The sequence below is a fragment of the Streptomyces sp. WAC04114 genome (genome assembly GCF_019733245.1).
GTDB classification, from domain to species: domain Bacteria; phylum Actinomycetota; class Actinomycetes; order Streptomycetales; family Streptomycetaceae; genus Streptomyces; species Streptomyces massasporeus_A.
In genome coordinates this window covers 1-56,819 of the sequence record NZ_JAIGQA010000010.1, presented here as the reverse complement: position 1 = coordinate 56,819, position 56,819 = coordinate 1, and the positions used below count along the sequence as shown (strand labels likewise).

At 71.4% G+C, this 56,819-nt stretch carries 49 protein-coding genes, 1 tRNA gene and 1 pseudogene (1 of these 51 running past the window's edge); 28 read left to right on the top strand and 23 right to left on the bottom strand.

What is annotated here, in order from left to right; genetic code table 11:
• On the top strand, positions 1-1,215 hold the 3' portion of the coding sequence (locus K4G64_RS05435; RefSeq protein ID WP_221754867.1) for an NADP-dependent isocitrate dehydrogenase. The gene continues 1,005 nt to the left of window position 1, outside the view; 1,215 of the gene's 2,220 nt are visible here — the last part of the coding sequence; its start codon lies beyond the left edge, outside the window; it ends in the stop codon at positions 1,213-1,215.
• Positions 1,216-1,302: 87 nt separating this feature from the next.
• Here K4G64_RS05435 and K4G64_RS05430 read toward each other — a convergent pair.
• Positions 1,303-1,643 (bottom strand): annotated as a pseudogene (locus K4G64_RS05430) (DUF5713 family protein).
• Between the two features lie 81 nt (positions 1,644-1,724).
• Here K4G64_RS05430 and K4G64_RS05425 point away from each other — a divergent pair.
• Positions 1,725-2,513, top strand: a complete 789-nt coding sequence (locus K4G64_RS05425) for an N-formylglutamate amidohydrolase (protein WP_221754866.1) — start codon at positions 1,725-1,727, stop codon at positions 2,511-2,513.
• Between the two features lie 75 nt (positions 2,514-2,588).
• Here K4G64_RS05425 and K4G64_RS05420 read toward each other — a convergent pair whose 3' ends face one another.
• The 3 genes from K4G64_RS05420 to K4G64_RS05410 form a co-directional block, all read right to left on the bottom strand.
• Positions 2,589-3,128: a hypothetical protein gene (locus K4G64_RS05420; protein ID WP_374206365.1), complete on the bottom strand. Its 540-nt coding sequence runs from the start codon at positions 3,126-3,128 to the stop codon at positions 2,589-2,591.
• Between the two features lie 5 nt (positions 3,129-3,133).
• Complete coding sequence (locus K4G64_RS05415) at positions 3,134-3,709, bottom strand: RNA polymerase sigma factor (RefSeq protein WP_097222155.1); 576 nt, start codon at positions 3,707-3,709, stop codon at positions 3,134-3,136.
• Between the two features lie 62 nt (positions 3,710-3,771).
• Positions 3,772-5,202, bottom strand: a complete 1,431-nt coding sequence (locus K4G64_RS05410; RefSeq protein ID WP_221754865.1) for a S8/S53 family peptidase — start codon at positions 5,200-5,202, stop codon at positions 3,772-3,774.
• Positions 5,203-5,371: 169 nt separating this feature from the next.
• On the opposite strand from K4G64_RS05410, the gene K4G64_RS05405 reads away from it, so the two are divergent.
• Positions 5,372-7,939 carry a CHAT domain-containing protein gene (locus tag K4G64_RS05405; protein ID WP_221754885.1) on the top strand — a complete coding sequence of 856 codons (2,568 nt, stop codon included), beginning with the start codon at positions 5,372-5,374 and terminating at the stop codon, positions 7,937-7,939.
• Between the two features lie 131 nt (positions 7,940-8,070).
• Here the strand turns inward: K4G64_RS05405 and K4G64_RS05400 are convergent, their stop codons facing one another.
• Positions 8,071-9,798: a LuxR family transcriptional regulator gene (locus tag K4G64_RS05400; protein WP_221754864.1), complete on the bottom strand. Its 1,728-nt coding sequence runs from the start codon at positions 9,796-9,798 to the stop codon at positions 8,071-8,073.
• 99 nt (positions 9,799-9,897) lie between these two features.
• Here K4G64_RS05400 and K4G64_RS05395 point away from each other — a divergent pair, with 99 nt between their 5' ends.
• The 3 genes from K4G64_RS05395 to K4G64_RS05385 all read left to right on the top strand — a co-directional run bounded on the left by K4G64_RS05395 (position 9,898) and on the right by K4G64_RS05385 (position 12,668).
• Positions 9,898-10,983 (top strand): M12 family metallopeptidase, encoded by a 1,086-nt coding sequence (locus K4G64_RS05395; protein ID WP_221754863.1) that lies wholly within the window; start codon positions 9,898-9,900, stop codon positions 10,981-10,983.
• 70 nt (positions 10,984-11,053) lie between these two features.
• Positions 11,054-11,230: a hypothetical protein gene (locus K4G64_RS05390; RefSeq protein WP_221754862.1), complete on the top strand. Its 177-nt coding sequence runs from the start codon at positions 11,054-11,056 to the stop codon at positions 11,228-11,230.
• A 187-nt stretch (positions 11,231-11,417) separates the two neighbouring features.
• The gene (locus K4G64_RS05385; RefSeq protein ID WP_221754861.1) at positions 11,418-12,668 is read left to right on the top strand and encodes a cation:proton antiporter; all 1,251 of its coding nucleotides are present in this window, start codon (positions 11,418-11,420) and stop codon (positions 12,666-12,668) included.
• A 592-nt stretch (positions 12,669-13,260) separates the two neighbouring features.
• On the opposite strand, the gene K4G64_RS41300 is transcribed toward K4G64_RS05385, so the two are convergent.
• From K4G64_RS41300 to K4G64_RS05355, 7 genes are all read right to left on the bottom strand, one after another.
• The gene (locus tag K4G64_RS41300) at positions 13,261-13,338 is read right to left on the bottom strand and encodes a 50S ribosomal protein bL37 (protein ID WP_370443954.1); all 78 of its coding nucleotides are present in this window, start codon (positions 13,336-13,338) and stop codon (positions 13,261-13,263) included.
• A gap of 162 nt (positions 13,339-13,500) precedes the next feature.
• Positions 13,501-14,688: an ABC transporter ATP-binding protein gene (locus K4G64_RS05380; protein WP_221754860.1), complete on the bottom strand. Its 1,188-nt coding sequence runs from the start codon at positions 14,686-14,688 to the stop codon at positions 13,501-13,503.
• Between the two features lie 26 nt (positions 14,689-14,714).
• The gene (locus K4G64_RS05375) at positions 14,715-15,548 is read right to left on the bottom strand and encodes a carbohydrate ABC transporter permease (RefSeq protein WP_221754859.1); all 834 of its coding nucleotides are present in this window, start codon (positions 15,546-15,548) and stop codon (positions 14,715-14,717) included.
• Entirely contained in the window at positions 15,548-16,507 is a 960-nt protein-coding gene (locus tag K4G64_RS05370) for a carbohydrate ABC transporter permease (RefSeq protein WP_260460043.1), read from the bottom strand. Before K4G64_RS05370 ends, K4G64_RS05375 begins: the two co-directional genes overlap by 1 nt.
• 70 nt (positions 16,508-16,577) lie before the next feature.
• On the bottom strand, positions 16,578-17,858 hold the full coding sequence (locus K4G64_RS05365) for an ABC transporter substrate-binding protein (RefSeq protein ID WP_308122239.1): 1,281 nt from the start codon (positions 17,856-17,858) through the stop codon (positions 16,578-16,580).
• 711 nt (positions 17,859-18,569) lie between these two features.
• Positions 18,570-18,643: transfer RNA gene (locus tag K4G64_RS05360), tRNA-Pro, on the bottom strand.
• Positions 18,644-18,686: 43 nt separating this feature from the next.
• Entirely contained in the window at positions 18,687-18,908 is a 222-nt protein-coding gene (locus K4G64_RS05355) for a hypothetical protein (protein WP_221754858.1), read from the bottom strand.
• A 239-nt stretch (positions 18,909-19,147) separates the two neighbouring features.
• Between K4G64_RS05355 and K4G64_RS05350 the strand changes: the two genes are divergently transcribed.
• Complete coding sequence (locus K4G64_RS05350) at positions 19,148-19,492, top strand: cupin domain-containing protein (RefSeq protein WP_221754857.1); 345 nt, start codon at positions 19,148-19,150, stop codon at positions 19,490-19,492.
• A gap of 13 nt (positions 19,493-19,505) precedes the next feature.
• Here K4G64_RS05350 and K4G64_RS05345 read toward each other — a convergent pair whose 3' ends face one another.
• Positions 19,506-20,504 (bottom strand): LacI family DNA-binding transcriptional regulator, encoded by a 999-nt coding sequence (locus K4G64_RS05345; RefSeq protein ID WP_221754856.1) that lies wholly within the window; start codon positions 20,502-20,504, stop codon positions 19,506-19,508.
• Between the two features lie 111 nt (positions 20,505-20,615).
• Here K4G64_RS05345 and K4G64_RS05340 point away from each other — a divergent pair, with 111 nt between their 5' ends.
• Positions 20,616-21,779, top strand: a complete 1,164-nt coding sequence (locus K4G64_RS05340; protein ID WP_221754855.1) for a Gfo/Idh/MocA family protein — start codon at positions 20,616-20,618, stop codon at positions 21,777-21,779.
• 59 nt (positions 21,780-21,838) lie between these two features.
• Here K4G64_RS05340 and K4G64_RS05335 read toward each other — a convergent pair whose 3' ends face one another.
• Positions 21,839-22,450 (bottom strand): TMEM175 family protein, encoded by a 612-nt coding sequence (locus tag K4G64_RS05335; RefSeq protein WP_221754854.1) that lies wholly within the window; start codon positions 22,448-22,450, stop codon positions 21,839-21,841.
• 63 nt (positions 22,451-22,513) lie between these two features.
• A complete protein-coding gene (locus tag K4G64_RS05330; RefSeq protein WP_221754853.1) occupies positions 22,514-23,545 on the bottom strand; it encodes a LacI family DNA-binding transcriptional regulator in 1,032 nt (343 codons plus the stop codon).
• A gap of 108 nt (positions 23,546-23,653) precedes the next feature.
• Between K4G64_RS05330 and K4G64_RS05325 the strand changes: the two genes are divergently transcribed.
• The 3 genes from K4G64_RS05325 (at position 23,654) to K4G64_RS05315 (ending at position 26,749) form a co-directional block, all read left to right on the top strand.
• Entirely contained in the window at positions 23,654-24,811 is a 1,158-nt protein-coding gene (locus K4G64_RS05325) for a phytanoyl-CoA dioxygenase family protein (RefSeq protein ID WP_221754852.1), read from the top strand.
• Positions 24,812-24,819: 8 nt separating this feature from the next.
• The gene (locus tag K4G64_RS05320) at positions 24,820-25,596 is read left to right on the top strand and encodes an SDR family oxidoreductase (RefSeq protein ID WP_221754851.1); all 777 of its coding nucleotides are present in this window, start codon (positions 24,820-24,822) and stop codon (positions 25,594-25,596) included.
• A gap of 148 nt (positions 25,597-25,744) precedes the next feature.
• Positions 25,745-26,749 carry a Gfo/Idh/MocA family oxidoreductase gene (locus K4G64_RS05315; protein ID WP_221754850.1) on the top strand — a complete coding sequence of 335 codons (1,005 nt, stop codon included), beginning with the start codon at positions 25,745-25,747 and terminating at the stop codon, positions 26,747-26,749.
• A gap of 106 nt (positions 26,750-26,855) precedes the next feature.
• Here K4G64_RS05315 and K4G64_RS05310 read toward each other — a convergent pair whose 3' ends face one another.
• From K4G64_RS05310 to K4G64_RS05285, 6 genes are all read right to left on the bottom strand, one after another.
• Positions 26,856-27,461 (bottom strand): GPP34 family phosphoprotein, encoded by a 606-nt coding sequence (locus tag K4G64_RS05310; protein ID WP_221754849.1) that lies wholly within the window; start codon positions 27,459-27,461, stop codon positions 26,856-26,858.
• 71 nt (positions 27,462-27,532) lie between these two features.
• Positions 27,533-28,552, bottom strand: a complete 1,020-nt coding sequence (locus tag K4G64_RS05305) for a Gfo/Idh/MocA family protein (protein ID WP_221754848.1) — start codon at positions 28,550-28,552, stop codon at positions 27,533-27,535.
• An 18-nt stretch (positions 28,553-28,570) separates the two neighbouring features.
• A complete protein-coding gene (locus K4G64_RS05300) occupies positions 28,571-29,473 on the bottom strand; it encodes a sugar phosphate isomerase/epimerase (RefSeq protein ID WP_221754847.1) in 903 nt (300 codons plus the stop codon).
• Between the two features lies 1 nt (position 29,474).
• On the bottom strand, positions 29,475-30,386 hold the full coding sequence (locus tag K4G64_RS05295) for an ATP-binding cassette domain-containing protein (protein ID WP_221754846.1): 912 nt from the start codon (positions 30,384-30,386) through the stop codon (positions 29,475-29,477).
• A gap of 5 nt (positions 30,387-30,391) precedes the next feature.
• The gene (locus tag K4G64_RS05290; protein WP_031103652.1) at positions 30,392-31,468 is read right to left on the bottom strand and encodes an ABC transporter permease; all 1,077 of its coding nucleotides are present in this window, start codon (positions 31,466-31,468) and stop codon (positions 30,392-30,394) included.
• Entirely contained in the window at positions 31,468-32,487 is a 1,020-nt protein-coding gene (locus tag K4G64_RS05285; RefSeq protein WP_221754845.1) for a sugar ABC transporter substrate-binding protein, read from the bottom strand. Before K4G64_RS05285 ends, K4G64_RS05290 begins: the two co-directional genes overlap by 1 nt.
• A gap of 321 nt (positions 32,488-32,808) precedes the next feature.
• Between K4G64_RS05285 and iolC the strand changes: the two genes are divergently transcribed.
• The 8 genes from iolC to K4G64_RS05245 all read left to right on the top strand — a co-directional run bounded on the left by iolC (position 32,809) and on the right by K4G64_RS05245 (position 44,173).
• Positions 32,809-33,786 (top strand): 5-dehydro-2-deoxygluconokinase, encoded by a 978-nt coding sequence (iolC, locus tag K4G64_RS05280; protein ID WP_221754844.1) that lies wholly within the window; start codon positions 32,809-32,811, stop codon positions 33,784-33,786.
• A gap of 65 nt (positions 33,787-33,851) precedes the next feature.
• On the top strand, positions 33,852-34,730 hold the full coding sequence (locus K4G64_RS05275) for a deoxyribose-phosphate aldolase (RefSeq protein ID WP_221754843.1): 879 nt from the start codon (positions 33,852-33,854) through the stop codon (positions 34,728-34,730).
• Between the two features lie 13 nt (positions 34,731-34,743).
• Entirely contained in the window at positions 34,744-35,637 is an 894-nt protein-coding gene (gene iolB / locus K4G64_RS05270; protein ID WP_221754842.1) for a 5-deoxy-glucuronate isomerase, read from the top strand.
• Positions 35,634-37,505: a 3D-(3,5/4)-trihydroxycyclohexane-1,2-dione acylhydrolase (decyclizing) gene (gene iolD, locus K4G64_RS05265; protein ID WP_221754841.1), complete on the top strand. Its 1,872-nt coding sequence runs from the start codon at positions 35,634-35,636 to the stop codon at positions 37,503-37,505. The genes iolB and iolD overlap by 4 nt, the downstream gene beginning before the upstream one ends.
• 42 nt (positions 37,506-37,547) lie before the next feature.
• Positions 37,548-39,041: a CoA-acylating methylmalonate-semialdehyde dehydrogenase gene (locus K4G64_RS05260; protein WP_221754840.1), complete on the top strand. Its 1,494-nt coding sequence runs from the start codon at positions 37,548-37,550 to the stop codon at positions 39,039-39,041.
• Between the two features lie 19 nt (positions 39,042-39,060).
• Positions 39,061-39,846: a GntR family transcriptional regulator gene (locus K4G64_RS05255; protein WP_221754839.1), complete on the top strand. Its 786-nt coding sequence runs from the start codon at positions 39,061-39,063 to the stop codon at positions 39,844-39,846.
• 85 nt (positions 39,847-39,931) lie between these two features.
• A complete protein-coding gene (gene galE / locus K4G64_RS05250; RefSeq protein ID WP_221754838.1) occupies positions 39,932-41,032 on the top strand; it encodes a UDP-glucose 4-epimerase GalE in 1,101 nt (366 codons plus the stop codon).
• A gap of 6 nt (positions 41,033-41,038) precedes the next feature.
• Positions 41,039-44,173: a bifunctional diguanylate cyclase/phosphodiesterase gene (locus K4G64_RS05245; protein ID WP_221754837.1), complete on the top strand. Its 3,135-nt coding sequence runs from the start codon at positions 41,039-41,041 to the stop codon at positions 44,171-44,173.
• 55 nt (positions 44,174-44,228) lie between these two features.
• Here the strand turns inward: K4G64_RS05245 and K4G64_RS05240 are convergent, their stop codons facing one another.
• Entirely contained in the window at positions 44,229-46,043 is a 1,815-nt protein-coding gene (locus K4G64_RS05240; RefSeq protein WP_221754836.1) for a glycoside hydrolase family 15 protein, read from the bottom strand.
• A 156-nt stretch (positions 46,044-46,199) separates the two neighbouring features.
• Here K4G64_RS05240 and K4G64_RS05235 point away from each other — a divergent pair, with 156 nt between their 5' ends.
• The 9 genes from K4G64_RS05235 to K4G64_RS05195 all read left to right on the top strand — a co-directional run bounded on the left by K4G64_RS05235 (position 46,200) and on the right by K4G64_RS05195 (position 56,045).
• Positions 46,200-46,970, top strand: a complete 771-nt coding sequence (locus K4G64_RS05235) for a glycosyltransferase family 2 protein (protein ID WP_221754835.1) — start codon at positions 46,200-46,202, stop codon at positions 46,968-46,970.
• Between the two features lie 311 nt (positions 46,971-47,281).
• Positions 47,282-48,910, top strand: a complete 1,629-nt coding sequence (locus K4G64_RS05230) for a glycosyltransferase (RefSeq protein ID WP_221754834.1) — start codon at positions 47,282-47,284, stop codon at positions 48,908-48,910.
• Positions 48,910-49,290: a hypothetical protein gene (locus K4G64_RS05225; protein ID WP_221754833.1), complete on the top strand. Its 381-nt coding sequence runs from the start codon at positions 48,910-48,912 to the stop codon at positions 49,288-49,290. Before K4G64_RS05230 ends, K4G64_RS05225 begins: the two co-directional genes overlap by 1 nt.
• An 84-nt stretch (positions 49,291-49,374) precedes the next feature.
• Positions 49,375-50,766 (top strand): lipopolysaccharide biosynthesis protein, encoded by a 1,392-nt coding sequence (locus K4G64_RS05220; protein ID WP_221754832.1) that lies wholly within the window; start codon positions 49,375-49,377, stop codon positions 50,764-50,766.
• Positions 50,767-50,770: 4 nt separating this feature from the next.
• Positions 50,771-51,895, top strand: coding sequence for a glycosyltransferase family 2 protein (locus K4G64_RS05215; RefSeq protein ID WP_221754831.1), 1,125 nt, complete (start codon positions 50,771-50,773; stop codon positions 51,893-51,895).
• A 3-nt stretch (positions 51,896-51,898) separates the two neighbouring features.
• Positions 51,899-53,011, top strand: a complete 1,113-nt coding sequence (locus tag K4G64_RS05210; protein WP_221754830.1) for a GNAT family N-acetyltransferase — start codon at positions 51,899-51,901, stop codon at positions 53,009-53,011.
• A 41-nt stretch (positions 53,012-53,052) separates the two neighbouring features.
• Complete coding sequence (locus tag K4G64_RS05205; protein WP_374206363.1) at positions 53,053-53,829, top strand: polysaccharide deacetylase family protein; 777 nt, start codon at positions 53,053-53,055, stop codon at positions 53,827-53,829.
• Positions 53,830-53,859: 30 nt separating this feature from the next.
• Positions 53,860-55,218 (top strand): xylan 1,4-beta-xylosidase, encoded by a 1,359-nt coding sequence (locus K4G64_RS05200; RefSeq protein ID WP_221754828.1) that lies wholly within the window; start codon positions 53,860-53,862, stop codon positions 55,216-55,218.
• 83 nt (positions 55,219-55,301) lie between these two features.
• Complete coding sequence (locus K4G64_RS05195; protein ID WP_221754827.1) at positions 55,302-56,045, top strand: TetR/AcrR family transcriptional regulator; 744 nt, start codon at positions 55,302-55,304, stop codon at positions 56,043-56,045.
• On the opposite strand, the gene K4G64_RS05190 is transcribed toward K4G64_RS05195, so the two are convergent.
• The coding region (locus tag K4G64_RS05190) for a DUF427 domain-containing protein (protein ID WP_221754826.1) at positions 56,011-56,819 on the bottom strand (809 nt) is incomplete at its 5' end. The two genes, K4G64_RS05195 and K4G64_RS05190, sit on opposite strands and share 35 nt — an antisense overlap.

Below are 56,819 nucleotides of genomic sequence, written 5' to 3'. Positions count from 1 at the left end.
ATCACCAACCTGCACGTGCCCTCGGACGTCATCATCGACGCCTCCATGCCGGCCATGATCCGCACCTCCGGCCACATGTGGGGCCCGGACGGGCAGGAGCACGACGCCCTCGCGGTCATCCCGGACTCCTCCTACGCGGGCGTCTACCAGGCCGTGATCGAGGACTGCCGGGCCAACGGCGCCTTCGACCCGTCGACCATGGGCACGGTGCCGAACGTCGGCCTCATGGCGCAGAAGGCCGAGGAGTACGGCAGCCACGACAAGACCTTCGAGATCGCCACCACGGGCACGGTGCGCCTGGTCGACGCCAACGGCACCGCCGTCATCGAGCAGACGGTCTCGGCCGGTGACATCTTCCGCGCCTGCCAGACCAAGGACGCGCCGATCAAGGACTGGGTGAAGCTGGCCGTCACCCGCGCCCGCGCCACCGGCGACCCGGCGGTGTTCTGGCTGGACGAGACCCGCGCGCACGACGCCAACCTGATCGCCAAGGTCAACACCTACCTCGCCGAGCACGACACCGAGGGCCTGGACATCCGGATCCTCAACCCGGTCGAGGCGACGAAGCTGTCCGTGGAGCGCATCCGCCGCGGCGAGAACACGATCTCGGTCACGGGCAACGTGCTGCGCGACTACCTGACCGACCTGTTCCCGATCCTGGAGCTGGGCACCAGCGCCAAGATGCTGTCGGTCGTCCCGCTGATGGCGGGCGGCGGCCTGTTCGAGACGGGTGCGGGCGGCTCGGCGCCGAAGCACGTGCAGCAGCTGGTCAAGGAGAACTACCTGCGCTGGGACTCCCTGGGTGAGTTCTTCGCCCTGGTGCCGTCCTTCGAGCAGCTCGCGAAGGTGGCGGGCAACACCCGCGCCCAGATCCTGGCCGACACGCTCGACCGCGCCACGGCGACCTTCCTCGAGGAGGACAAGTCCCCGACCCGGCGCGTCGGCGGCATCGACAACCGCGGCAGCCACTTCTACCTGTCCCTGTACTGGGCGCAGGAGCTGGCCGGGCAGACCGACGACGCGGACCTGGCGAAGGCCTTCGCCCCGCTCGCCGAGACGCTCGCCGCGAACGAGCAGAAGATCGTCGACGAGCTGAGCGCCGTGCAGGGCAAGCCGGTCGACATCGGCGGCTACTACCAGCCCGACCCGGCGAAGGCCGAGCGGGTCATGCGCCCGTCCACCACGTGGAACGAGGCCCTCGCGTCCCTGAGCTGACGCCCCGGGCCGCTTCGGCCCGCTGACTCCGCCCCGGCCGGCACAGCGCCCGGCCGGGGCGGAGCCGTGCGCGCCCCTCCCCGGGCCTCACCACTCCCGCGTGGCGATCAGCTCCTCCACGTCCGCGTCCGGGAAGCCGTACGCGGACGCGACGAAGGCGAAGTCCCCGGCATCTCCTCCCGGGCCACCGTCTCGATCTCACTGCCGTCCGCCTCGAACGCGGCCTGAAGGTCGTTGAACTCCTCCGTGGCCGCCTGAGTCAGCGCGTACAGCGCGGGGAGGCCGGCGGGGCGCTCCCGCTCGATGCGCTCGCACAGGGCGAGGAGGATCGCGCGGCCGCGGTCCACCACGTGGTCCGGGTAGTAGCCGTCGTCGTACAGCCCCCGGAGGAACGGGTGGGTGCTCACCTGCTGGTTGCTGATCGGCATGGCGTCCTCGGCCTCGATGGTCGGTCGATGTGGCACCTTGATCCTGCCGGACACCACTGACAACGCCCATGGAGCCGCCTCGTGACCGACGTCCCGCCGCCTTTCGAGCTGCTGCCCGGGGCCGGACATTCCCCGGTGATCCTCCATGTGCCGCACGCCGCGCGGGAGATACCGCGGAGCGTGCGCGCGGGCATCGCGCTCGGTGACGACGAACTGGCACGGGAGCTGGACCACATCACGGACGCGCACACCGACCGGATCGCCGAGGTCGCGGCCGAGCTGGCCGGCGTCACGCCGTGGCGGTTCGTCAACCGGCTGTCGCGGCTGGTCGTCGACCCGGAGCGGTTCCCGGACGCGCGTGAGGAGATGCTCGCCGTCGGGATGGGGGCGGTGTACACGCGGACCACGCACGGCGAGGCGCTGCGGTCCGAGGGCGTCGAGGCCGGCCCGCTCGTCGAGCGGTACTTCCTGCCCTACGCGCGGGCGATGACCGAGGCCGTGGCGGACCGGCTGGCAGCCACCGGGCGAGCCGTGATCGTCGACGTGCACTCCTACCCGAGCCGGAGGCTGCCCTACGAGCTGCACGGGGAGGGGCCCCGCCCGGCGGTCTGTCTCGGCACCGACTCCTTCCACACGCCTCCCGCGCTGCTGGACGCGGCCCGGGTGGCGTTCGGGGAGACGGAGCTCGACACCCCGTTCAGCGGGACCTACGTCCCCCTGGAGTTCTACGGGAAGCGGCCCGAGGTGAGCGCGCTCATGGTGGAGATCCGCCGGGACACCTACATGACCGAGCCGGGCGGCCCCGCGGGGCCCGGGCTGGAGCGGCTCGGCGGGGCACTGGCCCGGCTGGTCGACGCCGTGTCCCGCTGAGCCGTACAGCGGGTGATCCGGGGCCCGGCCCGATGGCCGGCCCCGGCCCGGTGTCTCAGCCCACCGGCCCGGTGACTAGGCCCGCAGCCATTCCGTGACCACCACGTCCTCGCCCGTCCGCAGCCGCAGGGCGAACGGGCCGGACAGGGGCACGTCGCCGGTGAAGCGGCCCAGGTCGTCGGCCGTGAGCGGGGAGCCGGGGCGCGGTCCGCCGAGGACCTCGATGCGGGCCGGCTGGGGCGGCAGCACCTGCCCCATCAGTCCCCGTGCGGTCACCTCGACGTCGACGGTCACCTCGCCGGCCCGGAAGGTCAGCATCCGGGGCACGTCGGTGACGCCCCGGACCGGCAGGGCGTCGACCAGCGAGTCGAAGGTCAACTCCGCCACGCGCGCGTCCAGGTCGTGCAGCGCGTAGGCGTCGACCGCGAGCTGCTGGAGCTCCCCAGGCACCGGGTCGAGCACGGCGGCGGCCTGCCGCAGCTCCTCCTCCAGCAACCCGGCGTCGAACTCGTCGTCCCCCCAGTCCCCTTCGCCCGACAGGTCGTCGTCGCCCAGGCCGTTCCTGCCCCGCGAGGACGGATCTTCGTTGAGGTCGTCGTCGTTCATGTCGTTCATGTCGCTCACATCGCCCCCCGCGCCTCGAGCCGGGCCCGCAGGCGCCGCAGACAGCGCTGGCGCAGCGGCCCGATGCTGCCCACCGCGATCCCCAGCGCGGCGGACACGTCCTGGTAGCTGGGCGGCGGCGTCGCCATCAGCACGCGCAGCAACTGCCTGCACCGCTCGCCCAGTTCCTCGAACTCCTGCCACAGCCGCCGTACGCGTTCGCTCTGCGCGGCGGCCTCCTCGGAGTCGAGCAGCGACTGTTCGGGCGTGCCGTCCTCGCTGACCCGGTCCAGCAGCCGTGGATCGTCCGTCAGGGTCAGCCGCTGGGAGTTCCTGATGACCTTGAGACACTCGTGGCGGGCGGTGCTGGCCAGCCACGCGCCGGCCTTGCCGGGCTCGCGGATCCGTCCGAGGTGCTGGGCGAAGCGGAACCAAGCGGTCTGGTACACCTCGTGGGCGTCGGCGTCCGAGAGCCGGTGGGCCCGGACGACGGACCACACCAGTGGGCTCAGCCCCTCCACGAGCGCCTTCCAGGCCCCCGCGTCACCGTCGGCGGCCGCCTGGACGAGCGCGCCGGCATCAGTACGGTCCACGGCAGCCCCACCCCTCGAATACGGCACGTCATCGTACGCCGTGCAGGGGGCGGCTCCGGTCCTCACAGCCCGGGGCCGAGGCGCACGACCGGGACGGGGCGCCAGGTGGGCGGACGCAGTGCCGGTACGTGCGCGCCGCGCACCTCCGCGAACTCGGCGTTGGCGGACAGCAGTTGCCGCCGGGCCGCGCGCGGGTCGGTCTCCTTGTGCGCCGTCATGTGGGCGGCGACCAGGCCGGCGGTCACGGGGGTGGCGAAGGAGGTGCCGCTCCACTGCGCGTACCCCTCGAACATCACCTGGTCCGGCTTGGCCGCGTTGCCCTCGTCGCTCAGCACGCCGCTGTGGCGGGGGTGCTGGCAGGTACAGCCGTAGGAGAAGCCGTAGCGGCAGGCGTCGTACGTGGAGTGCTGGTACACGTACGGGACGGGCGAGTCGAAGCCGGTGAGGGCGCTGGTGAGGCGCTCTCCGGGGGCGTAGACCTTCACCCAGGGGCCGTGGTTGGTGAAGCAGGCGCCGAACTCGCCGTCGCTGCGCAGGGCACCGACCGACAGCACGGAGTCCTCCCAGCCGGGCAGATCGGCGTAGGCGGCCGGCCAGAAGGGCGCCGCGCTGGCGTTGTTGCCGGCGGCGGCGACCAGCAGGGTGCGCTGCTCGCGCAGTTCCCGCATGAAGTTCTCGACGCCGAGCAGACCGTCGGTGCGGCCGTTGGAGGTGCCGGCGGAGAGGCTGAGGACGTCGGGCCAGCCTCCGGCGTCGACGGCCTCGAAGAGCTTCTCGCCGAACTCCGACTCCAGGATCGCGCCGGCGTCGTTGAGGGTGCCGCGGACGGTGATGTCGGTGTTGGGCGCGACGGCGGCGACGAGCCCGGCGATGAACGTGCCGTGGCCGACGTACTGCTGGAGGACGCCCTGGTCGTCGCACTCCCGCACCTGGGCGTCGCCGCCGGTGTGGGCCAGCAGGCCGCAGGAGCGGTAGTCGCGCATGAGGCCGGTGTCGACGACGAGGACGCCGACGGCGGTGTCCGGGTCGTGGGGCGTGTCGGCGGCGGCCGGGTTGGGCGGCTCGCTGAGCGGGGCGGGGACCGGTTCGTCGCCGGGGCAGGCGTTGACCGCGATGTGCACCACGTGGTTGCGGGCGACCATCCGGCGCCCGGTCCGGGACTCCTGTTCCCGCACGGAGCGCAGGGCGTGGGCGACGGCGCGGTCGGCGTCCCGGGCCCCCTCACCGGGGTCGCCGACCCGGATGCGGGTGATGCCGCTGCGGTTGGTCTGCGGGCCCGCCCGGCGGATCTGCTCCTGGTCGAGGTCGGGTGCGGCCGTGAAGTGCGCCCGTACCGTGTCCTCCACGATCCGGGCCTCCTCGCCGTCGCGGACGAGGACCACACCCTTCTCGTACATGAACTCCGCCGAGTCGTCCGGGCCCATCGCCAGGGGGACGTCCGGCATCGAGCGCTGGATCTGGTCGAACTGCTCGTGGAATCGCTGAGGTGCCATGCGGGTCCTCCCGTTGGTGCGACGGCGTCGGCCGGTACCGCTGAGCGGTCGTCAACAAGAGCCGCCCCGCCCTCCCTTGATACAGCTCGAAACCTGTGTGGTGCGCCCCGGGACCACTACCATCCGAAAAGTGACAGCGGGAAGCGACTCGGTGACGGAACTGCTGCCGATGGTGTTCGCCGACCCGGGCGAGGCGCTCGCGAGGGCCCGGGCGCTGCTCGACGCCGACCCCGCCCCGCTGGACGCCTCGGTCGCCCACCAGGTGATCGGCATCTGGCAGCGGGATTTCGGCGATCTGCGGCTCGCGCTGCACCATCTGCGGCGGGCCCGGGAGTGCGCGGCGCGCGCCGACTCGGCCGACCGGGAGGCCGACGTGCTGGCCACGCTGGGCGTGGCGCTGGTGCACGCGGGCCGCACCCGGGAGGGCCTGGCGGCCTTCGAGCGGGGTGTCGCGCGGGGCGCGGGGCACACCAGGGCCCGGGTGCTGTACCGGCGGGCGTACGTGTGGTGGGTGCTCGGCCGTCATCGGGAGGCGCTGGAGGACGTGCGCCGGGCGGTGCCCGTGCTGCGGCAGGCGGACGACGTGATCTGGACGGCGCGGGCGCTGACCCTGCGGGCCACCGTGCATCTGGCGCTGGGGTCGGTGGAGCGGGCGGAGGCGGACTTCACGGCGGCGGAGGCGCTGTGGGACACCACCGGCCAGGAGCACGACAAGGCCGATGCGGTGGAGAGCCGTGGCCTGGCCGCGTTCCGGTCGGGGGACGTACCGGCGGCGCTGCGGCTGCTGGACGAGGCGGAGGAGCGGTACGCCCGGCTCGGCACGCCGACGTTCATGCTGAACATCCGGCGCTGCGAGGTGCTGATGGCGGCGGGTCTGGCACCGGAGGCGCTGGCCGAGGCGGACGCGGCGATCGGGAAGCTGGACGGCATCGGCGGGCAGTCCACCCGCAAGGCGGAACTGCTGCTGGCCGCCGCGCGGGCCGCCCGGCCGGCGGGCGATCCGCACACGGCGATCGCCCGCGCGGCCCTCGCGGTACGGCTGTTCGCCGGGCAGCGGCGCACCTGGTGGGAGACGCACGCCCGGCTGGTGCTGATCGAGGCCCGGCACGCGGCCGGGCGCGGCTCGGGGCGGCTGGTCGCCGACGCCGCCGCGGTGGCCGGGAGGCTGGCGTCCTTCGGCTCCCCGGCCGCGCCGGAGGCCTCGCTGCTCGCGGGCCGGATCGCGCTGGACCTGGGCTGGACGGCTGACGCGGAGCGGCACTTGGCCGTGGCGGCGCGCAGCCGGCGCAGTGGTCCGCCCCTGGCGCGGATGACGGGCTGGGCGGCGCAGGCGCTGCGGGCACAGGCCGCCGGGTCGGCCCGGGGCGTGCTGGAGGCCTGCCGACGGGGCCTGGACGTCCTGGACGATCACCGGATGACGCTCGGCGCCTCGGAGCTGCGGGCCCGTGCCACCGAACAGGGCGCGGAGCTGGCCGCTTTGGCGCAGCGGGCCAGTCTGGTCTCCGGCGGGCCGCGGCGGCTGCTGGTGTGGAGCGAGCGCTGGCGTGCGACCGTGCTGTCCACACCGCCGACCCGGCCGCCCGCCGACCCGGAGCTGCTCAGCGGCATGACGGCGTTCCGGGAGATCGCCTCGCGTGCGGAGGCCGCCCGGATGGAGGGCCGGCCGGTTCCTGCGCTGGAGCGCGAACAGCGGCGTCTGGAGCGGGAGATCCGCTCCCGCACACTGCACATGAGGGGCGATGCGCCCGGGGACGGCGACCGGTTCGACGTCGGCCGGCTGCTGGAGCGGCTGGGCGACGAGGTCCTGTTGGTGGAGCTGGCCGTCCTCGACGGGCGGGTGCAGGTCCTGCTGTGCGGGCGGGGGCGGGTGCGCCGTTTCGAGGCCGGGCTGCTCGCCGAGGCCGAGACCGAGGCCGAGCACGTGCAGGCGGGGCTGCGGCGGCTGGCCCACCCGGGGGCCGAGGCCCGGCTTGCGGTGGTGGAGGCGGCGGGCCGGCGGCTGGAGGAACTGCTCCTCGGACCGGCCGCGGCGCAGCTGGGCCGGGGTCCGGTGGTGATCGTGCCGCCGGGGCGGCTGCACCGGGTGCCGTGGGCGCTGCTGCCGTCACTGCGGGAACGGGTGCTCAGCGTGTCGCCGTCGGCGGGCAGCTGGCTGCGGGCCCGGGAGACCGCGCCGCCGGCCGAGGGCTGCCATGTGCTGGTGCGCGGCCCGGGCCTGGCGACCGGCGGTGCCGAGGTGCCCGAGCTGGCCGGCCGATACGGCTGTGCGACGGTCCTGGAGGAGGACGAGGCGCGGGTGCCGCGGGTGCTGGAGGAGCTGGACGGGGCGGCGCTGGCACACATCGCCGCGCACGGCACGTTCCGCGCGGACAGTCCGCTGTTCTCGTCCCTGCGGATGGCCGACGGGCCGATCGTCGTGCACGACTTCGAGCGACTGGACCGCAGCCCGTACCGGATCATCCTGTCCTGCTGCGACACCGCCCGCCTCGCCTCCGTCGGCGCCGACGAACTGCTGGGCCTGGTCACGGCGTTGCTACCGCTCGGCACCGCCGGGGTGGTGGCGTGCAGCGCGCCCGTGAACGACGCCGCGGTGGTGCCGCTGATGCTCGCGCTGCACAAGGGCCTGGACGCCGGCCTGTCCCTGGCGGAGGCCCTGCGCGACGCCCGGGCCGCCCTGCCGGGCGACGCGCTCCACCAGGCGACGGGCTGGGCGTTCTCGGCGTTCGGGGCGGCCTGACGCGGGTTGGGTTCGGGGAGGGGCCGGGGCCCGGGCCTCTGCCCGACCCGCCGGGGCCCGACCCGGTTCCCTGCACTCGGGGCGGCCTGACCCGTCCCCTGTTCGGGTCAGGCCGCCGGTCCTGGGCCTGCTCAGGCCGGCTGGGCCTCGGGTGTGTGGTCCAGCCACGGCAGGGCGCCGCGGTCGCTCGCGCCGAGGCGGGCGTAGGCGCTGTACAGGTGATTGCCGACGGTGCGGACGGACAGCGTGAGGCGCTCGGCGATCTGCCGGTTGGTGAGGCCTGTCGCCGCCAGGGTGACGATCTGCCGCTGCCGGGCGGTGAGTTCGCCGAGGACCAGCCCGGACAGCGCGGGCGTGCGGGCGCCCTGGCAGCGCCGGGCCAGGGCGACGGCCCGGGCACGGGAGTGCCGGGCGGCGCGCGGATCGCGGTGGACACCCACGGCCTGGGCGTACGCCTCGGCGGCGAACAGCAGGAAGCCCCGCCGCTCCAGCTCCCCGGCCACCTCGTCCAGGTCCGGTCCGTCGGCACGGGTGAGTGCGTCGGCGTGCCGGGCGAAGACGCCGCCGAGCCGGTCGATGACCTTCTCGGGGGCGCCGAGGCGCACGGCGTCGTAGGGGTCGGAGAGGGCCTCCGCGTCCGGGTCCGGACCGCCCGGGCTGTCCACCGCCGCCGAGGCACGGTCGAGTTCGGCCCGGCAGGACGCGTGCCCGGGCTCGCCCCGCAGGCCTTCCCGCGCCCAGGCCGCCGCCTCCCGCACCTCCCCGCGCAACCACGCGAACCGGGCGCGCACGGCTGCGTACCCGCCCGGCAGCACACCGCCCCCGGCGACCAGCCACTCCCCCACCGGCGTGGCCACCGCCCGTACATCGGCCTGCTCGATCCGGCGGGCCAGGGCGGTCGACTCGGCGTCGAGGGCTGCGGCGTAGGCGTCGGCCGTCCGGGCCAGGCGGCGGGCCCGCAGCCGGCCCGCCACGGCTCGGAGCACCGGCCCGTACAAGGGGTGGGAAAGGCGGACGGCACCGTGGTCGTCGACCTCGATCAGGCCGTCGGACTCCAGCACTTCGAGCGCGCCGAGGTCCAGGTCGTCCAGGTGCGGGGGCAGGGGCTCGGCGAAGGCGAGGCGGTCCAGGGTCTCGCGTTCGAGGGGGCAGGTCCGGCCGAGGACCGGGGCGGTGCGTTCACGGACGGCCGTGGTCAGCGGGACGGGGCCCCGCCAGGCCCGCTCGTCGGTGTCCGGGACGGCGGTCAGCAGCCCGCGCACCGCTCCCAGCAGGTCGCGCAGCAGCCGCAGGTCGCCCCGGCTCAGGCGGAGCAGCCGGTTCGCGGTGAGCGCGTCGAGCGGCCCGGCGCCGGCCGTGAGCAGCCGGCCGGTCTCCTCCTCGGACAGCGGCTCCAGCGCGAGGCGCGGCAGCAGTTCGCCGGTCCACAGCCGGGAGATCGCGCCGGGCACCGGGGTGCCGTCCGTGGCGACGACCAGCAGCCGGGTCCGTCCGTGCACGGCGAGTTGGTGGACGAGGGCGGCCGAGGCGTCGTCGAGGAGATGTGCGTCGTCCACCAGCAGCGTGCGGACATCGGACAGCAGCCGGACCGCGCGGTGCAACGAGACCGACTCCGGCAGCAGATGGGCGAACGCCGCGAAGGGGATGGTCCGGCTCTCGGGCGTACCGGCCGCCCGCGCGCAGTCGGTGCCGCGGACCGCCTCGGCGACGAGGCGGGTCTTGCCGCAGCCCGCCGGGCCCGTCACCACGATGCCGCGCCGTACGCCGGTCAACGACCGCCGGACCAGCTCCAGTTCGTCCTCCCGCCCGGCGAACGGCCAGGGCAGCTCCAGCGTCGTGGCGTGCCTCTCGTAAGTCATCACACAGACATGAGCGCGGCTACTCACCTTTGATACAGGGCGACTTGAGTAGCCCCCGACTCAGGCGCCCGGCACGGTCCGCAGGGCAGGCTGTGGCCCATGACCGCACGCTACTGCTCGCTGGCTCAGGCGCCGGCGCCCGCCCTCGCACCGGGGCCGGCGGCCGAGCGGCTGAGCGCGCTCGCGGGCGGGCGGCGAAGGTGGGTCAACGGCACCGTTCTGCACTACTGGTTCTTCGACGGTGACACCGACGCGTCCGTCATCCCCGTGCCGGGGAGGGGGATGACGCGGCGGGTGTCGTGGGCCGGTGCCGAGGAGCAGCGTGACGTGGTGCGGTCGTGCATCCGGGAGTGGCAGGACCTCGGCATCGGGATCGCCTTCACCGAGGTCGACGACCGCTCGGAGGCCGAACTGCGCATCGGGTTCCAGGCCGGCGACGGCTCCTGGTCGTCGGTGGGCCGGGACGCGCTGCTAGCCGGTCGGCAGGAACGCACCATGAATTTCGGCTGGGACCTGACCGCGCCCGGGGAGCGCGCGACGGCCCTGCACCAGATCGGGCACGCGCTCGGCATGCTGCACGAGCACCAGAGTCCGTTCGCGGGCATCCACTGGGACGACGAGGCCGTCTACGCCGAACTGGCGGGCCCGCCGCACCACTGGAGCCGGGAGCGGACTCACTACAACATCCTGCGCAAGCTCGGCCCGGACGAGGCCAACGGTTCCTTCTGGGACCCGCACTCGATCATGGAGTTCCCGTTCGCGCCGGGGCTGATCCTGGAGCCGGAGCAGTATCGCGGGGGACTCAACCCGCCCGGCACGCTGTCGGCCACCGACAAGGAGTCGGTGCTGCGCTGGTATCCGCCGGCGCATCCGCAGGGCTCGCCCGCGCTGGTGCCGTTCCGCTCGGCGCCGCTCGGGCTCGGCCCGGGCGAACAGGCGGACTTCGTGATCGACCCGCCGGAGACCCGCACGTACACGCTGGGCACCTTCGGCGACTGCGATGCCGTGGTGGTGCTCTTCGAGGAGCGGGACGGACGGCCCCGCTACGTCGCGGGCCGGGACGACGGGGGAACCGAGCAGAACGCCACGATCGGCGCCCGGCTCGTCAAGGGCCGGCGCTATGTCGTCCGCGTACGCCTCTACTCCGCCTGGGGCAGTGGCGAGACGGCGGTGATGTGCTGGTGACGGCAGCCATCCGCCGCGCGGACACCTGAGCCACAGTCCGGCACCGGGGGAGCGGTCGAGGACGTCGCCCATGGGGGTGGGTGACGTCCTCGACCACGCCATGTGCCGGGGCCGCTGGCTCCCGCGGGCCGCGTGGCCCACCGGCGCGTGCGCCGCCATCCGCGCGTTCACGCCGATGTCCGGCCGGGGGCAGGGGGCGGACGCGGGGCGCACCGGCCGAGGCGCTGTGGATCCGCCCTACGGGTGAAGAGCGTTCGGCGGCGGTCGCCACCGGGCAGCGTGCAAGGAACGGCCGGCAATGGTGTCACGCCGTCCGGGTTCCGACTTCTACGCTTGATGTGCTCTCGCGGTCGCACATCCGTATCGACCGGCGCACGAGGTGCCTGTGGCCCGACCGCGCTCGGGGCGCGCCGGCGGGGGATGGGGGGAAGCGAGTGGAGACGTCCCGACGCGACCGTGCCCGGCGGAAGCTGCCGCCGGTTCCGGCCGTTCTGCTCGGCGCGCTCGGCGCGCTGGTCCTGGGAACTCTGATCGGCCTGGCGGCGGACCCGTCGCCCCTGGTCGGCACCACCGGATACGTCGTCGCCACGGGGCTGCTGCTCGCCGTGGGGCTGTACGGCAGCACGTACGGCATCGATCTCGCGGATCTGCGCCGTGACCTGCGGGGCGTGGTGGCCGCGGTGACGCTGGGTGTCGTCCTCAAGGCGGGGATGATCTCGGGCGTCATGGTCTGGGCCTTCGACCGCCCGGAGTACCTGGTCCTCGGCATCGTGGTCGCGCAGATCGACCCGCTGTCGGTGGCCGCCCTCAGCAAGGACGGGCACATGTCGCAGCGCGCCCGCTCCCTGCTCACGGCCTGGGCCTCCTTCGACGATCCGATGACGGTCCTGCTGACGCTGTACGCCGCCGGCTACGCCTACACGGCCGCCGGGCACACCGGCACGCCCTCGGTGATGGGCGGCGGCGCCCGGGGGTACGCCCTCGGACTGGCACTCAACGCGCTGCTGCTGGCCGGTGCCCTGCTGGTGTGGTGGGCGGGCGGCAGGCTGTGGCCTGCCCGGCGGGCCGGGGAGCGGCCCGAGCGCCCCCGGCGTCCGGCGACACCGCTCGCCGCCCTCGTGGTCGTGGTCATGCTGCTGCTCGCCGCGGCGAACATGCTCATGCTGGCCGTGGCGGTGGCCGGACTGTTCCTGCGCACGCGGGCGTTCACCCGGCCTCTCGCACGGGCGGTCACCAGCGCCTTCCTGCTCGCCACCGTCCTGCTGGGCCTGTTCGTCGCCCAGGGGGTCTCACTCGGGCCGGGACTGCTGCTCGGCGCCTCGGCGTTCGTGGCGCAGGCAGTGGTGGCCGTGCTGCTGATGCCGCTCTTCGTCCGCGGTCTGTCCCGAAGGGACCGGGTCCTGCTGGGCATCGGCCAGCAGAACGGGCTCACGGCCGTGCTGCTCGCCCTCACCCTCGAACGAGACTTCCCGAAGACGGTCGGCATCGTCGCCCCGGCGGTGGTGACGGTCAATCTGCTGCATTACGGGGCGCAGACCCTGTTCGGCTGCTGGTCGCGCCACCGCGCCGGGAAGAACCGCCGGCCCGCTGCCCCGGAGCAGTCTCTCCCCCGGCGTCAGGCGGCCGGCGAGGGCAGACGGGGCGAAGTGCCGCCCGCGGCCGACGGGCTGCGGTCCTCCGCGTGACCGAAGGGCATACGGCGTCTCCTCACCACGGCGACACGCGGATCTCCACCGGCCCTCGCCGACAGCTCGTCCGCGCTGGAACCCGTCCTGCTCGGTGCCCTGCTGCTTCTCTGCGCCATGGGGGCCCGCCAGCGGTGAGGGAACCGTCCGGGTGCCCGGACCGAAGGGCGGCGTGAGTCGCTCGACGCATGGGGCGACAAGCACGGGGGCGACGCCGAGCAGGTCTGCGACGCCGTCATGGCCCGCGGGCGACCCGCCGGGGGCGCCGGCGGACATGGGCGGCTCCGGCGGGCTGGCGGATTCCTCGACGGGGTGTACCTGCTCGCGGCCGTCACCCTGATCGGGCAGATGACGGAACGGATCTCGGCGGAGTGGCGCACTCGTGTTCGGCAACTGCCGCCGTGACGCACCTGTTCGCGCCGGGCGGTGAGGGGCGCTCCTGCGCGCCGTGGAGTCCCGATCCCCGTCCCCTGCTCGGTCTCTTCCACCGGCCGTGCGCACACCTGTGCGTGGCTGACCTCTGCCTGCGAACGCAAACGGGTGGGTGGCACCTGCCACCCACCCGTTTGCGTCGGCGCGCCCACAAGGCTTCTCAGGACTGCGGACGGCTGCCGTGGTTCGCGCCGTTCTTGCGGCGGGCCTTCTTCTTGCGACGTCGCTTCGAGGACATCGAACCTCCACTTTCCGGCTTTCCATCACTGCCCACCGGATTGTCGCGCCCGGTGACTACAGAGCCACTTTCCAGCCGACGCGACGGCAAACACACACGATGCGAATGCACACGGGTGGCCTACGTCACGGTGGCGGCCCGGCTCGGCCGCGTGGTGCCTCGTCAGTCCGCCCGCACCGGATGCGTCAGGTTCGCTCCGGTCGCCGGGTCGAACACATGAGCCTTGGCCATGTCGACCCGCAGCTCCAGCGGTTCTCCCTCGCGGGCCCGCGTGGCGGCGTCCAGGCGGGCCACGAGCTGACTGGTGTCGGCGCCGGTGTCGCGCAGGCCCGAATCCTTGGCGAGCTCCTCCAGTTCGGCGGTCGTCACGGGCCCGCCCTCCGCGGCGAAGTAGACGTACGCATCGGAGCCCAGGGACTCCAGTACCTCCACGGTGACGGTGAAGACCGGGCCCGTCCGGGCCCGGTCATGCGACAGGGCCACGTCCTCGAATGCCTCCGGTCGCAGCCCGACGATGACCTCGCGGGGCGCGTTCTGGCGTTCCAGCGCCTGCCTCGTACGGTCGTCGAGGGGCAGGTCGCCCAGCGGCGAGCGCAGGGCACCGCCCTCCAGAGCGGCGTTCAGGAAGTTCATCGCCGGGGAGCCGATGAAGCCCGCGACGAAGAGGTTGCGCGGCAGGTCGTACAGCTCGGCAGGTGTGCCGATCTGCTGGACCAGGCCCTGTCTCATGACCACGACGCGGTCGCCCAGCGTCATCGCCTCGGTCTGGTCGTGGGTGACGTACACGGTGGTCGTGCCGAGGTTCCGCTGCAGCCGGGAGATCTGGGTGCGCATCTGGACCCGGAGTTTGGCGTCCAGGTTGGACAGTGGCTCGTCCATCAGGAACGCCTTGGGATCACGGACGATCGCCCGCCCCATGGCCACCCGCTGACGCTGACCGCCCGAGAGGTTGGCGGGCTTGCGGTCCAAGTGCTCGGTGAGGTCGAGGATGCGGGCGGCGTGCGTCACCTTGGCGTCGATGGTGTCCTTGTCCACCTTGGCCAGGCGCAGCGGGAAGCCCATGTTCTCCCGGACGCTCATGTGCGGATACAGGGCGTAGCTCTGGAACACCATGGCGACGTCTCGTTCCTTGGGAGCCAGGTCGTTGACGACTCGGCCTCCGATGCGCAGGGTGCCCTCCGTGATGTCCTCGAGTCCGGCGATCATGTTCAGGGTGGTGGACTTGCCGCATCCGGACGGACCGACCAGGATCACGAACTCGCCGTCGGCGATCTCGAGGTCCACGTCCTTCACGGCGAGGGACCCGTCGGGAAAGCGCTTGGTGACTCCCTCAAGGATGATCTCGGCCATGGATGGTGCCTCCTTGCCTTCCCCGTTCAGCCCTTGACTGCCCCGGAGGTCAGTCCGGCGACGATCCGCCGCTGGAAGAGCAGGACGAAAACGATGATCGGGATGGTGATGACGACAGCGGCGGCGGCGATCGACCCTGTGGGCTGCTGGAACTGGGAACTCCCGGTGAAGAACGCGATCGCGGCGGGCACGGTGCGCGCGGACTCGGTGGACGTCAGCGAGATCGCGAACAGGAAGTCGTTCCAGCAGAAGATGAACACGAGAATGGCCGTGGTGAACACGCCCGGCGCGGCCAGCGGAGCGATGACCAGCCGGAAGGCCTGCGCGGGCGTCGCCCCGTCGACCTTGGCGGCCTTCTCCAGATCCCAGGGGATCTCCCGGAAGAACGCCGACAGGGTGTAGATGGCCAGCGGCAGGGAGAAGGTCATGTACGGGATGATCAGCCCGATCCAGGTGTCGAAGATCCCGATGATCCGCTCGATGTTGAACAGCGGTGACACCAGGGAGATCGGCGGGAACATGGCGATCAGCAGTGACATGCCGATGAGTACCCGCTTGCCGGGGAACCGCAGCCGGGCCACCGCGTAGGCGGCCATGGTGCCCAGTGCCACCGCGATCACCGTGGCGATCAGGGCGATGCCGATCGAGTTGATCAGCGCACGGGTGAACTCACTGGTCTCGAAGATGCCCCGGTAGTTCTCCCAGGTCCAGTCCCGGGGGATGTAGTCACCGTCCGTCAGGGTGGCGGGGTCCTTGAACGACAGCGCGGCGATCCACCACACCGGGAACAGGGCGTACAGGACCACCACCACGTTCAGGACGCCCCATCGGGCGGCATGTGTCTTTCCCACGGCGGCCATCAGCGCTTCACCTCCGCGCCGGGTGCGGCGGCACCGAACAGTTTGACGAAGGTGAAGGCGATGATCCCGACGCAGATGAAGATCAGGACCGAGATCGCCGACCCGATGCCCAGGTTCAGCGCGGTGAACAGGTTGTCGTACCCGAGGATCGACAGAGAGCCGGTTCCCTGGGCGCCCGCGGTCAGGATGTAGATGTTGTCGAAGATCCGGAACGCGTCCAGTGTGCGGAAGAGCAGAGCCACCAGGATGGCCGGCTTCATCAGCGGCAGCATGACCCTGGTGAAGCGCTGCCAGGCGGTGGCCCCGTCCACCATCGCCGCCTTCAGGGTCTCCTCGGGGACCAGCGCGAGGCCCGCGAGCAGCAGCAGGGCCATGAACGGCGTCGTCTTCCACACCTCGGCGAGGATGATCAGCCAGAGGGCGGGCCACTGCTCGGTCAGCGGAGCCTCTCCGCTGGGCAGCAACTCGGCGAGGTACCCGAGGTCCGGTGTCCAGGCGTACTGCCAGGAGAAGGCGGCGACCACGGTGACGATCCCATAAGGAACGAGGACCGACGTGCGGACGACGCCGCGCCAGAAGATCGTGCGGTGCATCACCAGGGCGAGCCCCATTCCGAGGACCAGTTCGATCGCCACGGACACCGCGGTGATGAACAGCGTCACCCAGAAGGCGTCCCACCAGAACGGCGAGGACAGCACCGCCCCGTAGTTGCTCAGGCCCACGAACTCCGCCCGTCCGGGAAAGCGCAGGTCGTACCGCTGGAGGGACAGATAGACGGCGTACCCGATGGGGTAGGCGGTCACGGCGATCATGACGACGACGGCGGGCGCGCAGAGCAGCCAGCCGAGCCTGCGCTCCTGCCGGGCGCCCGCCGACAGTGCCGCCTGGTCCGGCCCCTTCTGCTGCGTCTCCGCTTCGGGGGGCGGTGGGGTTCCGGCGGGTTGCGCCCGCGTGCTCATTCAGGGCCGCCCGGGGACGAGGCCCGCGCGCTGCTGCGCCGGGCGACGACGTGGTGCGGGACGTGGTGGTTCACGGGATCACACCCTCGGATCGCAGGGCATCGTCGATCTGCTCCCTGATGGTGTTGACGGAGCTTTCCGGTTTGATCCCGGACGGCGGAGACAGCGTGTGGGAGACCGCGATCGACACGTTCTGGTAGACCGGAGTGATCGGGCGCACGCTCGCCGACTCCAGCGCGGCCAGCACCTCCGCGGAGAAGGGGTACTCCTTCATGAACGCGGGCTCGTCGTACAGGGCGCGCAGGGTGGGCGGCAGGCCGCCCTCGAGCGCGGCGGTGAGCTGGTTCTCCATGTTGCGCAGGCACAGTGCCGCCTCGAAGGCCAGGTCGGGGTGGCGCGAGTAGGCGCTCACCGCCAGGTTGATGCCGCCGATGGTGGGCCGTGCCGGGCGGTTCGGGTCGACCCGGGGGTACGGCGCCCAGCGGAAGTTCTTGAACAGCTCGGGGTTGTTCGCCTTCATCGACGGATAGACGAAGGGGTAGTTGAGCTCGAACGCCGCCACCCCCGACTCCATGGCGAGGCGGTTCTGGTCCTCCATCTGGTTGGGCAGGGAGGGGTCCGCGGCCGGGGACGTCGCCAGCTGCCGCATGATCCCCGCAGCCCGCACAGCGGGAGGACCGAGGGAAGGCTCGGTCGCGCTCGCGTTGAGGATGGAGCCGCCCGCACTGTTGATCAGGGTGTTGAACCAGGCGGTCAGACCCTCGTACTGGGCGCCCTGGATCTCGACGAAGTGCGGTTTGCCCTGCCGGGCGAGGGCGCTGGCCATGTCCAGCATCTCGGCCCAGGTCCTGGGCGGTGTGGGCACCAGGTCCTTGCGGTACCACAGGAGCTGGGTGTTGGTGTTGTACGGGACGGCGTACAGCTTGCCCTTCCAGGTCGAGGTCTGCAGCGGTACGCGCAGAGTGCCCTCGACGGCCTGCCGCTTCGCCGCTCCTGTCCATTCCCGGATCCAGCGCGCCTCGGCGAACTCCGCCGCCCAGGTGACGTCCAGGCCCAGAATGTCGAGCGAGTCGTCCTCGGCCGCGAGCCTGCGGACCATCTGCTGACGCTGACCGTCGGCGGCACGCGGGAGCTTGTTGTAGTTGATCCTGTAGCGGCCGCCCGACGCCTGGCTGCACCGGTCGGCGGCTTTCTGGAGCGCACCGGAGTCGTCGGGGAAGTTGTACCAGTTGAGGGTGGGCCTGCCGGAGCCTTCGTCACTGCCACAGGCGGCGAGCGCCGACGCCAGCAACGGCAGTACGGCGAACGCCCGCAGCCATCGCGTCCCTCTGGGATGTCCCCTCGCGTGCACGCGCTCCACACCTCGCTTCCGGACGGTGGCACGGGCTCGGGCCTCACAGTGCTTACCTCCCGGTGAACACTAGAGATCACCCAGCGCGACATCAATCACATATGACACGAAACCACTCATTAACCAGATCGGAGGCAGACACGGCGCCGGCAAAGATCCACGCCCCGAGGACCTCGGGCGGCCCCGCACGAAGCCCGACAGCGTCGCGGCCGACGGGGGATAGAGCAACGGGCCCTCCCGTCAGTACCTCCGTTGCGGGGCGCCCGTCACAGGTGCCCAAGGTGTCCGGACTCAGAGGGAAAGACCCGTTGCGTCACCGTTCCACGTCAAAGCCCCAGTGCGACGACCTCGGGAGGGTCTGCATGTTGCACCACCCGACGCAGCAGCTCACCATGGGATACCCAAAGCCATTGGCTGAGTCCTTCGTTCGACATTGCCCTGCGTCGTCGCCGTCCGCACCAAGATCCGGGCCGTATGCGAGCCGACTCTGCGATCGACGCACCGGATCGTCACTCCTGCCGGCCATATGGATGTTCCGCCTGCACCACAAGCGGACGAAGAGCCTTCAGCGGGCCGCACGGCGCACCGTGACCGGGTCAAGGTGCGACCGAACTCAGTCAAGTGCGCTGGGCCCCAACCGCCCCCCGAGAATGATCAAGGGGCCGTTTCAGATCTCCTCTGAAACGGCCCCTGAAATGCGACTTCGTAAAGTCGGGACGACAGGATTTGAACCTGCGACCCCTTGACCCCCAGTCAAGTGCGCTACCAAGCTGCGCCACGTCCCGTTGCGTATCGCGCGGGTGAACCACGTGATCACGCAGGTCAACCCTACCCCATGGGGAGCCGTCCCCCGGCCCGCGCCGACGGCCGTTCCGGGCGCCGGGTCCAGCCCGCGAGACCCACCGCCGAGACGGCGACGGCGAGGACGGCCCACCAGGGGAGGTCCGCCTTGGTCGCGTGGCCGGCGCAGGCCGCCACGGCCAGGAGTGCCGTGAGGGCACCCCCGGGCAGCCCGGCCCGCCGGGCGGATCGTTGCCCCGTCTCGTCCACGTCCTGCTCCCCTTCACCCACCCGGTCGCATGCCCTCGGGCATCTCAACTCCCGGGCATATGCCGCAAACAATACGCCAATCGGCGGGAACTCCCGACCAGGGCATAGGGGTTGAGACGGACATGGCATCCGGTGGCGGTGGCGCGGCCGTACGGGGCGACGAAGTGTCCGCCGGTCACCGCCGACACCGCACACTGTGTCCAGGCCGCTCCCCCGCCGGCCGGGGCTAGGGTCGCCGCATGACGCACAGCTTCGTACTCCACATCCCCGACGCCGAGCTCGAACCCGAGCCCCTCGCGCCCGAGCAGATCGTCTCCGGGACGCCCGAGGTGACCGGGAGGGTGGTCTGGGAGTCGGAGGACGGTCGTCAGGTCCGGGGCGTCTGGCAGATCACGCCCGGTGTGGTCACCGACACCGAGGCCGACGAACTGTTCGTCGTGATCAGCGGCTCGGCGACGATCGAGGTCGAGGGCGGGCCGACGCTCACGGTCGGGCCCGGGGACATGGCCGTCCTGCGCGAGGGCGACCGTACGACGTGGACGGTGCACGAGACCCTGCGCAAGGCGTACGCGATCAACCTCTGAGCGAGGTGCCCGATCAGGGCGCCGGGGCCGTCGAGCCCCGGATCTCCAGGGTGGGCGCGGCCAGTTGGACCCGGCCCGCGCCGCCGACGCCCTCGAAGCGTTCCAGGAGGCAGCGGGCCGCGCGGCGGCCGACCTCGTGGCTGGAGTTGTCGACCGTCGTGAGCCACACGTGCCGCAGCCGGGCGATGCTCGTGTTGTCGTAGCCGACGACGGACAGGTCGCGCGGCACGCGCAGCCCCAGTTCCTCGGCCGCCGAGAGCACGCCGATGGCGGCGATGTCGTTGACGGCGAAGACGGCCGTGGGCCGGTCGGGCCGGCTGAGCAGCCGGACGGTCGTGCGGTAGCCGCCCTCCTCGGTCATGTCGCTCGGCTCGACCAGCGCCTCGTCCGCGAGACCGTGCCGGCGCATCGCCGCCTCGAAGCTCCGGCGGCGCAGCTCGCCCACCGCTCCGTAGCCCGCGATGTGCGCGATCCGGCGGTGCCCGAGGCCGATCAGATGCTCGGCGACCAGCCGGGCGCCCTGCTCGTCGTCACCCGCCACGACGTCGACACCGGGCGGGGCCGGTTCGCGGGAGCCGGCCAGCACGACCGGGATCCGCTCGGCCACCTGGCCGAGGGCCGCCGGGTCGGGCAGCGTGCCGACCACGACCAGACCGTCGACCCGCAGGTCCAGCAGCGGATCGGCCGGGTCCTGACCGGTACGGCGGTTGAGGCGGGCGTCGGCCAGCAGCATGCGCAGGCCTCCTGCGTGCAGCAGGGAGTTCAGACCGTCGAGGAGGTCCACGAACCAGGGGTTGCGCAGGTCGTTCAGGAGGACGCCTACGGTACGGGTGCGCTGCTCGCTGAGGCTGCGGGCGGCGGCGTTGGGCCGGTAGCCCAGCTCCCGGACGGCCCGGAGCACGGCGTCCCGCTTCTCGGGGCGCACCTGGTCGGAGCCGCGCAGCACGAGGGAGACCAGCGACTTGGAGACGCCGGCCCGTTCGGCCACGTCCCGGATCGTCGGCGCTCTCATGGGATGGACCGTTCCATGCGGCGCCACGGCTTGTCAAAGGGTTGACAGCGTCGGCGAACCCCGCCCAGGGTGGCCGGGACAGGTTCTGGAACGGTCCAAAGAGGGGCTCTCATGGTGGACACGCTCGGCGTCGCCGTCATCGGATTCGGCTGGATGGGGCGGGTGCACACCCAGGCGTACGCGCGCGTGCGGCACCACTATCCGCAGCTGCCCCTCGTCCCGGAGCTGGTGACGGTCGCGGAGGAGGTGCCGGGCCGGGCGGAGGAGGCCGCCGCGCAGTTCGGGTTCGCCTCGACGACCCGGGACTGGCGCGAGGTGGCCGCCGACCCACGGGTGCGCGCGGTCAGCATCACCGCGCCGAACTTCCTGCACCGCGAGATCGGTGTCGCCATGGCCGAGGCGGGCAAGCACATCTGGATCGAGAAGCCGGTGGGTCTGGCCGCCGAGGACGCCGGCGCGGTCGCGGACGCGGTCGCCAAGGCCGGTGTGCAGGGCGCCGTGGGCTTCAACTACCGCAACGCGCCCGCCGTGGAGGCGGCCCGCGAGCTGATCGCCTCCGGGGAGATCGGCACGGTCACCCATGTCCGCGTCCGGCTCCTCAGCGACTACGCGGCCCACCCCGAGGGCGCGCTGACCTGGCGCTACGAGCGGGAGCGGGGCGGCAGCGGGGTGCTGGGCGACCTGGCGTCGCACGGCGTGGACCTGGCCCGTCATCTGCTCGGCGACATCATGTCCCTGACGGCCGACACGGCGATCTTCCTCCCGGAGCGGGCCCGCCCCTCCGGCGCCACGGCCGGCCACAGCCGCGCCGCCGGAGGCGAACTCGGCCCCGTCGAGAATGAGGACTACGTCAGCTGCCTGCTGCGCTTCGCCTCCGGTGCGCGCGGCGTCCTGGAGGCCTGCCGGGTCTCGGTCGGCGAGCAGAACAACTACGGCTTCGAGGTGCACGGCACCAAGGGTGCCGTGTTCTGGGACTTCCGCCGCATGAACGAGCTCGGCGTCAGCCGCGGCACCACGTACCAGGACCAGTCCGTCACCACGGTCCATGTCGGCCCGGGCCACGGCGAGTTCGCGGCGTTCCAGCCGGGCGCCGCGAACGCCATGGGGTACGACGACCTGAAGGTCATCGAGGCGTACCGCTTCCTCAGGTCGGTCGCCGAGGGCACGCCGCACGGAGCGACGCTCGCGGACGCCGTGCACAGCGCGGCCGCACTGGACGCGATGGCACGGTCGGCGCAGAGCGGGAACTGGGCGGAGGTGACGGGGCGGGGATGACCGCCCCCGCCGGGGCTCGGGTCCCCGCCCGCGGTCCGGCCCCGGCCCGGCTCCCGCCCTCACCCCGGGCTCTGCAGCTTTCGGCCCAGGTAGACCTTCACCGGGACCAGGGCGAGCCACATCCACATGATTCTCGGGCCCGCCACCATGGCCAGCGGGACGGTCGCGAGGAAGACCACCACGGACGAGGCGCTGTCGAGGAGATAGAGGGTGGTCGCCGCTTCGGAGGGCGTGTCGTGGCGCAGCCAGGGGCGTTTGGCCAGGAGGGCGGCCAGCCCCAGGTGGCAGGCGCCCAGCGCGGCGACGGCGCCCGCGTAGACGGCCACCGACACGGGCTGCGCGCCGTACTCGGCGAGCAGCCGGGTCGGGAACGGCACGAGGGCCGCGACGCCGAGGCCGACCATCGAGAGGCCGATCACCTGGCCGTCGATCTCCCGGACGCCCTGGAAGATCCGCCGGTGGTCACGCCAGAAACTCCCCAGCACCGCGACGCTCAGCGCGTACGCCCCGAGGTCCGGGAGCAGCTCGCCCAGGGCCTTTCGGTAGGCGGCGGGGTCGAGCTCCCGGGGCACGGAGAGATCCAGGACGAGCAGGGTGATGGCGATGGCGAACACACCGTCGACCAGGGCCACCAACCGCTCGGGTCCGCCGTCCGGGCGAGAGGTCCACATACGCCCGACGGTAGGGGCCGGCACGCGGCTCCTCCCGCACCCACGCCCGGCATCGCCCACGGATCACACGGCCGCCTGCGGGGGCATGTTGTACGGCGTCACCACCTGGATCGCCGACGGCAGGGTCGGCCCCGCCGGCGGCAGCGCGTCGTGGGCGCGCATCACGGTGTGGCAGGCCTCGCGCACGTCCTGGCGCAGGTCGTGGTGGAGCACGGCGGACAGCCGGTGCTCGCGCAGCAGACGGGTGTTGTCGTGGTCGAGGTCGTGCGCGACGAACACCGCGCAGTCACGGCCGAGGTCGTCGAAGGCGCGCAGCGTGGCGATGTTGCCGCCGCCGATCGAGTACACCGCGCGGATGGCGGGGTCGCGCTCCAGAGCGGCCCGGACGAGGTCGTACTGGGTGGCGTCCAGACCCTGCCCCTCGGCTATCTCGACCAGCGTGCGCTCGGGGTGCCGGGCGCGCATGGCGCTGCGGAAGCCCATCTCGCGCTCCTCCTCGTTGCGGAAGAAGCCGCTGCTGAGGCTGGTGAGGATGTTGCCCGGGCGCTCCCCCAGCCACTGGCCCATCAGGTACGCGGCCGTCGCGCCGGCCGCCCGGTCGTCTATGCCGACGTAGGCGCGGCGGGCGCTGGCGGGCAGGTCGGTCACCAGGGTCACGACCGGCACCCCGGCGGCTTCGAGCCGGCCGACGGCGGCGGTCACCTCGGGGACGTCCGGGGCCTTGAGGATCACGCCCTGCGAGCCGCGCCGGGCGATCCGGTCCAGGATCCGCACGAGTTCCCCGGCCGGGCCGGTCTCGCGGAAGTGGAAGCGGGAGCGCAGCACCGCCGGGCGCAGCGACGGCAGCTCCGCCTCCAGGGCGGCGCGGATCGCCGTGGTGAACCGCTCGGGTGCCTGCATCACGATGTCGACCATGAACGTCCGGCCGACGAGCCGCACCTGGGTGCGCTGCCGGTCGAGATCGGCGATGGCCTGGCGGACCTCCCGGGCGGTGCTCTCGCGCACGCCTCCTCTGCCGTTCAGCACCCGGTCGACGGTCGCCTCGCTCAGGCCCGCCTGACGTGCGATCTCCCGGATCGGGAACGGGTGGCCCATGCGCCGGCTCCTTGAGGGGTTTTTGATGGCTCGCTGCTGGTTGTTCGAGGGGTTTGTACTGACAAGAATGACAGGGCTGCGTCGCTCCGTGACCCCGAAGGGACGACGATGTCCTTCACTTCCGTACACCACCGTGCCTGGCTGTCCGAACAGGACTGCGATCTCGACGCGTTCCGCGCGCTGGTCGAGCAGGCCACCGACCCCGCCGACTATCCGCACGCCTCCGCCGTGGAGCACAACGTGCTCGTCTACGACTGCGGCCTGCTCGAGGGCGACCGGGTGGTCCAGGCCGAGCTGGTGCGGGCGCTCGCCGACGGGCCCGGCATCGTGGTCTTCCGCGGCGCCTTTCCCGACCTCCGGGTCGTGGACCGGGCCACCGACGTGTTCGAGGCGCTGATCGCCGAGCAGCGCGCCTCAGGTGCGGCGGCCGGTGACCACTTCGCCCGACCGGGCGCCAACGACCGGGTGTGGAACGCGCTGGAGAAGGCGGCCCTCTACGACCCGGAGGCGTTCGCCGACTACTACGCGAACGACATCCTGGCCCTGGTGGCCACCGCCTGGCTCGGCCCCGGCTACCAGGTGACCTCCCAGCTCAACGTGGTCAACCCGGGCGGTGCCGCGCAGACCGTGCACCGCGACTACCACCTGGGCTTCCTGTCGAACGAGGTCGCCGCCGCCTATCCGGCGCAGGTGCACCGCCTCTCCCCCGTGCTGACCCTCCAGGGCGCTGTCGCGCACTGCGACATGCCCGTGGAGTCCGGGCCGACGATGTACCTGCCGCACTCACAGAAGTACGAGCCGGGCTATCTCGCCTGGCGGCTGCCGGAGTTCCGGGCGTACTTCGACGCGCACCAGGTGCAGCTGCCGCTCGCCAAGGGCGACGCGGTGTTCTTCAACCCGGCCCTCTTCCACGCGGCCGGCACCAACCGCACCGCCGGCATCCGGCGCATGGCCAACCTGCTGCAGGTGTCGTCCGCGTTCGGTCGTGCCATGGAGACGGTGGACCGGGAAGCGGTGGCGGGCGCGGTGTACCCGGCCCTTCTCAAGCGCAAGGCCGAGGGTGCCGACCCGGCGTGGCTGGAGAACGTGGTCGCGGCGAGCGCCGAGGGCTACCCCTTCCCCACCAACCTCGACAGCGATCCGCCGGTCGACGGCCTGGCCCCGCCCTCGCAGGCGGATCTGATGCGGCGCGCGCTGCGCGAGGAGTGGACGCCGCAGGCGCTCCGGGCGGAGCTGCGGTCCGGTACCGAACGGCGAGAGAGCTGAGGAACTCGATGGGACTTCTCGACGACAAGGTCGTCCTGGTCAACGGCGGCAGCCAGGGGGTCGGCGCGGCCATCGCGCGGGCCGCGGTCCGCGAAGGGGCGGTCGTGGCCGTCACCGGGCGGCGCCCGGAGCCCGGCGAGGCGCTGGTGGAGGAGCTGACCGAAGCCGGCGGCAAGGCCCTGTACGTCCGGGCCGACCTGTCGGACGCCGCGCAGGCGAAGGACGCCGTGGCCCGGGTCGTCCAGACGTACGGCCGGGTCGACTGCCTCGTGAACTCCGCCGGTCTGACGTCCCGGGGGACGCTGCTGGACACCACACCCAAGCTGTTCGACCAGCACATCGGGATCAACCTCAGGGGCCCGTTCTTCGCGATGCAGGCGGCGGTCGCGGACATGGTGGGGCGTGAGGCGCCCGGCACGATCGTCAACATCATCACGTCGTCGGCGCACGGCGGGCAGCCGTTCCTCGCGCCCTACGTCGCCGCCAAGGCGGGGCTGATCGGCCTGACCCGCAACGCGGCGCACGCGCACCGGTGGGACCGGGTCCGGATCAACGGCCTGAACATCGGCTGGACCGCGACGGAGGGCGAGGACGCGACGCAGAAGGCGTTTCACGGGGCGGGGGACGACTGGCGTGAGGAGGCCGCCGCGAAGCTGCCGATGGGCAAGCTCGGCCAGCCGGACGAGATCGCCGACTTTGTTGTGTTCCTGCTGTCGGAGCGGTCCGGTGTGGTCACCGGGTCGGTCATCGACTGGGACCAGAACGTGTTGGGGGGACTCGACTGAGGATGTGCCGCGCATTGCCGTCGGTTGTGTGCGGCGCCGTTGTGGCTGATCGCGCCCACGCGGCAGAGCCGCACATCGAAACAGCCCCGCGCCCCCCAGAAGCAAGGACGCAGCCCCACCCCCCCGTTTACCTCTAGGAGCAACACCCATGCGTATCGGAATCCTCGGCCTCGGCCGTATCGGCGCCTTCCATGCCGAGACCCTCGCCGGACTCGACGCCGTCGACTCCCTCGTCCTCACCGACCCGTTCGCGGACGCCGCCAAGGCCGCCGCCGAGCGGTTCGGGGCCGATGTCGTGGACTCGCCGGAGGCCCTGCTGGCCGCCGGTGTGGACGGCATCGTCGTCGCGGCCGCCACGGATGCCCACCCGGCGCTGATCCTGGCCGGTGTCGAGGCCGGTGTTCCCGTCTTCTGCGAGAAGCCCGTCGCCAGGACCATGGCCGAGGGTGTCGAGGTGCTCAAGGCCGTCCGCGGCCACGACGTGCCGATCCAGATCGGCTACAACCGCCGTTTCGACACCGGGTTCGTCAACGCCCGGGCGGCCGTGCAGAGCGGTGAGCTCGGCACGCTGCACACGGTCCGCTCGACCACGCTGGACCCGGCGCCGCCGCCGGCCGCGTACATCGCTGCCTCCGGCGGCATCTTCCGCGACTGCTCGGTGCACGACTTCGACATCATCCGCTGGGTGACCGGCCGCGAGGTCCGGGAGGTCTACGCCGTCGGCGGCAACCGGGGCGCCGATTTCATCAAGGAGGCCGGTGACGCCGACACCACCGGCGCGATCCTCACCCTGGACGACGGCACCATCGCGGTCGTGTCCAACTCCCGTCACAACGCCCGCGGTTACGACGTCCGCATGGAGATCCACGGCTTCCAGGACTCCATCGCCGTCGGCCTGGAGGACAAGCTGCCGCTGCGCTCGGTCGAGCCCGGGGTGACCTTCCCGGCGGGCACGCCGCACGACTTCTTCATGGACCGCTTCACCGACGCCTACCGCGCCGAACTGACCGCGTTCACCGAGGTCGTCGTCGGCACCCGCCCCTCCCCCTGCACGATCGAGGACGCCTTGGAGGCGGGCTGGATCGCCGACGCGTGCACCCTGTCCCTGCGGGAGCACCGGCCGGTGACGATCGAGGAGGTACGGGCGGTCTGACGCACCACATCGGCGCGGTGGGGCGGGCCGGGAAACCCGGCCCGCCCCACCGCGCCGATGTGGGCCTGACACAAGCATGGAAGTCGGCAGGCAACAGGCAGACGCCTCACGCACCCCGCCAGACGTTGGCGAACGCCGCGTTCTCGACGGCCCGTCGCCGGCGGACGGCGTCCAGCTCCGTCACGGCGCCGACCACTGCGGCGAACACGATCTGGGCGGAGCCGTGGGGCACGGCGAGGTCCTCGGGAGCGTCGTCGCGCGCTCCGACGGCGGCCGCGAGTGTGGTGAGCACGGGCTCGTCGGCCGCCCGGCGGTCCCTGGCGCGCTGCCGGGCGGGAGAGTCGACCGGCGTCGGCCCGGCAGCGTCGCGGAAGGGGAGCCAGGACGCGCGGGGCCGTGCGAGCAGTCCCTCCTCGGTCAGGACGGTCAGGTACCGCTCGGCCAGTCCGCGGCCCCTGTGCCACAGCCAGTCCTCGACCGTCTCGTAGGGCTTGTCACGCACCAGCCCGGCCGCGGCCTGTTCGAGCAGAGGGTCGTCGAGGGACGGTGTGAGGCGGGGGACGATGCGGTCGTCGTCCAGCGTCATCGCTTCGACGGCGAGGAGGTCGAACACCTCGGCCCCGGCCAGCCCGAGCGACAGGTCACCCTGTGTCACCAGTCGGCTCGTCGCCCCGTCCATCGCCACGATCATCAGGTCGCGTGCCGTGCCCATCACCGCTCCCCTCTACGCCACTGTTCACGCTACACGCGGCAAGGGACCGGGGCCGCACCCCGACCCCCTTGTCACGCGTACAGCGCCGGACGCCCCACCAGCTCGACCTCGACCCGGCCGCCCTCCTCCAACGCCCTCACCCCCGCCTCGCACACCGCCGCCGCGGCGTAGCCGTCCCAGGTGCTCGGGCCGGTGACCTCGCCGCGGCGGGTGGCGTCGATCCAGGTCTGGATCTCCCGGTCGTAGGCCGTCTCGAAGCGTTCGGTCCAGTCCTGGGCGATGGTGCCGCCCCAGCGGCCGGCCATGTTGGTGACCAGGGCGTGGCCGTCGCCGATGCGGGCGGTGCCGCGTTCGCAGACCACCTCGGCCTGGACCTGGTAGCCGAAGCCGCAGTTGACGAAGATCTCGACGTCGCTGAGGGCGCCGCCGTCGGTCTCGAAGACGACGAACTGGGGGTCCTGCAAGGCGTCCGGGGCGCTGGCCGACGGGGTGGGGCGCAGCACCGTGACGGCTGTGATCTCGTGGCCCAGCAGCCAGCGGGTCGCGTCGGCCTCGTGGGCTACGGAGTCGGTGATCAGCATGGAGCTGGTGAAGAAGGGCGGGCTGACGACGTTGCGGTGCCGGTTGTGCAGCATGAGCGGACGGCCCAGCTGCCCCGTCGTCAACAGGGCCTTCAGCTTCGCGTACTCGGGGTCGTAGCGGCGCATGAAGCCGACCTGGACCCGGCGGTGGCCGAGTCGCTGTTCGGCTTCGAGGACGCGCAGCGCGGACGCCGCGTCGGGGGTGAGCGGCTTCTCGCACAGGACGGGCAGATCGTGCTCGAAGGCGGCGAGGAGGGTGGCCTCGTGGGCCGGGCCCGGGGAGGCGATCAGGACGGCGTCCACGTCGGCCGCGGCCATCGCGGCAGCCGGGTCGGTGTGGGCGGTGCAGCCGTCGACACGGGCGGCGACGGCCTTCGCGCGCTCCGCGTCGACGTCCACGACGGCCGCCACCCGTGCTCCGCTGGTGACTTCGTGGATGCGGCGCACGTGGTCGGCGCCCATCCTTCCGGTACCGATGACCGCGACTCCCAGAGGGGCACGCTCCGTCATGGCCGTCCTTTCGGGTCGTCAGGCGCCGCAGGACCTCAGGAACTTACGGGTGCGCACCGCGATCGGCAGCGGCTTGTCCGGCTCACAGGGGTACATGTCCTGCTCGACGATGGCGAACAGGTCCACGCCCAGCTTCTGGGCGGCCGTGAGGACCGGACCCAACTCGGGTACGCCTGCCGGCGGTTCGCACATCACACCGCGCGCCACGGCGGGGCCGAACGGCACCTCGTTCTTCACCACGTCGGCGAGGATCTCCGGGTCGACCTGCTTGAGGTGGAGGTAGCCGATGCGCTCGCCGTACGTCTCGATCAGCTTGACGCTGTCGCCGCCGCAGTAGGCGTAGTGCCCGGTGTCCAGGCAGAGGTTGACGGCGTCGGAGTCGGTCGAGTCGAGGAACTGCTCGACGTGCTCCTCGGTGTCGATGTGGGTGTCGGCGTGCGGGTGGACGACGATGTCCAGGCCGTACCGGTCCTTCACCTCGCGGCCGAGACGCTCCATGCCTGTGGTGAGATTGCGCCACTGCTCGGTGGTGAGTTCCGGCGCCTCCAGGATCTCCGCGGTCTTGTCGTCGCGCCAGAAGGACGGGATGACGACGAGGTGCCCCGCGTCCATGGCCTGGGTGAGCGCGGCCACGTTGCTGACCTGTTCCCAGGTGGAGTCCCACTCGGAGGGGCCGCGGTGCAGTCCGCAGAAGATGGTGCCGGCGGAGACCTTCAGGTTCCGCTTGGCCACCTCGTCGGTGAGCCGGGCGGGGTCGGTCGGCAGGTAGCCGTACGGGCCGAGTTCGATCCAGGAGTAGCCGGCCTCGGCGACCTCGTCGAGGAAGCGTTCCCAGGGCACCTGCTGGGGGTCGTCGGGGAACCAGACGCCCCAGGAGTCGGGGGCGGAGCCGACCCGGATGCGGTCGAGCGGGAGGGCCATGTCAGGACTTTCCTTCCGAGGACGTGGCTACGGGAGCGGTGAGGTCCCCCTCTTCGGGGAGCCCTTCGACGTCGACGCCGCGGACCTGCGCCAACTCGTGCTTGAGGGAGGCCAGTTCGGTACCGCCGGCCATGTGGTTGGTCAGCTCTTCGAGGCTGACCTCGCTGCGGGAGGAGGACAGTTCCATGGTGCCGAGGCGCAGCACGCCGAAGTGGTCGCCGACCATGTAGGCGTGGTGCGGGTTGTGGGTGATGAAGATGACGCCGAGGCCCTTCTCGCGGGCGGCGGCGATGTACTTCAGCACCACACCGGACTGCTTGACGCCGAGGGCGGCGGTCGGCTCGTCCAGGATGAGGACGCGGGCGCCGAAGTAGACGGCGCGGGCGATGGCGACGCACTGGCGCTGGCCGCCGGAGAGCGTGCCGATGGGCTGCTCCATGTCGTCCAGGACGATGCCCATGTTGCGCAGTTCCTCGTCCGCGGTCCGCTTCATCGTCTCGATGTCGAGACGGCGCACGGGCCAGGGGCCCTTGGTCATCTCGGAGCCGAGGAAGAAGTTGCGCCACACCGGCATCAGCGGGACGACCGCGAGGTCCTGGTAGACCGTGGCGATGCCCTTGTCGAGGGCCTCGCGCGGGGTGGAGAAGCGCACCGGTTCGCCGTCGACGAGGAACTCGCCCTCGGTGTGCTGGTGCAGTCCCGAGATGATCTTGATGAGGGTGGACTTGCCGGCGCCGTTGTCGCCGAGGACGCAGGTCACCCTGCCGGGGTGGACGTTGAGGCTCACGCCGTGCAGGGCGCGGATGTTGCCGTAGGACTTGCCGGCGTCGCGCAGTTCCACCAGGGGACGCTCGTCGGCGGGCGGGGTGTCCTTCAGGACGGCACCGTGGGTGCCCGTTTCTTTGCTGGTCATCGCGGTCACCTCCGGGTCGCCGTGCGCTGGACCCACAGATTGATGAGAACGGCGCCGAGGAGCATCACGCCGAGGAAGGCCTTGAACCAGTCGGGGTTCCAGCCGGCGTAGACGATGCCCTGCTGCACCATGCCGAACATGAAGGCGCCGAAGACGGGGCCGATCGCGGAGCCGTAGCCACCGGTGAGCAGGCAGCCGCCGATGACGGCCGCGGCGATGTAGATGAGCTCCTGGCCCACGCCCTCGCCGGACTGCACGGTGTTGAAGGAGAACAGCTGGTGCATGCCGACGAACCAGGCGCCGAAGCCGACCAGCATGAACAGGGAGATCTTGGTGAAGGTCACCGGGACACCGACGGCGCGCGCCGAGTCCTTGTTGCCGCCGACGGCGAAGATCCAGTTGCCGTACTTGGTGCGCAGCAGCACCCAGGTCGCCAGGGCCGCGAAGACCAGCCACCACACCACGGTGATCTTGACGTTGACCCCGCCGACGGTGAAGGTCGAGGCGAAGATCTTCTGCGCCTGTGTGAAGCCGTCCATGTCGCTGATGTCGTCGGTGGCCACGTTGCCCGTGACCAGCTTCGTGATCGCGAGGTTCACGCCCTGGAGGATCAGGAAGGTGCCCAGGGTGACGAGGAAGCTCGGCAGCCCGGTCTTCACCAGCAGCCAGCCGTTGAACGCGCCGATCGCGAGCGACACGAGCAGGGCGACGATGACGCCGACCCAGACGTTCATGGTCAGCTGGTAGCTGAGCATCGACGCGGTCAGCGCCGAGGTGATCACGGCGACACCGGCGGAGAGGTCGAACTCTCCGCCGATCATCAGCAGGGCCACGGGCAGCGCCATGATCCCGATGGTCGACGACTGGTACAGGATGTTCGCCATCGAGCTGCCGTCGCGCACCGGCGGTGCCGCGAACAGGAAGAACACGAGCACCGCGACGGCGCCGAGGAAGACACCGACCTCGGGCCGGGCGAGCAGCCGCAGTGCCAGCGGGCGCTGCCGCGTCCGGCCGTCGGACTGCTTGCGGCCGGGGGCCGGCGGTGTGTCCACCGCCGGCTCGGCGTGCTGGGTCATGCTCATCACCGGGTGCCCTTCGCGGCGAACTCCCCGATCTTGTCGACGTTGGACTTGTCGACGAAGGCCGGACCGGTCAGCACGGGCTGCTCACCGCCACCGCTGTAGTTGCCGTTGTTCTTGTAGAGCCACAGGCCGTCGACGGCCAGGTATCCCTGGAGGTAGGGCTGCTGGTCCACCGCGAATTGGATGTCGCCGCTCTTGACGGCCTTGATGAGGTCCTTGTTGAGGTCGAAGGTGGCGACCTTCGCCTTGCTGCCGGCGTCGCCGATCGACTGCACGGCGGTCAGCGCGAAGGGCGCGCCGAGCGTGACGACGTAGTCGATGGACGGGTCCTGCTTCAGCTTGGCGGTGATCGTCGACTTCACGGACGGCATGTCGGTGCCGTTGACGTTCTGGGTGTCGAGCTTGCCGTCGAAGGTCTTCTCCACGCCGTCGCAGCGCTGGGTGAGACCCACGTTGCCCTGCTCCTGGATGACACAGAGGGCGTGCTTCGCACCGACCTCGTTGAGCTTCTTGCCGAAGGCCTCGCCCGCGACGGACTCGTCCTGGCCGAAGAACTCCAGCAGGTTGAGGTTCTTCCAGTCGCTCAGGCCGGAGTTGAGGCCGACGACGGGTATGCCGGACTTCTCGGCCTTGCCTATGACGCCCTTCAGCGCGTCCGGCTTGGCGAGGGTGACGGCGATGCCGTCGACCTTCTGGTCGATCGCGTTCTGGACCAGGTTGGCCTGGTTGCCCGCGTTCGGGTCGGCGGAGTAGACGAGCTTGATGTTGTCCTTGGCGGCCGCGGCCTCGGCGCCCTTGCGGACGGTGTCCCAGAAGGTGTCGCCGGGCGCCTGGTGCGTGACCAGGGCGACGGTCATGCGCGGCGTGGTCGCCTTGCCGGCCGAGGCGTCCGCGGCGCCTTCCTCGGACTTCTTGCCTCCGGAACTGCTGGAGCAGCCGGCGAGGGTCAGGGCCGCTGCCGCGGCCACGGCGACGACGGGCGCGAACCTGCGAGAGCGGGGGTGAGAAGAGCGGTCCATCTTTCCTGGCACCTCACTGTGCTACTGCGGGGGAAAGGGAGGGATCACGAAGGGATCCGTGGTCCCGGAGCCTTACGGAGTCCGGATCATGATGCCGCAAACCGACTGTTGCGATGGCACGGGATACAAGTCCCTGCCGCGCCCGCTGTCAATACTTTGTTAAGACATCATTTCACGAGCAGGTCCGAATGTAAGTACAAACTATTGACAGCGCCGCCCTCCGAGACCTACACCTGGGAGGCGGCAGGTCCGTGGATGCACGCCCCCACCGTGGCAGGGGGCCACGGGACCCGCATCCCCAGCTTCCCGAGGAGGTCGCGCATGGCCGAGCCAGCCCAGTATTTCGATGTGATCACGATGGGCCGCATCGGGGTCGACCTCTACCCCCTGCAGACCGGCGTCCCCCTGGAGAGAGTGGAGACGTTCGGGAAATTCCTGGGAGGTTCGGCGGCCAATGTGGCGGTCGCCGCGGCCCGCCTGGGACGCCGTACGGCGGTGATCACACGCACCGGCGACGACCCCTTCGGCACCTACCTGCACCAGGAGCTGAAGGGCTTCGGCGTCGACGACCGCTGGGTCACCCCGGTCGGCGCCCACCCGACGCCGGTCACGTTCTGCGAGATCTTCCCACCGGACGACTTCCCGCTGTACTTCTACCGCCGTCCCAAGGCGCCGGACCTGGAGATCCACACCGACGAGCTGGACTTCTTCGCCATCCGCGGGGCCCGGATCTTCTGGATCACCGGGACCGGCCTGAGCCAGGAGCCGAGCCGCTCCGCCACACTCGCCGCCCTCAAGGCCCGCGACAAGTCCGGCACCACCGTCTTCGACCTCGACTGGCGCCCGATGTTCTGGCGCGACCCCGAGGAGGCCCGCCCGTATTACCGCGAGGCCCTGCGGCACGCCACGGTCGCGGTCGGCAACCTGGAGGAGTGCGAGATCGCCACCGGCGTACGTGAGCCGCAGGCCTGCGCGGATGCGCTGCTGGAGGCCGGCGTGGAGCTGGCCGTCGTCAAGCAGGGCCCCAAGGGCGTCCTCGCCGTGCACCGCGACGGCACTCGGGCCGAGGTCCCACCCGTGCCGGTCGAGGTGGTCAACGGCCTGGGCGCGGGTGACGCCTTCGGCGGCTCGCTCTGCCACGGTCTGCTCGCCGGCTGGGACCTGGAGCGGACCATGCGCCACGCCAACGCCGCCGGCGCCCTCGTCGCCTCGCGCCTCGCCTGCTCCTCCGCGATGCCCACCGAGTCCGAGGTCGCGGACCTCCTCGCCGGAGTGCCGTCGCCGAGTACGGGTCACTGATGCCGTCGCCGGGCACGAGCCATTGATGCCGTCGCCGAGCACGAGCCACTGAAACGGAGCCTTCCTTGAACATCGGCATCCCCGACCTCACCACGGTCAGAGCCCGCCGCCCCGAGGCGGTCGCGGAAGCGGCCGCCCGCCGGGTGCGCCGCCCGCTGATCGGCGACAGCGGCCGGCTGATGATCGTGGCCGCCGACCACCCGGCGCGCGGCGCCCTCGGGGTCGGCGACCGGTGCCTGGCCATGGCCGACCGCGCGGACCTGCTCGAGCGGCTGTGCACCGCGCTGTCGCGGCCCGGCGTCGACGGGGTGCTCGCCACCGCCGACATCCTGGAGGACCTGCTCCTGCTCGGGGTGCTGGAGAACAAGGTCGTCATGGGCTCGATGAACCGCGGGGGCCTGGCCGGCGCCTCCTTCGAGATGGACGACCGCTTCACCGGCCACCGCGCCGAGGACATCGCCCGGCTCCGCTTCGACGCGGGCAAGCTCCTGGTCCGCATCGACTACGACGACCCGGGCTCGCTGACCACGCTGGAGTCCACCGCGCGGGCGATCGACGCCATGGCGGCCCGCAGGCTCCCCCTCTTCGTCGAGCCGTTCATCTCCCGGCGGGTCGACGGCAGGGTCGTCAACGACCTGTCCGCCGAGGCCGTCACCCGGTCCGTCGCCATAGCCTCCGGGCTCGGCGGCACCTCCGCCTACACCTGGCTGAAGCTGCCCGTCACCGACGACCCGGACGACATGGCCGAGGTGCTGGGGACCTCCACCCTGCCGGTCGTGCTGCTCGGCGGCGAGGTGGGCGAGGACCAGGAGGGCACCTACGAACGCTGGCGCAAGGCCCTGCGGCTGCCCACCGTCCAGGGCATGGTCGTCGGGCGGTCGCTGCTCTACCCGGCCGGGGGCAGCGTGGAAGAAGCCGTGGACACGGCCGTCGGTCTGCTGTGATCCGGAGGAATCAATGACGTACCACCTTCCCGCCGGCAAGGCCCTCGGCGGCCCCTACGCCGTCGACGTCACGCCCGAGAAGGCCGGCTGGGGCCACTCCAGTCTGCGGGTCCTGGAACTGCCGCCCGGCGGCGCGCACTCCTTCGACACCGGTGACAGCGAGTGGATCGTCGTCCCACTGAGCGGCGGCTGCACGGTCGCCGCGGCGGACGACTTCGGCCAGGAGACGTTCGAGCTCCAGGGCCGCGCCGACGTGTTCAGCGGCGTCAGCGACTTCGCGTACGTGCCGCGCGAGGCCCGCGCGACCGTGACGTCGACCGGCGGCGGCCGGTTCGCGCTGACCGGCGCGCGCTGCACCCGCCGGCTGCCCCCGCGCTACGGCCCCGCGTCCGAGGTGCCCGTGGAGCTGCGGGGCACCGGCACCTGCTCCCGGCAGGTCAACAACTTCGGCGCTGCCGGGGTCTTCGAGTGCGACAAGCTCATCGCGGTCGAGGTGATCACGCCGGGCGGCAACTGGTCGTCGTTCCCGCCGCACAAGCACGACGAGCACCGGCCCGGCGAGGAGTCCGTGCTGGAGGAGATCTACTACTTCGAGTTCGCCGGCCACGACGGGATCCCTGGCCTCGGCTACCAGCGCGTCTCCCCGTCCGGCCCGGGCCGGGACACCGACGTGCTCGCGGAGGTACGCGACGGCGACGTCGTCCTCATCCCGGACGGCTGGCACGGGCCCTCGATGGCCACCCCCGGCCACCACATGTACTACCTCAACGTCATGGCGGGCCCGGAGGCCGAGCGCGCCTGGCTGATCTGCGACCACCCCGACCACGCCTGGGTCCGCGACACCTGGCCCGACCAGCCGGTCGATCCCCGGCTCCCCCTCTACACCGCCCCGGAGACCTCCGTATGAGCGCCCCCACCCGCAGACTGACGACCGCCCAGGCGCTGGTCCGGTTCCTGTCCGCCCAGTACACCGAGCGCGACGGCGTGCGCCGCCGGCTGATCGCGGGGACCTGGGGCATCTTCGGCCATGGCAACGTTGCCGGGGTCGGCCAGGCGCTGGTCGAGTACGCCGATGTGATGCCCTACCACCAGGGCCGCAACGAGCAGTCCATGGTGCACGCGGCCGTCGGCTACGCCCGGCAGCTCAACCGCCTGTCCGCGCAGGCGGTGACGACCTCTATCGGCCCGGGCGCCACCAACCTGGTCACCGGCGCCGCCCTGGCGACGATCAACCGGCTGCCGGTCCTGCTCCTGCCTGGCGACTACTTCGCCTCGCACGCCCCCGACCCGCTGCTCCAGCAGCTGGAGCACCCCGTCGAGGCCGACGTTTCGGTCAACGACACCCTGCGGCCGGTGTCGAGGTACTTCGACCGGATCACCCGCCCCGAGGCGCTGATCCCCTCGGCGCTCCAGGCGATGCGGGTGCTCGCCGACCCGGCCGAGACCGGCGCCGTCACCCTCGCCCTGCCGCAGGACGTGCAGGCGGAGGCGTACGACTGGCCGGAGGAGTTCTTCGCCGAGCGGGTCTGGTGCGTACGGCGTCCCGCGCCGGACCCGGTGGAACTGGCGGCCGCCGTCGAGGCGATCAGGTCGGCCGAGCGGCCGCTGATCGTGGCGGGCGGCGGCGTGCACCACAGCGAGGCCGAGCAGGCGCTGAAGGCGTTCGCTTCGGCCACCGGCATCCCGGTCGCCTCCACCCAGGCCGGCAAGGGCTCGCTCCGCCACGACCACCCCGCCGACCTCGGCGGCATCGGCCACACCGGCACCGCGGTCAGTGACGAACTGGCCCGCACCGCCGACCTGGTGATCGGCGTCGGCACCCGCTACACCGACTTCACCACCGCCTCCGGAACGCTCTTCCGGCACCCGGGCGTGCGGTTCCTGAACCTCAACATCACCGCCTTCGACGCCCACAAGCTGGCCGCGCGGACGCTGGTGTGCGACGCCCGGTCCGGCCTGGAGAAGCTGGCCGGGGAGCTGGCCGGACACCGCGTGCCGGAGGCCTACGAGGCCGAGTACCGCGCCGGCAAGGAGCGCTGGGTCGAGGTCGTCGAGGCCGCCTACCGGGCCGACGACGACAGCGCGGTCCCGACCCAGACGCAGGTGCTCGGCGCGCTGGACGCGGCCGTCGGCGACGACGACGTGGTGATCAACGCGGCCGGTTCGCTCCCCGGCGACCTGCACAAGCTGTGGCGCTCCCGCAGCCCGCGCCAGTACCACCTGGAGTACGGCTACTCCTGCATGGGCTACGAGATCCCGGCCGGCATCGGCGTCCAGCAGGCCGCCCCGGGCACCCCGGTCTGGGCGCTGGTCGGCGACGGCACCTACCTGATGATGCCGACGGAGATCGTCACCGCCGTCCAGGAGGGCCTGCCCCTCAACATCGTCCTGATCCAGAACCACGGATACGCCTCCATCGGCGGCCTGTCGGAGGAGACCGGCGGCGAGCGGTTCGGCACCGCCTACCGCTTCCGGGCCGCCGACGGCACCTTCACCGGCGCCCCGCTGCCCGTCGACCTCGCCGCCAACGCGGCCAGCCTCGGCATGGACGTGCTGCGCGCCAAGACCGTCCGCGAGCTGCGCGAGGCGCTGGCCGCGGCGCGTGCCTCGGACCGGCCGACGTGTGTGTACGTCGAGACCGACCCGGCCCCGACCGCTCCCCCGGCCGAGGCCTGGTGGGACGTGCCGGTGGCGGAGACCGCCTCCCGCGACGCGGCCGTCGAGGCCCGCGAGCGCTACGACCGCCAGGTCGCGGACCGCCGCCACCACCTCTGAACTCCCCTGAACTCGAGCTCCACGAAAGGCCACCCCCGCACCATGAAGACCATCACCCACTGGATCGACGGCAAGCCCGTCGAGGGCGGCTCCGGCCGGTTCGGCCCCGTCTACAACCCGGCGACCGGCGCCCAGGAAAAGCAGGTCGCGTTCGCCTCCGTCGACGAGGTCGACGCCGCGGTCGCCTCCGCCAGGGCCGCCTTCGAGAGCTGGGGTGAGTCCTCCCTGGCCAAGCGCACGGCGATCCTGTTCAAGTACCGCGAGCTGCTCGACGCCCACCGCGACGAGATCGCCGAGCTGATCACCGCCGAGCACGGCAAGGTGCACTCCGACGCGCTCGGCGAGGTCGCGCGCGGCATGGAGATCGTGGAGCTGGCGTGCGGGATCTCCGTCCAGCTCAAGGGCGAGCTGTCCACCCAGGTCTCCCACCGGGTCGACGTCGCCTCGATCCGCCAGCCGCTGGGCGTGGTCGCCGGCATCACGCCGTTCAACTTCCCGGCGATGGTGCCGATGTGGATGTTCCCGCTGGCGATCGCCTGCGGCAACACCTTCGTGCTGAAGCCGTCGGAGAAGGACCCGTCGGCGTCCCTCCGGCTGGCCGAGCTGGCCACCGAGGCGGGGTTGCCGGAGGGTGTCCTGAACATCGTGCAGGGCGACAAGACGGCTGTGGACCGTCTCCTGGAGCACCCGGACATCGAGGCGGTGTCCTTCGTGGGCTCGACGCCGATCGCCAAGTACATCCAGTTGAAGGCCGTCGAGCACGGCAAGCGGGTGCAGGCCCTCGGCGGAGCCAAGAACCACATGCTGGTCCTGCCCGACGCCGATCTGGAACTCGCCGCCGACCAGGCGATCAACGCCGCGTACGGCTCGGCCGGTGAGCGTTGCATGGCCGTGTCGGTGGTCGTGGCCGTCGGTGACATCGGCGACGAACTGGTCGGCAAGATCGCGGAGCGGGCCAGGAACCTGAAGATCGGCCCCGGGAACGACCCGGCCTCGGAGATGGGCCCGCTGATCACGCGCGAGCACCGCGACAAGGTGGCGTCGTACGTGGCCTCGGCCGCCGAGCAGGGCGCGGAGGTCGTGGTCGACGGCACCGGCTTGACGGTGGAGGGCCACGAGGACGGCTTCTTCCTCGGTGTCTCCCTGCTGGACCGGGTGCCGCTGACGGCGGACGCGTACCGTGACGAGATCTTCGGCCCGGTGCTGGCGGTCGTCCGTGCGGAGACCTACGAGGAGGCCATCCGGCTGATCAACTCCTCGCGCTGGGGCAACGGCACCGCGATCTTCACCCGGGACGGCGGCGCGGCCCGCCGCTTCCAGCTGGAGGTCAAGGCCGGCATGGTCGGCGTCAACGTGCCGATCCCGGTGCCCGTCGGCTACCACTCCTTCGGCGGCTGGAAGGACTCGCTCTTCGGCGACCTGCACATCTACGGCAACGACGGCATCGCCTTCTACACGCAGGGCAAGGTCATCACCACCCGCTGGCCGGACCCGTCCGACGGCGGCATCAACCTCGGCTTCCCGAGCAACTCCTGACACCTATAGGGGGTCATCCATGGCGAAGACCGGTGACCGGGCCCGCACCACGGCGGCCTCCGCGCTCGGCTCGCTGGACTTCGCCCTGGACCGGGGCAGCCCCGTGCCGCTCTACCACCAGCTCGCGCAGCAGCTGGAGGCGGCGATCGCGCACGGGGCCCTCGCCCCGGGGAACCTCCTGGGCAACGAGGTCGACCTGTCCGTGCGCCTCGGCCTGTCCCGCCCCACCGTCCGCCAGGCCATCCAGTCCCTCGTGGACAAGGGACTGCTGGTCCGGCGGCGCGGGGTGGGAACGCAGGTGGTGCACAGCCGGGTCAGGCGCCCGCTGGAACTGAGCAGCCTCTACGACGACCTGGAGGCGGCGGGGCAGGCGCCGACCACCGAGGTCGTGCGGGGCGAAGTCGTTCCGGCCTCCTGCGAGGTGGCCGCCGCTCTCGGCGTGCCGGAGGGCGGCGAGGTGACCGTCCTGGACCGGCTGCGCCGCACCCACGGCCGGCCGATGGCCCTGCTCCGCAACCACCTGCCGGTGTCCCTGCCGGCCCTGGACGGCGCGCGCCTGGAGTCGACCGGCCTGTACCGCATGATGCGCTCGGCGGGTATCACCCTGCACAGCGCCCGCCAGACGATCGGCGCCCGAGCGGCCACCGCTGAGGAGGCGGCACGCCTGGACGAGCGGGAGGGGGCGGCGCTGCTGACGATGCAGCGCACGGCGTACGACGACACGGGGCGCCCGGTCGAGTACGGAACGCACATCTACCGGGCCTCGCTCTACACCTTCGACTTCCAGTTGCTCGTGCGGCCTTGACCGGGCTCGGGGATCGGGTACAGAGTCGTACATATACACCGTAAACATACGGTACTCGACCGCCACCCGACGCGGGAGTCCAGGCATGGCCCGCAGGAACCAGTTGCCGACCGCTCGAGGAGCCGGACCCTCATGGGCTCCTTCTACCGTCCTTGTCACCGGCGGGGCCGGTTTCATCGGCAGCCACACCTGCGTGGAGCTGCTGGACCACGGCTACGAGGTGATCGTGGTCGACGACTACTCCAACAGCACACCCCAGGTGTTCGCCCGGGTGGAACGGATCGCCGGCCGCTTCGTCGGCGCCGTGTACGAGCTGGACATCCGTGATCGGCACGCCCTCTCGGCCGTCTTCGACCGACACTCCGTGGACGCCGTTGTGCACTTCGCCGCGCACAAGGCCGGGGGCCTGTCGACACGGATGCCCGTCGCGTACTACGACACCAACGTCGGCGGGACCACGGCCCTGCTGCGGACCATGCAGGAACACGAGGTGTACCGGCTGGTCTACCCCTCCTCCTGCTGGATCTACGGCGACGCCGGCGGCGGTCCCCTCGACGAGACGACGCCCGCCCGACCGGGGACGCCCTACGCGTCCTCGAAGTGGATCTGCGAGCAGATCCTCGCGGACGTGTGCCGCCGCCACCCCGAGTTCACCGTGCTGTGCCTGCGCTACCCGGTCCCCGCGGGGGCCCACCCGAGCGGGCTCCTCGGCGAGGACCCGCGCCACACGCCCGAGAACCTGCTGCCGTACCTCGCGCAGGTGGCGGTCGGCCGGCGCGAGATGCTCCCCGTCCACGGCGACGACTACCCGACCCGCGACGGCACCGGGATCCGGGACTACCTGCACGTCATGGACGCCGTCGAGGCACACCGCGTCGCGCTGGACCACCTGGCCGACACGCCGGGCATGCAGGTGTACAACCTGGGCGGGGGCGCGGGCAGTTCGGTCCTCGACGTCATCGACACGTTCTCCCGGGCCTGCGGCAAGCCCATCCCGTACGACGTCGGGCCGCGCCGCCGCGGGGACGTCGCCGAGCTGGTCGCCGACGCGTCGGCCGTGGAGCGCGCATGGGGCTGGCGCCCCACCAGGGATCTCGCCGACGTGTGCCGGGACGCCTGGCGCTTTCAGCGGCTCAATCCGCACGGTTACGTCGAGACCGCGCGGCGGCCCGAGGCGAAGGAGTAGGCCGCCATGCGGTCCCCGCCGACCGGCAGAGGCGTCCTGGGCCGGCAACTGCCGGTCCTTCACGTCTGCCTGGTCGCGCTCCTCACCGTGGCCTACGTGGCCGTTCCGGTCCTGCGTACGCCGTCATGGGCCCTCATCGGACTGGCCGGGGTCGCAGCCGTCCTGGCCGGGACCCGGATCCACCACCCCCCTCGTGCCCGCCCGTGGCTGCTGCTCGCCGCCGGCCTGCTGGTCCTCACCGCGGGCGGCACCCTCGCCCGGGCCCAGGAGGCGTACGTCTCCGAGCCGGTCCCGTTCCCGTCCCCGGCGGACGCCTGGCACCTCGCCGTGTACCCGCTGCTCGCCCTGGGCCTGTCGGGTCTGCTGCGCTACCGCTGGACGGGCCGGGACCTGCCGGGCCTGCTCGACGCCCTGGTCATCACCGGCGGGCTCGTGCTGCCGGTGTGGGTCTACGTGGTGCAGCCGCTGGCCCGGCAGGAGGGGCTGACCTGGCAGCAGCGTGCGATCAGCGTCGCCTGTCCGCTCGGGGACGTCCTGGTGCTGGCCCTGCTGGTCCGGCTGCTCGCGCGCTGCCCCTCCCCCGGCACGAACCGGGCTGCCCAACTGCTCGTCCTGGGCACGCTCGCCCTCCTCGGCTTCGACATCGCCCAGGGCGTCCTCCGGCTCAACGGCGCCTGGCAGACGGGGGCGCTTCTGGCCTTCGGCGGCATCGTGTTCTGCACTGCGTGGGGTCTGGCCGCGCTGCATCCCTCGATGGCGCGGCTGAACGCCCCCGACTCGCCGCCCCAGTCGCTGCTGCCACCCCGGCGCCGGCTGCTGCTGCTCGCCGCAGCGACCCTGATCCCGCCCGCGATCCTCGTCCAGGAGGAGAGTCTGGGCCTGGCCTTCGACGCGACCGTACTGGCCGCGTTCTCCGGGGTGCTGTTCCTGCTGGTGATCCTCCGGCTCACCCTGATGGTCGTCGCGCACCGTCGGGCCATGACCAGGGAACTGGCGCTGCGCACCGCGGCCGCGTCCCTGGTCGGGGCGTTCTGGCCGGCGGAGATAGAGCGGGCCTGCGACGACGCGGTGACCGAGCTGTTCGGACCGCAGGGCCGTCATGCGACTCTGGTGCTGCCGGCCGCGGAGGCACAGGACCTGTACGCGCGCCTGGCGCGCTGCCCGGCCTGGGCCAGCGGCACGCGGACGGGACCGGCCGAGGTGGCCGGTCGCCGCACCGTCCTTGTCCCGGTCGCCGCGCTCGGACCCGAGATCGCCGCCCAGCTCGGCGACCTGCCGACCGCGCTGCTCTGCCCCATGGTCCAGCCCGCCCGGCCGGCCGGAGGCGAGCTGCCGGGCGCGCTGCTGGCGGCCGGTTCCGAGCGTCAGCTCACGGAGATGCGCGGCTCCCTGGAGTTGCTCGCCTCGCACGCGGGGCTCGCCACGGAACGCATCGCGCTGCGGCGGGAGGTCATCCGACAGGAGAGCGAAGCGTACTTCCGGACTCTGGTGCACAACGCCTCGGACGTCATCCTCATCGTCGACGACGACACCACCGTCCGCTACGCCAGCCCGTCCGCACGGACCGTATTCGGCGCCGACCTCACCGGGACCCCGCTGCCCGGTCTGGTCGATTCCCGGGACCGGGACCGGGTCGTCGGGACCCTGGACACCCTGCGCGGCGATGAGCGACAGGAGGCGCACGACTACTGGCGGGTCAGCCGCGAGACGGCCCGCATCGAGGTGGAGGTGCGCTGCCGCGACCTGCGGCAGGACCCGACGGTGGGCGGCCTCGTCGTCACGTTGCGGGACGTCACCGAGCAGCGGCAGCTGGAGCACGAACTCACCCAGCGAGCCTTCCACGACGCCCTGACCGGCCTGCCCAACCGCGCACTGCTGCTGGAGCGGACGGAGCGTGCGCTGCGCAGGGGCCACCGGGAGTCCACGACCACCTGTCTGCTCTTCATCGACCTGGACGACTTCAAGATCGTCAACGACACGCTCGGCCACGCGGTCGGCGACCGGCTGCTGTGCGCAGTCGCCGAGCGCCTGTCCGGGACCCTGCGGCGCACCGACACCGCCGCCCGGCTCGGCGGTGACGAGTTCGCCGTGCTGGTGGAGGACGCGGAGCAGCCGACCGACGCCGAGGTGCTCGCCGCGCACGTGGTCCGCACCCTCAGCCGGCCCTTCCACCTCGCGGTGGAGTCGGTGAGCGTCTCGGCCAGCGTGGGCGTGGCCACGGCCCGGGACAGCACCGACGCCGGGGAACTGCTAGCCCTCGCCGACCTGGCCCTCTACGCGGCCAAGTCCTCCGGCAAGCGCACCTGGCGCCGCTTCAGGCCCCAGCAGCGGGTTCGGGTGGTGGAACGCCACGACCTGCGCGTACGGCTGGACCACGTCGTCAGCAAGGAGGAATTCGGCCTGCTCTACCAGCCGGTGGTGGGCATCGACAGCGGCGACATCGTGGGCTTCGAGGCTCTGGCCCGCTGGCCGGAGCTCGAGACCGATCCGGTTCCGCCGGGTCAGTTCATCCCGCTCGCCGAGGAGACCGGGCACATCTCGACACTGGGAGCCTGGGTGCTGCGCAAGGCGACGGCCGACATGGCCCGGCTCCAGCACCGCACGCCCCGGGGCGCTCCGCCCTATCTCAGCGTCAACGTGTCGGCCCGGCAGTGGCGGGACACGGGTTTCCTGGACGAGGTGTGCACCGCTCTGGACACCACGGGCCTCGCCGCGGGCACCCTGCAGCTCGAGCTCACCGAGTCGGTGCTCATGCAGCGGACCCCGCAGATCGACGCGCAGATCCAGGCCCTGAAGGACCGGGGTGTGCGCATCGCGGTCGACGACTTCGGCACCGGATACTCCTCGCTGCGCTACCTGCGGGACTTCCCCATCGACGTGCTGAAGATCGACAAGTCGTTCGTCGACGGTCTCCCGGAGGACCCCCAGCAGGTTGCGCTGGTCGAGGGCATCGTGCATCTGGCCGACACACTCGGTCTCCAAGTGATCGCCGAGGGCATCGAGGCGGAGCCGCAGCGGGAACTGCTGGCGCTCGTCGGATGCCGGTACGGCCAGGGCTTCCTGTTCGCGCGTCCGCTCACGGTGCAGCAGGGCGAGGCCCTGCTGCGGGAGCGCGACGGCGTCGACCCGAGGGCCGGTTGAGAGCGACCGCGGGGAAAGCGGCAGCGGGGGGTGAGATCGACCGCGGGGCGGGATTTCAGCCCCGGCCCGCTGCTGCACCCCGGCGGTGCCACGCCGATGGCGCCGACAGGCCGAACGCCGTCTCCACCAGCGCGATGTGGCTGAACGCCTTGGGAGCGTTGCCGAGCTGGCGGCCGGTGTCCGGGTCCCACTGCTCGGCCAGCAGCCCGACGTCGTTGCGGACGGCGAGGACCCGTTCGAAGGCCTCCCGGGCCTGCTGCCGGTGCCCGGTTGCGGCGAGGGCGTCGGCGTACCACAGGGAGCAGGAGACGAACGTGCCCTCGCCGCCGTCCGCGGCCTCGGGCCGGGTGTCGTCCGGCGCGTACCGGCGGAGGAACCCGCCGTGCCCGAGACGGCCCAGGGCCCGCACGGTCCCGCGCACCCGTTCGTCGTGGGCGGGCAGGAACCCGACCCGGGGGATGAGCAGTGACGAGGCGTCCAGGCCGGGTGCGCCGTAGGACTGCACGAAGGTGCGCCGGGCGGTGTCCCAGCCCTCCCGGCAGACCTGCCGGTGCACCTCCTCGCGCATGGCCTGCCATTCGCCGGAGGAGCCGTTGCGTCCGAGCAGCTCGCCCATGCGCAGGGCGCGGTCGGCTGCCACCCACGTCATGACCTTGGAGTGCACGAACTGCCGGCGTGTCCCGTCCGCCTGCCACAGCCCCTGGTCCGGTTCGCGCCAGTGCCGCAGCAGAAACCCCATGAGTGACTCGACCAGCTCCCACACATGGGCGGGCATCGGGATCCCGGCGCGCAGTGACAGCCAGAGGGTGTCCATGACCTCGCCGTAGACGTCCAGCTGGAAGGTGCTCACCGCCGAGGTGCCGAACCGCACGGGTTGGGAGCCCTCGTAGCCGGGCAGCCAGGGTGCCTCGGTCTCCGGCAGCAGCCGCTGCCCCTTCACGCCGTAGACGGTCTGGAGGTCTGCGGGGTCGCCGGCGACGGCCCGGACCAGCCAGTCGAGCCAGGCCGTGGCCTCGTCGCGGTAACCGCTGCGCAGCAGGCAGGACAGGGTCCGGGTGGAGTCGCGCAGCCAGCAGAAGCGGTAGTCCCAGTTGTTCCGGCCGCCGATACGGCCGGGCAGGGAGGTGGTGGGGGCGGCGACGATGGCGCCCGTGGGGGCGTAGGTGAGGGCTTTGAGGGTGATCAGGGAACGCACCACGGCGTCGCGCCACGGCCCTTGGTAGCGGCACCGGGCGGCCCAGCGCCGCCAGAAGTCGGCCGTCTCCTTCAGGGCGGTCTCCGCCGGGACGGACATGAGCGAAGGGGCCGCGGACCGGTACGAGGGCGTCCACCCCAGGGTGAGGTCCAGCCGGCGCCCGGCCGTCACGGTGAAGTCCCAGACGGTGGCGTCCTCGTCGCCCCGGTCGCGGACATGGCCGTCGCAGCCGAGCCAGACGGCGTCCGGGCCGGCGACGGCGACGGTGCAGTGGCCGACGTCCCGGACCCAGGGCACGACGCGGCCCTGGTGGAAGCGCAGGCGCAGTTCGCTGCGCAGGTCCACCGTGCCGGACAGGCCCTCGACCAGGCGGACGATGCACGGCACGTCGGCGCGCGGCGGCATGAGGTCCGTGACCCGCACCGATCCGGTGGGTGTCTCCCAGACGGAGTCGAGGACCAGGGTGTCGGCCCGGTAGGAGCGGCGGGTGCACCGGCCTCCGGAGCGGGGGGCGAGTCGCCAGCGTCCGTTGTCCTCGGTGCCCAGCAGGGCCGCCAGACAGGCCGGGGAGTCGAAACGGGGCAGACACAGCCAGTCGACCGACCCGTCCCGGCCGACCATGGCGGCCGTCTCCAGATCGCTGATGAGCGCGTAATCCTCGATGGGTGCATTCATGATCGGGACTACGCCGTGTGCACTTCGCCGCTTTTCACATTACGCCGTTTGAACCGGCACTGCCCTTGACCTCGGGAGCAAATCGGGCAAGATGTACGTATACACCGTAAATATATGGCGTCTCCCCAAGGCGTCACACGCGGAGATACCGGCATCATGAACCACACGCACCAGCTTTCCGAGCTCCCCACCTCCTCCCACGCCAACGGCGCCGTACACCCCATGCGCCGGGCCGGAGACCGTCCCCCGCCCCGGGCCACCGTGAGTCTGGTCGTCCCGGCCCGGAACGAGGCCCGGAACATCCCCTGGGTCTTCGAGCAGATCCCGGACTGTGTCGACGAGGTCATCCTGGTCGACGGGGATTCCGTCGACGCCACGGTGCACATGGCCACCCGGTGCCTGCCGACCGTCCGTCATGTCGAGCAGAGCGGCCCGGGCAAGGGGAACGCCCTGCGCACCGGCTTCCTCGCGGCGACCGGCGACCACATCGTGATGATGGACGCCGACGGCAGCATGCTTCCGGGGGAGATCCCGCACTACCTGCACTTCCTCGACAACGGCTTCGACTTCGTCAAAGGCTCGCGTTTCATCGCGGGCGGCGGCTCCCTGGACATCACCCGCATCCGGCGGCTCGGCAACCAGGTGCTGCTGACCGCCGTCAACCACCTCTACGACGCGAAGCTGACCGACCTCTGCTACGGGTTCTGTGCCTTCCGCCGCGACTTCCTGGACGATCTCGACCTGCACTCATCGGGGTTCGAGATCGAGACCGAGATGATCGCCCATGCGCTGCGCTCGGGGCTGCGCATCGCCGAGGTCCCCAGCCTTGAACTGCCCCGCCGCAGCGGGCGTTCCAACCTCCATGCCGTCTCCGACGGCCGCCGGGTGCTGCGTACGCTGCTCTCGGAGCGTCCGGGCGTTCGGTGAGTGACGTGTCGTCGTCGACGAAGGGCTGGAGCCGACCGCGCACGGCGGGCCACGAGGCGAACCGTGCGCGCCACCCCGCCGGTGCGGCAAGCACGCCGGCGAAATCATCCGCGATCGCCACCTCTCCGTCCGGTGGCGGGGGAGGGCCCCCGCCACCGGACGACACACCGCACGGCCCGTCTCCGGCGGCGTCCGCATCCCGCCGTTCCCGAGTGCGCCGGATCGGCCCTGGCGCCGGCGCAGCACTCTTCGTACTGCCCGCATCGATCGCCCTGTGGTTGCTGTCGCTCCGCAGCGTAGATCTCGACGACATGGGAGACCTCGGGCTGCTGAACGCGCTGCCCGTACTGTTCTGGGTCGCCATCGCTCTGCTCGTGCTCGGCTTCTGCGTCGCGGCGGCCGACCGACGTACTCCGCACGGCTGTTACGCCCTGTACGTGTTGACCCTCATCGCGATCCTCCACGCGACGCCACCACTGCTGTACCAGGAACTGCGGTACTCGTGGGCCTGGAAACACGTGGCGGTCGTCGACGCGATGCTCCGTCACAACGGCGACGTGCCGAATGCCGGTGGCTTCGACATCTACAACCAGTGGCCAGGGTTCTTCCAGTTCAACGCGCTGATCGTCAGAGCCACCGGGCTGGAGTCCGCCCTGGGGTATGCGGTGTGGGCTCAGGTCACAGCCAACGTGCTGATACTCGTCCCGCTCCTGATGATCTACCGTTCGGTCACCACCGACCGGCGACTGATCTGGGGCGCCGCCTTCATCTACTACTCGTGTTCATGGGTGGGGCAGGACTACTTCGCACCCCAGGCCTTCACCTTCCTCCTCTTCACGAGTGTGATCGCCCTCGTCGTGCGACAGCTTCCCTCGTCGCGGCTGCCCAGAGCGGGCACGTCCCGTGGCTCCTGGCCGCCCGGTCGCCTGATTCTGGTGCTGGTGATCGAAGCAGCGATCGTCTCGTCTCACCAGCTCACTCCCTTGATGCTGATCAGCGCGCTGCTGCTACTCTCTCTTCCCCGACGCAACCGCAAGGTGACCCTGCCCGCCCTGGCCGGCGCTGTCGCACTCACGGTGGTCTGGGACACCACCGTGGCCAGGCGGTACGTCGCAGAGAACCTCCAGAGCTTCGTCGGCGCCCTGACCCAGCCCGAGACCAACATCTGGTCCGGTCTCAGCAGGCTTTCCGACGCCGCTCCGAGCCAGATCATGGTGTCGTGGATCGACCGCGGTCTGTCGGGAGGCGTCTTCCTGCTCGCCGCCCTGGCCTTCCTCGCGCACAAGTGGACTCGGCACACTCCACTGCCCCTGCTCGTGCTCTTCCCCCTCCCCTTGGTGGTGGTCAACGCCTACGGCGGGGAAATGGTGTTCCGGGCCTACATGTTCGCCCTGCCGGCGGCGGCCTTCCTGGTGGCCACGCTGTTGTTGTCTCCCAAACGGCACGTGCTGATGAGAACGGCCGTCCTCTACGTCGCCCTGCTGGCCATGATCGGGAGCTTGCTGTTCGGCTACTACAGCAAGGAGTCGATGAACCGCTTCTCCGCAGGGGAAGTCGCGGCCACGCGGTACATGACGACTCGGACCCCGCCCGACTCGCTGATCGTCTCGGTCACCTTCGCCGCTCCCGGCCTGGAGATGCATTACGACCGTCATGAACGTGCGGAGATCACGGAGGAGGGCCTCGAGGCGAAGCGTCTGCTGGCGAAGGATCCCCTGGCAGGCCTCGAACCCATCCTCGGCAGGGCGGAGGACGGACCGGCCTACGTGCTCCTCAATCGCGCCCAGTACGCGGACGTGCACCTCAATGGAGAGATGCCTCCCGGCTTCATGGACCGGCTCGCATCCGACCTGGCCGAGTCCCCCTCGTTCACTCCGGTGTTCCGTCACGCGGACGCGGTCGTGTACCGGTTCGACCCTCCGATGGAAAGGAGCCGCTGATGACCTGGGTGCGCTGGGCGGTCGCGGTGTCCGGATGGGTGGCTGTCGCCGCGACCATGCTGCCGCAGGGTTCACCGCTGCGCGGGGCAGTCACCGCCTTCTTCCTTCTCGTCTGCCCGGGGCTGGCCGCCACCCTGCTCTGGGCCCGCCCGACGCTCTCCCGCGGGGCCGGTCCCGCGCACCTGCTGGAGAGTGCGCTGCTCACCGGGGCCGTGAGCCTTGCCCTCACGGCGTTGGCCGCTGAAGCGCTGTATCTGAGCAACGTCTTCACCGTCACACGGGCCCTGCTTGTCCTCGCGGTCCTCTGCTCCGCGCTCGTGCTGGCAGATGCCGTCCGCGACCGCGCCCCCGGCCACACTGCCCGTCGGCTAGAGGACTGAGGAGCAACTGTGCGCGCGCCCTTCGCAGCCCCGCCGTCCCGGACGCCGGAATCAGAGCCTTCCCGCAAGCCTTCGGAGCGCTCCATGGGCGCCCTGGCGCGAGCCAGGCTCGCCTCCGTCATGCCCCGCGAGCCGCTGTTGCGCAATGGACACCTTCTCGCCCTCAGCTCGCTGGTGAACGCGGCACTGGGCGCCGTCTTCTGGGTGTGTGCCACGCAGTGGTACGACGACCGGACCGTGGGGCTCAACTACGCCACCGTCTCGGCCGCCACACTTCTGTCCACCATCGGTCAGCTGAACCTGTCCGACTTCCTGGTGCGATTCGTACCCGCCGCCGGACGGCACACCCGCAAGCTGGTGCTCTCGTGCTATGCGGCCAGCATCGTCTGCAGTGTGCTGGTGGCGGTGGGGTTCCTGCTGCTCGTGCCCCGGCTCGCCCCCAACCTGGACTTTCTGCTGCACCCCCTGACCGCCGTGTTCTTCGTGGCCTACACCGCGGGTTACGCCATCTTCGCCCTGCAGGACGGTGCCCTCACCGGAGTGCGACGGCCCGGCTGGGTGGTGACGGAGAACGTGATCTTCGCCGTGGTGAAGATCATGCTGCTGGCCGTGGGAGCCGCGCTCACTCTCTTCGCCGGGATTCTGATCTCCTGGGCAGGTGCCCTGCTGGTGGCACTGCTGGTGGCCAACGTCTTCCTGCTGCGCCGTGCCGTGCCACGCCACGAGCAGGAGAGGCCCCGGACGACCCGCCCGCCCCGCCTCATCGGATACGCGACTGCCGACTACGTCGGCTCCCTGTTCCGCATGGCCGCATACAGCTTGCCCCCCCTGCTGGTCCTGAACACGCTGGGTCCCGCCCAGAGCGCCCACTACTCACTCGCGTGGATCGTCGGCTACGTCCCCTACCTGCTGGCCACCAACATGGGCAGCTCCATGATGGTGGAAGCGGCACACGCCCCGGGCCGACTCCCGGAACACGCCTTCCGGGTGCTCCGGCACTCGGCCCTGATGATGGCCGCGGGAGCGTTGGTGATCATCGTCATCGCTCCGTCACTGCTCTCGTTCTTCGGCCCGGAGTACGCCGAGGACGGCACCACACTGCTGCGGCTGCTGGCTCTGTCGGCGCTGCCGAATCTCGTGGTCAGCCTTGCCGTCGACGTCGCGCGCATGCGCCGACGGCTGCGTCAGGTGGTCGGACTGCAGCTGGTCTCGTGCGTCCTGGTGCTGGGCCTGGCCGAGCTGCTGCTCCCGGTGCTCGGGCTGGCCGGCGGCGGTCTCGCCTGGCTCGTGGCCCAGACCCTGCTCGCCCTGTACCTCCTGATCCGGCGGTCACGCTGGCTGCCCAGGACACCGGAGGACCCTGCTGTGGATGCGCCCCCGAACCCGCAGCCCGTGACCCGACCCGCCGATGCAGGCCGCCCGGGCACGGACGATTCCGGCCCGACGGCGCCCCGCCGGGCCCCGCACAAGGAGTGAGAACATGGCCCCGCCGAACATCTCCGTGGTGATCTGCGTGTACACCGAGGAGCGCTGGGTGGACATCCTCGCCGCCGTCGACTCGGTACGAGGTCAGACCTGGCCGGCCCTCGAGGTACTGCTGGTCGTCGACCACAACCCCACGCTGCTGCAACGTCTCGACGCCGAGTACCGTCAGCACGACGGACCCGGCCCACCGGTACGGGTGTGCGCAAACGCCGGCCCCCAGGGACTGTCGGCGGGCCGCAACACGGGGATCGCCGCGTCTCGGGGCTCGGTGATCGCGTTCCTCGACGACGACGCCGTGGCCGAACCGGACTGGCTGCGCCACATGGCATCGGCGTATGAAGATCCCCGGGTCATGGGGGTCGGCGGCCGCACACTCCCGGCATGGGCCTCCGGGCACCGTCCCGCATGGTTCCCCGCCGAGTTCGACTGGGTCGTCGGATGCGCCTACGAGGGGTTGCCCACCGGACGCACGCCCGTGCGCAACGTGCTGGGCGGCAACTCCTCGTTCCGCCGCACGGTCTTCGACGAGGCAGGCGGATTCGCCGTCGGCATCGGCCGTGACGGTGACAAGCACCCACTGGGTTGCGAGGAGACCGAACTGTGCATCCGGCTGAGCCGGACCCTGCCGGGTGCGGTGTTGCTGCTCGATGACCGCGCGGTCATCCACCACAAGGTTCCGGCCGCCCGGGAACGATTCGGATACTTCCGCCGCCGCACCTACGCAGAGGGACTGTCGAAGGCCCGGGTCACCCGTCACGTGGGCGTCGGCAAGGGACTGGAGTCCGAGCGCCGTTACACCACGCGCGTGCTGCCCGCAGGGGTCGCCCGTGGGGTGCGCGATGCCCTGCTGGGGCGCCGCGGCGGTGCGGGGCGTGCCGGGGCGATCGTGACCGGGGTGCTGACCGCGGCCGCGGGTTATGTGGTCGGCAGCTTCCATGCCCACCGGGCGGGTGCGCCGTCCTGGGTCGTGGAAGGGCTGGAAGCCGCGCCACGGCCACCCGGGCACACCCCGTCCGAGCCATCCGCGCCAGACCAGCAGCACACCGAGGACCGGGGGCTCTTCTCTCCGGCCCTGCGGTCCCTCGGCGACGGCCACCGCGCACAGAGAACGAGGACATGAATCATGGATATCAACGTGTACCGGCCCGCACAGCTGAGCGACGCCGACCGGACCGTCTGGACCGCCATACAAGCGGAAGCACCGCGTCATGGCTCGTCCCAGATGGCCAACCCCTTCCTGTCGCCCGAGTTTGCCGAGGCGGTCGGTCGCCAACGGCGCGACGTGCGGGTCGCCGTGCTGCGCGAAGACGGCCCACAGGGCGAGCCGATGGCCTTCTTCCCCTACCAGCGCACGGCGACCGGGGTGGGCCGCGCGGTCGGCCTCGGCCTTTCCGACTGCCAGGGCCTTGTGCACCGGCCCGGTTTCCGTTGGGACGCGCGTGAGTTGCTGTCGGCCTGCGGCCTCGCCATCTGGGAGTTCGACCATCTCGCCGCGGGACAGCAGCCGTTCCAGCCGTCGGTGACCGGTACGTTCGCCTCCCCGGTGATCGACGTGGCGGACGGCTGGGACTCCTATGTCGCCCGCATGCGGGAGCGGTCGGCGAGGGGCACCCGTGTCAGGCTGGCCCTGGAGCGCAAACTGGCCCGGGCGGCGGGGGAAGTGCGCTATGTGCACGACGAACGAGATCCCGCGATGCTGCGCATGCTCATGGACTGGAAGTCGGCGCAGTACCGCAGGACGGGCCGCAGCGACCGGTTCTCCCACCCGTGGATCATCGCGCTGGTGGAACACCTCTTCCACACACGCACCGAGTCGCTGAAGGGACTTCTGTCCGTGCTCTACGCGGGCGGCCGCCCGGTCGCCGCGCACTTCGGGCCTCAGTCGCGGCACGTCCTGGCGTGCTGGTTCCCCGCCTATGACCCGGCCTTCGCCAAGTTCTCACCCGGCATGGCGCTGCACCTGCGCATGGCGCACGGGGCCGCTGACGACGGCCTCTCCTACCTCGACCTCGGACGTGGTCAGAAGGAGCACAAGGACATTCTCAAGACGCGTGAGCTGTTCGTGTCGGAGGGATGGGTCACCCGGCGCCATCCGGTCGCCCTCGCCTATCAGGCGCGGCGTGCGCCGGCGCGGGCACTGCGCAACACCGTCGTCTCACGTCCCGAGTTGCGAAGGCCCGCCGATCGGCTGCTGAAGAGCGTGGGGAGGGTCCGGGCATGGAAGACCGCCTCGTAGCACCGCGGCGCATCGCAGCCGCCCGCCCCGTCCCTATCCTCATGTACCACGCGGTCACACCCACGCCGGCTCCGGCGGTGCGCGGCCTGTCCGTCGCGCCGCAGGCGTTCGCCGATCAGATGCGGCTGCTCACGGAGCGAGGATTCACGCCCGTGACCACGGCACGGCTGGCTTCCGCTTGGCGCGGGGGTCCACCGCTGCCGCACCGGCCCGTTCTGATCACCTTCGACGACGGGTACCAAGGAGTGCACCGTCATGCCCTGCCCGTGCTACGCGCCTACGGCTTCACGGCGACGGTTTTCGTCACCACCGGTTGGCTCCCGGGCCGGCACGAGATCCATGGTGCGGCGCTGGACACCATGCTGAGCTGGGACGAAGTGCGTGAACTGGCCGAGCAGGGCGCGGAGATCGGCGGGCACAGCCACAGCCACCCCCAACTGGATCAGCTGCCGGACCGCGAGATGCGCTACGAGGTGGAGAGCTGCGAGGAGATGATCGCCGAGCAACTCGGCCGCTCCCCGACCTCCTTCGCCTACCCGTACGGCTACTCCGACCGGCACGTGCGCCAGGTGGTGAGAGCGGCCGGATTCACCCAGTCCGTGGCGGTGGGCAACGACCTCGCCGGCCCGCGCCAGGGCCCCTTCGCGCTGCGGCGGTTGACCGTGCGGCGCCGCACGGGTCTGGAGGAGTTCGCACGGCTGGTGGAGGGGCGGGCCATCGGGCGTACGTTCGCGGTGGACCGGACACTGACGAAGGGCTACGCACTCGTCCGCGGCTCACGCCGGCTCATGCGGAAGACGGTCGGCTCAAGGCCCTGACGTGGAGAGTGACATCGCTGAGGCGACCGTATGACGACAGCCCGAGGGCAGAGGACAAGGCGTGGTCGGTGGCGCGTCGGCACCCTGTTCACCGTGGTCATGGTCACCCTTGCGCTCGTTCTCTCGTGCCATGCCGCGCCCGGGGGCCACGACCGCCCGTCCCCTCCCCCGGCCTCCCTGGGGTGGGGCCTGACACACACCCAGTACAGCGCCGACGACGGGGAACGTGCCGCGGTGAAATCCGTACGGGACGCTCTCGCCGAGCGGTCCCTGCCGCAGAACCAGCACATCATGGGCTGGGGCGCCGACAATCCCGAGCCTTCCCCCGGCCGCTACGACTTCGCGTCGCTGGATGACCGGATCAACTTCATCCGGCGAGCCGGTGGCACACCGGTCATCACCTTGTGCTGTGCGCCCGACTGGATGAAAGGGGGCGCATCCGGCAGCACGGACTGGTCCCGCCGCTCCCTGGAGGCCGCCCCGACCCCGGAGCACTACGACGACTTCGCCGCCCTGTCCGCCACCATCGCCGAACGTTACCCGGACGTACGGCACTTCATGGTCTGGAACGAGTTCAAGGGCTTTTTCGACGAGACCAGGCAACGCTGGAACTACGAAGGTTTCACGGAGCTCTACAACCGGGTCCGCCACGCCTTGAAGAGGGTGAACGAAGAGAACCTCGTCGGCGGGCCGTATCTGAACATGGACAGCTTCGGGCCCGGCCGGAGCACGTACCCATCCTCTCTGAAGGGTTCGTGGGGCAGCGTCGACCAACGCGTACTCGACGCCTTCGACTACTGGAACACCCACAAGACCGGAGCGGACTTCGTCGTGGTCGACGGCTCCAGCTATACGCACGACGACGAGACGCTGCCGGACCGGTTCGGAGCGCTCGACAAATTCACGGCCGTCGGCCGGTGGATACGGGCGCGCACCCACCTTCCCGTGTGGTGGGCCGAGTACTACGTCGAACCGGGGGCCGACGGCGGCCGAGACCGCTGGAGCGAGCGGCTCCGCCTCGCGATGCAGGCAGCCGGCATGATCGCCATGGTCCGGGGTGGTGCTACCACTGGGTTCTACTGGAACCCACAGAAGCGGACTGGCCCGTGCGCCGGCTGCCTGTGGCGCAGTACGGACCTCACCGACGGCACGGGGGGCGAGCCACAGCCCCTGCTTGAGTTCCTTCGGCGCTTCGACAAGGAGTTTCCGCCCGGCACGAGATACCGGACGGTTGACGTGTCGCCCGCTGGGCCACCAGATGCGTGGATTCTGGCCGACGACGACGCGGTCCTCGTCGTCAACGCCCTGGAGCGACCTCTGCGGCTCGAGGTCGACGGCCGGGCCGTTCAGCTGGCCGGCCATCAGGTCATCTGGCTGAGGCGAGGGTGAACCGGCTCGAGACGACGCCTGGGAATATGGGGTTTATCCCGTACATTGACGTCACCTGCTTACCCATGAACCGGAGGCGATGCATGGCCAAAGAGGAGCGGCCCATCCCCTCACGCCGCGCCAGCGACCGCGGCCGTCTCGGCCGGCTGAGCCGGGAACGGGTGCTGGCCGCCGCCCTGGACCTGGTGGACAGTGAAGGCCTCTCGGCTCTGAGCATGCGCCGTCTGGGAGCGGAACTCGGTGTGGAGGCGATGGCGCTCTACCGGTACGCGGCGAGCAAGGACTCTCTGCTGGACGGGCTGGTCGAGGCCCTGTACCTGCAGCTGGAGGGGCGGCTGGCCGCGGAGCCCGGCGCCGGATCGGACGTCGAGGGGCCCGAGTGGCGTCACGGACTGCACAGGATGGCTCGCGCAACGTACGACGTATGCCTGGCTCACCCCCAGGTGGTTCCGCTCCTGGCAACCCGCATGATGGCCGTGCCCATGGCCCAGCGGCCCGCCGCGGTCCTGCGGGATCACGAACGGGTGCTGACCCTGCTGCGGAGTGCCGGTTTCGACGAAGCGACCGTGGCCGAGGTGTTCCGCGCGTTCACGGCGTGGCTGCTGGGCTACGTGTCCGTGGAGCTGCGCCCGATGGTGGACAACCCGGACGAGACCGATCCGGCCTTCCGTCTCGGACTGCACCGGCTGTCCGCGAAGGAGCTGCCGACGCTGCGGGAGACGGCCGCCGCGCTGGCCGAGCAGGGCGGTCCGGAGGGCCTCGCGGCCGGTCTTGACGCCCTGCTCGACAGCTTCACGCGCGGCTCCGCCTCCGCAGCATCCGGCTGAACGGCGTGTCCGGCCGCTCCAGGCGCTCACCGTCCACCGTGATGTCGACGACCTCGTTGAAGAAGGCGACGCGCCCCTGGATCACCGCCACCGCGGGCAGCGGCTCGGGGTAGGTCCACACGAGGTTGGGCGGCACGTCGGCGTCGCCGCGCCACGACCAGTAGGCGGCGGTGCCCTTGTAGGGGCATCCGGTGTGGTGGTCGGTGGCGTCGAACAGGTCGAGGCGGACGTCCTCCCGGGGGAGGTAGTACCGGGTGGGCAGGGACGTCTCGAAGAGCAGGACCGGGGCGTGGCTGTCCGCGACGACCTGCCCATCGATCTCGACCTGCACATGGCGGCTGCTCGGCAGCGCGTCGACGCGTTTGTGCGGGTCACGGGGGTGGATGAAGATCTCCTCGTCCTCCTCGTACCAGTGGTCGAGGCCCGTGTCGGTGCGCAGGAACCACTCGAAGGCGATGTGGCCGGCCAGGTCGTCGGCGGGGAACGTCCAGGCCGCGTTCTCGCGCACCTCGCCCTCGGCGTCGAGGTCGTAGAAGACCCGGGAGCCGGTGTGGGCACCCGTGCGCGGGTTCTCGGCCGGGCGGAGGAGGTCGGTGCGGACGTCCGCGCGGGGGAAGGCGTACTGCGGCACGGGCAGGTGGGGCTCCCAGACGAGCACCGGGTGCCGGCTGTCGACGACGGTGACGTCGCCCTTGCGGCCGCGCACCCAGCGGTCGCTGGGCTCCCACATGAGGCCTTCCGGGGTGGTGCGGATCGAGCGGGCGGCGGGGTGGG

Bases quoted from the DNA above. Each gene is read 5' to 3' on its own strand.
- K4G64_RS05345 (WP_221754856.1), bottom strand. From the start codon at position 20,504: ATGAGAGCGCCGACGATCCGGGACGTGGCCGAACGGGCCGGCGTCTCC.
- K4G64_RS05260 (WP_221754840.1), top strand. From the start codon at position 37,548: ATGAAGACCATCACCCACTGGATCGACGGCAAGCCCGTCGAGGGCGGC.
- K4G64_RS05315 (WP_221754850.1), top strand. From the start codon at position 25,745: ATGCGTATCGGAATCCTCGGCCTCGGCCGTATCGGCGCCTTCCATGCC.
- galE (WP_221754838.1), top strand. From the start codon at position 39,932: ATGGCCCGCAGGAACCAGTTGCCGACCGCTCGAGGAGCCGGACCCTCA.
- K4G64_RS05230 (WP_221754834.1), top strand. From the start codon at position 47,282: ATGGGAGACCTCGGGCTGCTGAACGCGCTGCCCGTACTGTTCTGGGTC.
- K4G64_RS05405 (WP_221754885.1), top strand. From the start codon at position 5,372: ATGGTGTTCGCCGACCCGGGCGAGGCGCTCGCGAGGGCCCGGGCGCTG.
- K4G64_RS05375 (WP_221754859.1), bottom strand. From the start codon at position 15,548: ATGGCCGCCGTGGGAAAGACACATGCCGCCCGATGGGGCGTCCTGAAC.
- iolC (WP_221754844.1), top strand. From the start codon at position 32,809: ATGGCCGAGCCAGCCCAGTATTTCGATGTGATCACGATGGGCCGCATC.
- K4G64_RS05330 (WP_221754853.1), bottom strand. From the start codon at position 23,545: ATGGGCCACCCGTTCCCGATCCGGGAGATCGCACGTCAGGCGGGCCTG.
- K4G64_RS05290 (WP_031103652.1), bottom strand. From the start codon at position 31,468: ATGAGCATGACCCAGCACGCCGAGCCGGCGGTGGACACACCGCCGGCC.
- K4G64_RS05395 (WP_221754863.1), top strand. From the start codon at position 9,898: ATGACCGCACGCTACTGCTCGCTGGCTCAGGCGCCGGCGCCCGCCCTC.
- K4G64_RS05340 (WP_221754855.1), top strand. From the start codon at position 20,616: ATGGTGGACACGCTCGGCGTCGCCGTCATCGGATTCGGCTGGATGGGG.
- K4G64_RS05310 (WP_221754849.1), bottom strand. From the start codon at position 27,461: ATGGGCACGGCACGCGACCTGATGATCGTGGCGATGGACGGGGCGACG.
- K4G64_RS05235 (WP_221754835.1), top strand. From the start codon at position 46,200: ATGAACCACACGCACCAGCTTTCCGAGCTCCCCACCTCCTCCCACGCC.
- K4G64_RS05400 (WP_221754864.1), bottom strand. From the start codon at position 9,798: ATGACTTACGAGAGGCACGCCACGACGCTGGAGCTGCCCTGGCCGTTC.
- K4G64_RS41300 (WP_370443954.1), bottom strand. From the start codon at position 13,338: ATGTCCTCGAAGCGACGTCGCAAGAAGAAGGCCCGCCGCAAGAACGGC.
- K4G64_RS05410 (WP_221754865.1), bottom strand. From the start codon at position 5,202: ATGGCACCTCAGCGATTCCACGAGCAGTTCGACCAGATCCAGCGCTCG.
- K4G64_RS05380 (WP_221754860.1), bottom strand. From the start codon at position 14,688: ATGGCCGAGATCATCCTTGAGGGAGTCACCAAGCGCTTTCCCGACGGG.
- K4G64_RS05220 (WP_221754832.1), top strand. From the start codon at position 49,375: ATGGGCGCCCTGGCGCGAGCCAGGCTCGCCTCCGTCATGCCCCGCGAG.
- K4G64_RS05225 (WP_221754833.1), top strand. From the start codon at position 48,910: ATGACCTGGGTGCGCTGGGCGGTCGCGGTGTCCGGATGGGTGGCTGTC.
- K4G64_RS05295 (WP_221754846.1), bottom strand. From the start codon at position 30,386: ATGACCAGCAAAGAAACGGGCACCCACGGTGCCGTCCTGAAGGACACC.
- K4G64_RS05305 (WP_221754848.1), bottom strand. From the start codon at position 28,552: ATGACGGAGCGTGCCCCTCTGGGAGTCGCGGTCATCGGTACCGGAAGG.
- K4G64_RS05325 (WP_221754852.1), top strand. From the start codon at position 23,654: ATGTCCTTCACTTCCGTACACCACCGTGCCTGGCTGTCCGAACAGGAC.
- K4G64_RS05205 (WP_374206363.1), top strand. From the start codon at position 53,053: ATGTACCACGCGGTCACACCCACGCCGGCTCCGGCGGTGCGCGGCCTG.
- K4G64_RS05215 (WP_221754831.1), top strand. From the start codon at position 50,771: ATGGCCCCGCCGAACATCTCCGTGGTGATCTGCGTGTACACCGAGGAG.
- K4G64_RS05255 (WP_221754839.1), top strand. From the start codon at position 39,061: ATGGCGAAGACCGGTGACCGGGCCCGCACCACGGCGGCCTCCGCGCTC.
- K4G64_RS05370 (WP_260460043.1), bottom strand. From the start codon at position 16,507: ATGAGCACGCGGGCGCAACCCGCCGGAACCCCACCGCCCCCCGAAGCG.
- K4G64_RS05210 (WP_221754830.1), top strand. From the start codon at position 51,899: ATGGATATCAACGTGTACCGGCCCGCACAGCTGAGCGACGCCGACCGG.
- K4G64_RS05195 (WP_221754827.1), top strand. From the start codon at position 55,302: ATGGCCAAAGAGGAGCGGCCCATCCCCTCACGCCGCGCCAGCGACCGC.
- iolD (WP_221754841.1), top strand. From the start codon at position 35,634: ATGAGCGCCCCCACCCGCAGACTGACGACCGCCCAGGCGCTGGTCCGG.
- K4G64_RS05420 (WP_374206365.1), bottom strand. From the start codon at position 3,128: ATGAACGACATGAACGACGACGACCTCAACGAAGATCCGTCCTCGCGG.
- K4G64_RS05200 (WP_221754828.1), top strand. From the start codon at position 53,860: ATGACGACAGCCCGAGGGCAGAGGACAAGGCGTGGTCGGTGGCGCGTC.
- K4G64_RS05320 (WP_221754851.1), top strand. From the start codon at position 24,820: ATGGGACTTCTCGACGACAAGGTCGTCCTGGTCAACGGCGGCAGCCAG.
- K4G64_RS05245 (WP_221754837.1), top strand. From the start codon at position 41,039: ATGCGGTCCCCGCCGACCGGCAGAGGCGTCCTGGGCCGGCAACTGCCG.
- K4G64_RS05300 (WP_221754847.1), bottom strand. From the start codon at position 29,473: ATGGCCCTCCCGCTCGACCGCATCCGGGTCGGCTCCGCCCCCGACTCC.
- K4G64_RS05285 (WP_221754845.1), bottom strand. From the start codon at position 32,487: ATGGACCGCTCTTCTCACCCCCGCTCTCGCAGGTTCGCGCCCGTCGTC.
- iolB (WP_221754842.1), top strand. From the start codon at position 34,744: ATGACGTACCACCTTCCCGCCGGCAAGGCCCTCGGCGGCCCCTACGCC.
- K4G64_RS05350 (WP_221754857.1), top strand. From the start codon at position 19,148: ATGACGCACAGCTTCGTACTCCACATCCCCGACGCCGAGCTCGAACCC.
- K4G64_RS05335 (WP_221754854.1), bottom strand. From the start codon at position 22,450: ATGTGGACCTCTCGCCCGGACGGCGGACCCGAGCGGTTGGTGGCCCTG.
- K4G64_RS05390 (WP_221754862.1), top strand. From the start codon at position 11,054: ATGGGGGTGGGTGACGTCCTCGACCACGCCATGTGCCGGGGCCGCTGG.
- K4G64_RS05240 (WP_221754836.1), bottom strand. From the start codon at position 46,043: ATGAATGCACCCATCGAGGATTACGCGCTCATCAGCGATCTGGAGACG.